54 protein-coding genes (1 of these 54 cut by a window edge) are annotated in these 54,931 nt (G+C 69.3%); 22 read left to right on the top strand and 32 right to left on the bottom strand.

From position 1 onward, the window contains the following. Positions 1-48 carry the 5' portion of a HalOD1 output domain-containing protein gene (locus tag ACQUQ0_RS03110; RefSeq protein ID WP_435183114.1) on the bottom strand. The gene continues 255 nt to the left of window position 1, outside the view, so the window shows 48 of its 303 coding nt (coding positions 1-48); the start codon lies at positions 46-48; its stop codon lies off the left edge, out of view. A gap of 110 nt (positions 49-158) precedes the next feature. Next, positions 159-1,541 carry a serine--tRNA ligase gene (gene serS / locus ACQUQ0_RS03105; protein WP_435183113.1) on the bottom strand — a complete coding sequence of 461 codons (1,383 nt, stop codon included), beginning with the start codon at positions 1,539-1,541 and terminating at the stop codon, positions 159-161. Between the two features lie 128 nt (positions 1,542-1,669). On the opposite strand from serS, the gene uppS reads away from it, so the two are divergent. Beyond that, a complete protein-coding gene (uppS, locus tag ACQUQ0_RS03100) occupies positions 1,670-2,617 on the top strand; it encodes a polyprenyl diphosphate synthase (protein WP_435183111.1) in 948 nt (315 codons plus the stop codon). A 63-nt stretch (positions 2,618-2,680) separates the two neighbouring features. Here uppS and ACQUQ0_RS03095 read toward each other — a convergent pair whose 3' ends face one another. Next, positions 2,681-3,289, bottom strand: coding sequence for an undecaprenyl diphosphate synthase family protein (locus tag ACQUQ0_RS03095; RefSeq protein WP_435183109.1), 609 nt, complete (start codon positions 3,287-3,289; stop codon positions 2,681-2,683). A gap of 128 nt (positions 3,290-3,417) precedes the next feature. On the opposite strand from ACQUQ0_RS03095, the gene ACQUQ0_RS03090 reads away from it, so the two are divergent. After that, the gene (locus ACQUQ0_RS03090; RefSeq protein WP_435183107.1) at positions 3,418-4,722 is read left to right on the top strand and encodes a DUF92 domain-containing protein; all 1,305 of its coding nucleotides are present in this window, start codon (positions 3,418-3,420) and stop codon (positions 4,720-4,722) included. Between the two features lie 2 nt (positions 4,723-4,724). Then, positions 4,725-5,219 (top strand): GNAT family N-acetyltransferase, encoded by a 495-nt coding sequence (locus ACQUQ0_RS03085; protein ID WP_435183106.1) that lies wholly within the window; start codon positions 4,725-4,727, stop codon positions 5,217-5,219. 19 nt (positions 5,220-5,238) lie between these two features. Here ACQUQ0_RS03085 and dnaG read toward each other — a convergent pair whose 3' ends face one another. Beyond that, on the bottom strand, positions 5,239-6,888 hold the full coding sequence (gene dnaG, locus ACQUQ0_RS03080; protein ID WP_435183105.1) for a DNA primase DnaG: 1,650 nt from the start codon (positions 6,886-6,888) through the stop codon (positions 5,239-5,241). A 466-nt stretch (positions 6,889-7,354) separates the two neighbouring features. On the opposite strand from dnaG, the gene ACQUQ0_RS03075 reads away from it, so the two are divergent. Then, entirely contained in the window at positions 7,355-7,588 is a 234-nt protein-coding gene (locus ACQUQ0_RS03075) for a DUF3311 domain-containing protein (RefSeq protein ID WP_435183104.1), read from the top strand. After that, positions 7,581-9,074, top strand: a complete 1,494-nt coding sequence (locus ACQUQ0_RS03070) for a sodium:solute symporter family protein (RefSeq protein WP_435183103.1) — start codon at positions 7,581-7,583, stop codon at positions 9,072-9,074. The genes ACQUQ0_RS03075 and ACQUQ0_RS03070 overlap by 8 nt, the downstream gene beginning before the upstream one ends. 188 nt (positions 9,075-9,262) lie before the next feature. Here the strand turns inward: ACQUQ0_RS03070 and ACQUQ0_RS03065 are convergent, their stop codons facing one another. From ACQUQ0_RS03065 to ACQUQ0_RS03025, 9 genes are all read right to left on the bottom strand, one after another. Next, on the bottom strand, positions 9,263-9,742 hold the full coding sequence (locus tag ACQUQ0_RS03065; RefSeq protein WP_435183102.1) for a universal stress protein: 480 nt from the start codon (positions 9,740-9,742) through the stop codon (positions 9,263-9,265). A gap of 363 nt (positions 9,743-10,105) precedes the next feature. Next, on the bottom strand, positions 10,106-11,041 hold the full coding sequence (locus ACQUQ0_RS03060) for a PfkB family carbohydrate kinase (protein WP_435183101.1): 936 nt from the start codon (positions 11,039-11,041) through the stop codon (positions 10,106-10,108). Next, positions 11,041-11,244, bottom strand: coding sequence for a hypothetical protein (locus tag ACQUQ0_RS03055; protein ID WP_435183099.1), 204 nt, complete (start codon positions 11,242-11,244; stop codon positions 11,041-11,043). Before ACQUQ0_RS03055 ends, ACQUQ0_RS03060 begins: the two co-directional genes overlap by 1 nt. Continuing rightward, positions 11,244-12,434, bottom strand: coding sequence for an ABC transporter ATP-binding protein (locus tag ACQUQ0_RS03050; RefSeq protein WP_435183098.1), 1,191 nt, complete (start codon positions 12,432-12,434; stop codon positions 11,244-11,246). The genes ACQUQ0_RS03055 and ACQUQ0_RS03050 overlap by 1 nt, the downstream gene beginning before the upstream one ends. A gap of 4 nt (positions 12,435-12,438) precedes the next feature. Next, on the bottom strand, positions 12,439-13,404 hold the full coding sequence (locus ACQUQ0_RS03045) for a carbohydrate ABC transporter permease (protein ID WP_435183097.1): 966 nt from the start codon (positions 13,402-13,404) through the stop codon (positions 12,439-12,441). After that, positions 13,401-14,333, bottom strand: a complete 933-nt coding sequence (locus tag ACQUQ0_RS03040; RefSeq protein ID WP_435183477.1) for a carbohydrate ABC transporter permease — start codon at positions 14,331-14,333, stop codon at positions 13,401-13,403. The genes ACQUQ0_RS03045 and ACQUQ0_RS03040 overlap by 4 nt, the downstream gene beginning before the upstream one ends. A 126-nt stretch (positions 14,334-14,459) precedes the next feature. Next, positions 14,460-15,911 (bottom strand): extracellular solute-binding protein, encoded by a 1,452-nt coding sequence (locus ACQUQ0_RS03035; RefSeq protein ID WP_435183475.1) that lies wholly within the window; start codon positions 15,909-15,911, stop codon positions 14,460-14,462. Positions 15,912-16,190: 279 nt separating this feature from the next. After that, positions 16,191-17,240: a TrmB family transcriptional regulator gene (locus ACQUQ0_RS03030; protein WP_435183095.1), complete on the bottom strand. Its 1,050-nt coding sequence runs from the start codon at positions 17,238-17,240 to the stop codon at positions 16,191-16,193. 271 nt (positions 17,241-17,511) lie between these two features. Further along, entirely contained in the window at positions 17,512-18,486 is a 975-nt protein-coding gene (locus tag ACQUQ0_RS03025; protein ID WP_435183473.1) for an aldo/keto reductase, read from the bottom strand. 148 nt (positions 18,487-18,634) lie between these two features. On the opposite strand from ACQUQ0_RS03025, the gene ACQUQ0_RS03020 reads away from it, so the two are divergent. Continuing rightward, a complete protein-coding gene (locus tag ACQUQ0_RS03020) occupies positions 18,635-19,585 on the top strand; it encodes a hypothetical protein (RefSeq protein ID WP_435183093.1) in 951 nt (316 codons plus the stop codon). A gap of 19 nt (positions 19,586-19,604) precedes the next feature. Here ACQUQ0_RS03020 and ACQUQ0_RS03015 read toward each other — a convergent pair whose 3' ends face one another. Then, positions 19,605-21,275, bottom strand: coding sequence for an alpha-glucosidase (locus tag ACQUQ0_RS03015; protein ID WP_435183091.1), 1,671 nt, complete (start codon positions 21,273-21,275; stop codon positions 19,605-19,607). Between the two features lie 202 nt (positions 21,276-21,477). Here ACQUQ0_RS03015 and ACQUQ0_RS03010 point away from each other — a divergent pair, with 202 nt between their 5' ends. Continuing rightward, entirely contained in the window at positions 21,478-22,848 is a 1,371-nt protein-coding gene (locus tag ACQUQ0_RS03010) for a glycoside hydrolase family 68 protein (RefSeq protein WP_435183089.1), read from the top strand. Positions 22,849-22,952: 104 nt separating this feature from the next. Here the strand turns inward: ACQUQ0_RS03010 and ACQUQ0_RS03005 are convergent, their stop codons facing one another. After that, positions 22,953-25,103 carry a glycoside hydrolase family 32 protein gene (locus tag ACQUQ0_RS03005; RefSeq protein ID WP_435183088.1) on the bottom strand — a complete coding sequence of 717 codons (2,151 nt, stop codon included), beginning with the start codon at positions 25,101-25,103 and terminating at the stop codon, positions 22,953-22,955. Positions 25,104-25,253: 150 nt separating this feature from the next. On the opposite strand from ACQUQ0_RS03005, the gene ACQUQ0_RS03000 reads away from it, so the two are divergent. Next, on the top strand, positions 25,254-26,168 hold the full coding sequence (locus tag ACQUQ0_RS03000) for an HFX_2341 family transcriptional regulator (protein WP_435183086.1): 915 nt from the start codon (positions 25,254-25,256) through the stop codon (positions 26,166-26,168). Between the two features lie 27 nt (positions 26,169-26,195). Here ACQUQ0_RS03000 and lrp read toward each other — a convergent pair whose 3' ends face one another. Further along, positions 26,196-26,657: an HTH-type transcriptional regulator Lrp gene (gene lrp, locus ACQUQ0_RS02995; protein WP_435183083.1), complete on the bottom strand. Its 462-nt coding sequence runs from the start codon at positions 26,655-26,657 to the stop codon at positions 26,196-26,198. 126 nt (positions 26,658-26,783) lie between these two features. On the opposite strand from lrp, the gene glnA reads away from it, so the two are divergent. Then, positions 26,784-28,157 carry a type I glutamate--ammonia ligase gene (gene glnA / locus ACQUQ0_RS02990; protein WP_435183081.1) on the top strand — a complete coding sequence of 458 codons (1,374 nt, stop codon included), beginning with the start codon at positions 26,784-26,786 and terminating at the stop codon, positions 28,155-28,157. Positions 28,158-28,264: 107 nt separating this feature from the next. Here glnA and ACQUQ0_RS02985 read toward each other — a convergent pair whose 3' ends face one another. The 3 genes from ACQUQ0_RS02985 to ACQUQ0_RS02975 all read right to left on the bottom strand — a co-directional run bounded on the left by ACQUQ0_RS02985 (position 28,265) and on the right by ACQUQ0_RS02975 (position 31,814). Continuing rightward, positions 28,265-29,167, bottom strand: a complete 903-nt coding sequence (locus ACQUQ0_RS02985) for a phosphatase PAP2 family protein (protein WP_435183080.1) — start codon at positions 29,165-29,167, stop codon at positions 28,265-28,267. A 75-nt stretch (positions 29,168-29,242) separates the two neighbouring features. Further along, positions 29,243-30,595: a YhjD/YihY/BrkB family envelope integrity protein gene (locus tag ACQUQ0_RS02980; RefSeq protein ID WP_435183079.1), complete on the bottom strand. Its 1,353-nt coding sequence runs from the start codon at positions 30,593-30,595 to the stop codon at positions 29,243-29,245. Between the two features lie 85 nt (positions 30,596-30,680). Beyond that, a complete protein-coding gene (locus tag ACQUQ0_RS02975) occupies positions 30,681-31,814 on the bottom strand; it encodes a tRNA (guanine(26)-N(2))-dimethyltransferase (RefSeq protein ID WP_435183078.1) in 1,134 nt (377 codons plus the stop codon). A gap of 289 nt (positions 31,815-32,103) precedes the next feature. On the opposite strand from ACQUQ0_RS02975, the gene ACQUQ0_RS02970 reads away from it, so the two are divergent. The 3 genes from ACQUQ0_RS02970 to ACQUQ0_RS02960 all read left to right on the top strand — a co-directional run bounded on the left by ACQUQ0_RS02970 (position 32,104) and on the right by ACQUQ0_RS02960 (position 34,439). Then, complete coding sequence (locus ACQUQ0_RS02970) at positions 32,104-32,421, top strand: hypothetical protein (RefSeq protein ID WP_372391492.1); 318 nt, start codon at positions 32,104-32,106, stop codon at positions 32,419-32,421. A gap of 41 nt (positions 32,422-32,462) precedes the next feature. Next, on the top strand, positions 32,463-33,503 hold the full coding sequence (locus ACQUQ0_RS02965) for an NAD(P)-dependent alcohol dehydrogenase (protein ID WP_435183076.1): 1,041 nt from the start codon (positions 32,463-32,465) through the stop codon (positions 33,501-33,503). A gap of 69 nt (positions 33,504-33,572) precedes the next feature. Next, a complete protein-coding gene (locus ACQUQ0_RS02960; RefSeq protein ID WP_435183074.1) occupies positions 33,573-34,439 on the top strand; it encodes an HVO_0234 family beta-propeller protein in 867 nt (288 codons plus the stop codon). A gap of 85 nt (positions 34,440-34,524) precedes the next feature. On the opposite strand, the gene ACQUQ0_RS02955 is transcribed toward ACQUQ0_RS02960, so the two are convergent. After that, positions 34,525-35,712, bottom strand: a complete 1,188-nt coding sequence (locus ACQUQ0_RS02955) for a S1C family serine protease (RefSeq protein WP_435183072.1) — start codon at positions 35,710-35,712, stop codon at positions 34,525-34,527. Positions 35,713-35,815: 103 nt separating this feature from the next. Here ACQUQ0_RS02955 and ACQUQ0_RS02950 point away from each other — a divergent pair, with 103 nt between their 5' ends. The 4 genes from ACQUQ0_RS02950 (at position 35,816) to ACQUQ0_RS02935 (ending at position 38,747) form a co-directional block, all read left to right on the top strand. Beyond that, positions 35,816-36,682, top strand: coding sequence for a ribose-phosphate diphosphokinase (locus ACQUQ0_RS02950; protein ID WP_435183071.1), 867 nt, complete (start codon positions 35,816-35,818; stop codon positions 36,680-36,682). A 6-nt stretch (positions 36,683-36,688) separates the two neighbouring features. Then, on the top strand, positions 36,689-37,357 hold the full coding sequence (locus ACQUQ0_RS02945) for a uracil-DNA glycosylase (protein ID WP_435183070.1): 669 nt from the start codon (positions 36,689-36,691) through the stop codon (positions 37,355-37,357). A 127-nt stretch (positions 37,358-37,484) separates the two neighbouring features. After that, positions 37,485-37,913 (top strand): HIT family protein, encoded by a 429-nt coding sequence (locus ACQUQ0_RS02940; RefSeq protein ID WP_435183069.1) that lies wholly within the window; start codon positions 37,485-37,487, stop codon positions 37,911-37,913. A 75-nt stretch (positions 37,914-37,988) separates the two neighbouring features. Further along, positions 37,989-38,747 (top strand): AAA family ATPase, encoded by a 759-nt coding sequence (locus ACQUQ0_RS02935; protein ID WP_435183068.1) that lies wholly within the window; start codon positions 37,989-37,991, stop codon positions 38,745-38,747. 30 nt (positions 38,748-38,777) lie between these two features. Here the strand turns inward: ACQUQ0_RS02935 and ACQUQ0_RS02930 are convergent, their stop codons facing one another. Beyond that, positions 38,778-39,299, bottom strand: coding sequence for a hypothetical protein (locus ACQUQ0_RS02930; RefSeq protein WP_435183066.1), 522 nt, complete (start codon positions 39,297-39,299; stop codon positions 38,778-38,780). Between the two features lie 163 nt (positions 39,300-39,462). Here ACQUQ0_RS02930 and ACQUQ0_RS02925 point away from each other — a divergent pair, with 163 nt between their 5' ends. Continuing rightward, positions 39,463-40,350, top strand: a complete 888-nt coding sequence (locus ACQUQ0_RS02925) for a transcription initiation factor IIB (RefSeq protein ID WP_435183065.1) — start codon at positions 39,463-39,465, stop codon at positions 40,348-40,350. 37 nt (positions 40,351-40,387) lie between these two features. On the opposite strand, the gene ACQUQ0_RS02920 is transcribed toward ACQUQ0_RS02925, so the two are convergent. The 7 genes from ACQUQ0_RS02920 to ACQUQ0_RS02890 all read right to left on the bottom strand — a co-directional run bounded on the left by ACQUQ0_RS02920 (position 40,388) and on the right by ACQUQ0_RS02890 (position 49,531). Further along, positions 40,388-41,053 carry a MinD/ParA family ATP-binding protein gene (locus ACQUQ0_RS02920; protein WP_435183064.1) on the bottom strand — a complete coding sequence of 222 codons (666 nt, stop codon included), beginning with the start codon at positions 41,051-41,053 and terminating at the stop codon, positions 40,388-40,390. Beyond that, a complete protein-coding gene (locus ACQUQ0_RS02915) occupies positions 41,050-41,856 on the bottom strand; it encodes a hypothetical protein (protein WP_435183063.1) in 807 nt (268 codons plus the stop codon). Before ACQUQ0_RS02915 ends, ACQUQ0_RS02920 begins: the two co-directional genes overlap by 4 nt. A gap of 43 nt (positions 41,857-41,899) precedes the next feature. Next, positions 41,900-42,832: a hypothetical protein gene (locus tag ACQUQ0_RS02910; protein WP_435183062.1), complete on the bottom strand. Its 933-nt coding sequence runs from the start codon at positions 42,830-42,832 to the stop codon at positions 41,900-41,902. Continuing rightward, positions 42,829-43,167 (bottom strand): hypothetical protein, encoded by a 339-nt coding sequence (locus tag ACQUQ0_RS02905; RefSeq protein ID WP_372391494.1) that lies wholly within the window; start codon positions 43,165-43,167, stop codon positions 42,829-42,831. The genes ACQUQ0_RS02910 and ACQUQ0_RS02905 overlap by 4 nt, the downstream gene beginning before the upstream one ends. 38 nt (positions 43,168-43,205) lie before the next feature. Next, positions 43,206-43,490: a hypothetical protein gene (locus ACQUQ0_RS02900; protein ID WP_435183061.1), complete on the bottom strand. Its 285-nt coding sequence runs from the start codon at positions 43,488-43,490 to the stop codon at positions 43,206-43,208. Next, positions 43,491-48,761, bottom strand: coding sequence for an LAGLIDADG family homing endonuclease (locus tag ACQUQ0_RS02895; protein WP_435183060.1), 5,271 nt, complete (start codon positions 48,759-48,761; stop codon positions 43,491-43,493). 68 nt (positions 48,762-48,829) lie between these two features. After that, positions 48,830-49,531: a conditioned medium-induced protein 4 gene (locus tag ACQUQ0_RS02890; RefSeq protein ID WP_435183059.1), complete on the bottom strand. Its 702-nt coding sequence runs from the start codon at positions 49,529-49,531 to the stop codon at positions 48,830-48,832. A gap of 127 nt (positions 49,532-49,658) precedes the next feature. Between ACQUQ0_RS02890 and ACQUQ0_RS02885 the strand changes: the two genes are divergently transcribed. The 3 genes from ACQUQ0_RS02885 to ACQUQ0_RS02875 are packed head-to-tail and all read left to right on the top strand — an operon-like array spanning position 49,659 to position 51,721. After that, positions 49,659-50,240, top strand: a complete 582-nt coding sequence (locus tag ACQUQ0_RS02885) for a biotin transporter BioY (RefSeq protein WP_435183057.1) — start codon at positions 49,659-49,661, stop codon at positions 50,238-50,240. 30 nt (positions 50,241-50,270) lie between these two features. Next, the gene (locus tag ACQUQ0_RS02880) at positions 50,271-51,011 is read left to right on the top strand and encodes an energy-coupling factor ABC transporter ATP-binding protein (protein ID WP_435183055.1); all 741 of its coding nucleotides are present in this window, start codon (positions 50,271-50,273) and stop codon (positions 51,009-51,011) included. After that, positions 51,005-51,721 (top strand): energy-coupling factor transporter transmembrane component T family protein, encoded by a 717-nt coding sequence (locus ACQUQ0_RS02875; RefSeq protein WP_435183054.1) that lies wholly within the window; start codon positions 51,005-51,007, stop codon positions 51,719-51,721. Before ACQUQ0_RS02880 ends, ACQUQ0_RS02875 begins: the two co-directional genes overlap by 7 nt. A gap of 41 nt (positions 51,722-51,762) precedes the next feature. Here ACQUQ0_RS02875 and ACQUQ0_RS02870 read toward each other — a convergent pair whose 3' ends face one another. Both ACQUQ0_RS02870 and ACQUQ0_RS02865 read right to left on the bottom strand, forming a co-directional pair. After that, complete coding sequence (locus ACQUQ0_RS02870) at positions 51,763-52,215, bottom strand: ferritin-like domain-containing protein (protein ID WP_435183053.1); 453 nt, start codon at positions 52,213-52,215, stop codon at positions 51,763-51,765. Positions 52,216-52,306: 91 nt separating this feature from the next. Beyond that, on the bottom strand, positions 52,307-52,627 hold the full coding sequence (locus ACQUQ0_RS02865) for a 4Fe-4S dicluster domain-containing protein (protein ID WP_435183052.1): 321 nt from the start codon (positions 52,625-52,627) through the stop codon (positions 52,307-52,309). A gap of 129 nt (positions 52,628-52,756) precedes the next feature. Between ACQUQ0_RS02865 and ACQUQ0_RS02860 the strand changes: the two genes are divergently transcribed. Beyond that, positions 52,757-53,242, top strand: a complete 486-nt coding sequence (locus tag ACQUQ0_RS02860; RefSeq protein ID WP_435183051.1) for a cupin domain-containing protein — start codon at positions 52,757-52,759, stop codon at positions 53,240-53,242. Between the two features lie 22 nt (positions 53,243-53,264). Here ACQUQ0_RS02860 and ACQUQ0_RS02855 read toward each other — a convergent pair whose 3' ends face one another. Beyond that, a complete protein-coding gene (locus tag ACQUQ0_RS02855; protein ID WP_435183050.1) occupies positions 53,265-53,966 on the bottom strand; it encodes a type 1 glutamine amidotransferase in 702 nt (233 codons plus the stop codon). 129 nt (positions 53,967-54,095) lie between these two features. On the opposite strand from ACQUQ0_RS02855, the gene ACQUQ0_RS02850 reads away from it, so the two are divergent. After that, positions 54,096-54,389, top strand: coding sequence for a double zinc ribbon domain-containing protein (locus ACQUQ0_RS02850; RefSeq protein WP_435183049.1), 294 nt, complete (start codon positions 54,096-54,098; stop codon positions 54,387-54,389). Positions 54,390-54,512: 123 nt separating this feature from the next. Here ACQUQ0_RS02850 and ACQUQ0_RS02845 read toward each other — a convergent pair. Further along, on the bottom strand, positions 54,513-54,931 hold a 419-nt coding region (locus ACQUQ0_RS02845), incomplete at its 5' end, for a hypothetical protein (RefSeq protein WP_435183047.1).

Raw genomic sequence — 54,931 nt, 5'->3', positions numbered from 1 at the left:
CCAGTGCCAGGAGCCGCCGCCCGCGAGGTGGTCCGTCCGTTCTGTCATACGTCAGTGGACTGACCGTACCGATAAGAAGGGGGATGACCGTCGCTCCGGTTTTCGCCGAATTAGCCCGATTATCGCGTTTAATCGGTCGTTACAGGGACTCAGCCCCGTCAGTCCCGGTCGCCGGCGCCGACCGCGGCCTCGCCGACCGGCTCGTGGCCCTCGATGACCTCGGTGCCGCCCATATACGGCCGGAGCGCCTCGGGCACGGTCACGGTTCCGTCGTCGTTCTGATAGTACTCCAGGATCGCGACCATCACCCGCGGGATGGCGAGGCCCGAGCCGTTCAGGGTGTGGAGGTACTCGGCGGACTCGTGCCGCTCGGGGCGGTACCGCAGGCCCGCGCGCCGCGCCTGGAACGCGCCGAAGTTCGAGACCGACGAGACTTCGAGCCAGCGGCCGCCCTCCTCGGGGCCGCCCTCCATATCGTCGGCCGGCGCCCACACCTCGATGTCGTACTTCTTGCGCTGGGTGAAGCCGAGGTCGCCCGTACACATCTCGAGGATCCGGTACGGGAGGTCGAGCCGCCGGAGCACCTCCTCGGCCTCGTCGACGAGGCCCTCGAAGCGGTCTTCGCTCTCGTCCGGCCGGACGAAGTTCACCATCTCGACCTTGTTGAACTGGTGGACGCGGACGATCCCGCGGGTCTCGGTGCCGTGTTCGCCCGCCTCGCGCCGGAAGTTCGGCGTGTACGCCTGAAGCTTGAGCGGGAGGTCGTCGTCCAGCAGGATCTCGTCGCGGTACATGTTCGTCACCGGGACCTCCGCGGTCGGGCAGAGCCACAGGTCGTCGTCGTCCCAGGGCTCGTCGTTGGCGCCGCCGAGGCGGTAGGCGTCCTCGGTGAACTTCGGGAACTGCCCGGTGCCGACCATCGATCGGGAGTTCACCGGGATCGGCGGGAAGACGTCGACGTAGCCCTGCTCGCGGTGGAGGTCCAGCATAAACTGGACTAGGGCGTGTTCGAGGCGCGCGCCGTCGCCCTTCGTGAAGTAGAAGCCGCCGCCAGTCACCTTCGCGCCGCGCCGGAAGTCCAGGATGTCGAGCTCCTCGCCGAGGTCGTAGTGGGGAACGACCTCGCTCGGGAGGTCGCGGAGGTCGCCGAACCCCTCCCGGCGGCGCTCGACGTTCTCCGACTCGTCCTCGCCGATCGGGACCTCGTCGGCGGGGATCTGGGGGATCTCCAGGAGCGCGGCCTCCAGTTCGGCCTCCAGTTCCTCGGCGCGGGACTCGACGTCTTCGAGCTCCGCTTTGAGCTCCTGGGACCGCTCGATGGCTTCCTGGGCCTCCTCGTCTTTGCCCTCGGCCTTCAGGTCGCCGATCTTCGAGGAGATCTCGTTGCGCTCGTGGCGGAGGTCGTCGCCGCGCTGTTTGAGCTCCCGCCACTCCTCGTCGACGGCGAGCACGCGGTCGAGATCGACGTCCTCGACGCCCTTGTGCTCTAAGGCCGCGCGAACCGCTTCGGGGTTCTCGCGGAGGAACTGTCTCCCGATCATACCCGCGCTTCTTCGGGATGCGGCAAAACCGTGTCGCATCCGCGAGCCGACACCGCGGGGTTCGACACGAGCCAACGAAAAGACACATACGCGATGGCGGACTGGGTGTCAGTAGCGTGAACTCGCGTATGGCGAATCGGATTCGGCGGCGGTTCGGGGACGCCTACGAGCGGATGCTCCGGCGGCAGCTCGATGCGGCCCCGACCCACGTCGCGATCATCCAGGACGGGAACCGACGCTACGCCCGCGAGCAGGGCGACGACGCGCCCGAGGGCCACCGCGAGGGCGCACAGACGACAGAGCAGGTGCTGGAGTGGTGCGACGAACTGGGGATCGAAGAGCTGACGCTGTATGCCTTCTCGACGGAGAACTTCAACCGCCCCGAGGAGGAGCTCGAACCGCTCTTCGACCTCCTCGAATCGAAGCTCTACGAGTTCGCCGACGCCGACCGCGTCCACGAGAACGGCGTCCGGATCGGCGCGATCGGCGACGTCGAGCGGCTCCCCGACCGCGTCCGGGAGGCCGTCGAGTACGCCGAGTCCCGGACCGCCGAGTACGACGCGCTCCGGCTCAACATCGCCCTCGCGTACGGCGGTCGCTCCGAGCTCCTGGGCGCCGCACGGGAGATCGCACGGGAGGTGGACGCGGGCGAGCTCGATCCCGAAGACGTCGACACCGACGCCGTCGAGGACCGGCTGGCGCGCCACACCACCCGCGCCGTGGACCTGATCGTCCGGACCGGCGGCGACGAGCGGACCTCGAACTTCCTGCCGTGGCACGCCAACGGCAACGAGGCCGCCGTCTACTTCTGTGCGCCCTACTGGCCGGAGTTCTCGAAGATCGACTTCCTGCGCGGGCTCCGGACCTACGAGTCCCGCGCCGAGTCCTGGCGCCAGTCCCGGACCGAGCGGGCCGTCGCGCTTTTGCGCGCGGTCGCGGAGACCGAACTCGCCGACGCGAAAGCCGTCGCCGGACGGCTCCGCGCGCAACTGCCGTCCGCGGGGGCCCGGGAAGTCTCGGCCGAACTGGAGCGCCAGCACGGCACCGACGCGCCGTCCGTCGAGCGGGCCGACTGATTTCGGACCGTCCGGCGGTCTTCGGGAGGCCGACGACCGCACGGTCGCCTCGATCGAACGGTGTCAGCGGCCGAACCGCCGCTGTCGGTCCTGGTAGTCAAGCAGCGCCCGGAGGTAGTCACGGCGGCGGAAGTCCCGCCAGTTGACGTCCGTGAAGTACAGCTCCGAGTAGACCGACTGCCAGATCAGGAAGTCCGAGAGCCGCTCGGCGCCGGTCTTGATCAGCAGATCGGGCTCGTCGTCGAAGACGAGCCGCTCTTCGATGCGGTCGGCGTCGACGTCGTCGGGGGCCAGGTCGCCGGCTTCGACCGCCTCGGCGATCTGCCTGACGGCCGCGGCGAACTCCCGCTTGCCGCCGAGGCCGATGCTGATCCGGATCGGGGCGTCGGCGCGCTCGGTGTCGCCGGGGGCGCGGACGTCGACCGGCCGCGGCGCTTCCACGCTCCGGAGTTCGCGTTCGAGCGTCGGCACGACGGCCTCGTCGAGGACGCTGACAGAGACCGTCACGCGCCGGGCGCCGTACTCGAAGGCCCACTCGAAGAAGTCCGCGAGCGTGTCGTAGGCGCCCTGCTCCAGGAGGTCGCGCTCGGTGATCACGACCGCGACGTGCGCCGGCGGATCGGCGTCGTGGAGCCGGTAGCGGAGGGCGAGGTACCGATCGTACAGTCCCACGCCAGAGCGTGCGCCGCCGAGGGGTAAATGCTCCCGGGTTCGGCGAGCGCGCGCCCGAGACCTCCCGTGCCGAAACCGCGACACGCGATGTCGGGACCGTTAAGTGCGCGTCGGCGGAATCCCGGAGCGTGCAACCGACGCTTCGGCGAGCGGGCGGGTTCGCCCTCGTTGGGACGCTCGCGGTCGCCGCCCCGGTGCTCGGCCGGGCGGCGTTCGTCCCGTTCGCCGCCGTCGCCGTCCTCGCGGCGTTCGTGATCACGGACGGGCCGCTGTTCGACCTCTTCGCCCGGCCCGCGGACCGCCGCGAGGGTCGGCTGAACGGCCTCGCCGGCTTCTCGCTCGCGGCGGCCGGCCTCGCGATCCTCGCCACCGAACTGGGCCTGCCGACGGACCTGTACGTCGCGGCGGTGTTCGTCCTCGCGTACGGGAACCTCGGCAAGCGGCTGGTGGCCGAGACCTCCGACGAGCCGTTCCTGGGCGCCGCGGGGTTCGGCGTCGGCGGCGCCGTCGCGGGGTTCGCCGGCCAGGCGGCCGTCTCCTCGCTGACGTCGACGTCGATCGCCGTCCCCCGGTTCGCCTTCCTCGCGGTCGCGGGCGCGCTCGTCGCCGCGCTCTTCCGGGAGATGCTCTTCGAGCGCGACGACCCGCTCGTGATGCTCTCGACGGGGCTGTTGCTGTGGCTGTTCGACGCGCTCGCCGTCTCTGTCGGCGTCGTCTCCGTCGGCGCCGCGCTCGCGGTCACCGTCGCGCTCGGCTACGCCTCCTACGCGCTCGGGGCGGCCTCCGTCGCCGGGATGCTCTCGGGCGTACTCCTGGGTCTCCTGGTGATCGTCTTCGGCGGCTTCGGGTGGTTCGCCGTCCTCATCACGTTCTTCGGCGTCGGGTCGCTGTCGACGAAATACCGGTACGAGGAGAAGAAGCGACGCGGCATCGCCGAGGAGAACGAGGGCGCGCGCGGCACCGGCAACGTCCTCGGCAACGCCGCCGTCGCGCTCCTGTGTGTGATCCTGTTCGCCGGCAGCCAGTCGCTTTCCGTCGAGGGCGCGGTCTTCCAGTTCGCCTTCGCGGGGTCGATGGCGGCCGCCCTCAGCGACACGCTCTCCTCGGAGATCGGCGGCCTCTACGACAGCCCGCGGCTCATCACGACCTTCGAGCCCGTCCCGCCGGGGACCGACGGCGGCGTGACCTGGCAGGGCGAGGTGTTCGGGCTCCTCGGCGCGCTCGTCGTGGGCGCCGTCGCGCTCGCGCTCCTGCCGGGCGTCTCGCCGACCGGCGCGGGCGTCGTCGTCCTCGGCGGCGTCGTCGGGATGACGGCCGACAGCGTCCTCGGCGCGACCGTCGAGGGGCCGCGGTTCGGCAACGAGGCGGTGAACTTCGCCGCGACGTTCGTCGGCGCGGTCGTGAGCGGCCTCGTCGCCCTGGCGCTGTTGTAGCGATGCCGACGATCCGCCGCGCCCGGCCCGCGGACCTCCCGACGCTCGCGGCGCTCCAGTCCGAACTCGACGCGCCGTCGCCGGACCTCCTCGCGTCGTTCGCCGCCGTCGGCGCCTGCCTCGTCGCGATCCCCGACGGTGAGCGGGTCGGCGTCGACCGAAATGGGGACGCGACCGACGACGGGCGGCGGCCCGTCGGCTACGTCCTCGTGGTCGGCCGCGGCGACGCGGACGGCGACGGCGGCGACGACGCCCACCTCGCGGAGCTGGTCGTCCACCCCGATCACCGCCGAGAGGGCTACGGCCGCGCACTCGTCGAGGCGGCGGTCGACCGGCAGGCGCCGGGGACGCGCTTGACGCTGCTCGTCGCGATCGACAACGACCCGGCGCGATCGCTCTACGAGTCGGCCGGCTTCCGGCCGATCGCGTACCAGCCGCGGTTCTACGAGGGCGGCGACGGACGGGCCGACGCGGTCGTCTACGCCTACGACGCCTGATGCGGTTACTCAGTGCGAGTCAGTTCGCGACGGACCGGGCCAGCTGGTCCGCCGTCAGCAGCCGGACGCCGACGGGCTTTTTCACGAACTCGCCGGTCGAGTCGGCGACCGCGTGGTCGACGCCGCGCTGGGCCGCGACGTCGAGGAGGCGCTGGGTGAACTCGCCGTCGACGACGGCGGCGTAGGGCGCCGGCTCGGCCTCCGAGAGCGCGTCGAAGGCCTCCTCGACGGGGTACTCGCCGGTCGCGACGAGGTCGTCGTCGAGGAGCCGGATCCGGCCGGTGTCGCCGTCGATGACCTCGCGGACGTGGTCGCCGAGCGACTGCGGGCGGGGCGTCTCGTCCCCGGTCCCGTCCGTCTCCTGCTCGGCTCCTTCCGAGTCTGCCGCGTCCCCGTCAGCGTCGACCGACGAGTCGCTCTCGGAGCCTTCGGTGCGTTCGTCGGCGTCGTCGCTCGCGGTCGCGTCGGCGGGGTCGGTGTCGGCCGCGGTTTCCGCTCCGGATCCCGATTCGGCCTCCGGCTCGGAGTCCGATTCCGGCGCCGATTTCGACGCCGACTCGGCCGCCGGTTCGGCCGCGGAGTCGGCTTCGGCACCGTCCGGTCCGCCCGTCGCCGACGCCCCGTTCAGGTCCGACGCCTCGGGATCGGAGTCGGCGTCGAACACGAGATCCGCGGGGTCGGCCTCCGGCGGCGGCGGCGCGGGCGTGTGCTCGGCGTCCGGGGCCGCCGACGCCGACTCAGTCGTCGGCGGCCCCCTGGGAGGGTCCGCGGAGGCGTCCTCCGCGGTCGCCTCCGCGTCCCCGTTCTCGTCCCCGTCCGTGCCCGTGTCCGCGTCCGCATCGAGGTCCTCCTCGGCCGCGGCCTCGAACTCGAAGGAGTCCATCGGGACCTTGTCGCGGAGCGCCGCGAACACCTCGTGGCGCTTGAGGTCCTCGACCGAGCGGCCCGCGGGCGCGAACGCCACGTAGTCGACGTCGCCCACCTGCGAGAGCTCCCGCAGGATGAGTTCGCCGCCGCGGTCGCCGTCGAAGAAGGCCGTCGTCGTGCGCTCTTGGGTCAGCTCCGCGACCGCCTCGGGGACGTTCGTCCCCTCGACGGCGACGGCGTTCTTGATGCCGTAGCCCAGGAGCGTCAGGACGTCCGCGCGCCCCTCGACGACGACGACGGCGTCGGAGTCGGCGACGTTCGGGCCGGCGGGCAGGCCCTCGTACTCGCCGATGTCCTCGATTCGGACGCTCTCTTTGACCTCTTCGAGGATCTCGTTCGAGGACATCACGCTCTCGTCGAACGACTCCGAGAGGAGTTCCTTCGCGCGCTCGACGACCTCGCGGCGCTTGGCCTCGCGGACGTCCTCGATCTCGGTTACCTCGACGGTGGCCCGGCAGGGCCCGACGCGGGTAATCGTCTCCAAGGAGGCCGCGAGAATCGCGGTCTTGACCCGGTCGAGGCTGCTGGCGATGGTGATCGTCCCGAACGACTGGCCGTTCTGGGAGTCGATCTCGACGTCGATGCGTCCGACCTTCGAGGACTGCTGGAGGTCCCGGAGGTCCAGGTCGTCGCCGAGGAGCCCCTCGGTCTGGCCGAAGATGGCCCCGACGACATCGGAGCGCTCGACGACCCCGTTCGCGGTGATCGCTGCGTGAATGAGATATTTTTCGGTGTCTTCCATTGGTGAGTCCCCCCGTGAGGGCGGCGTGATGGTGATGTGCGCGTCATGGGAAGCCCGATGACGTCGTTATATATGGGACGCTCGCGGCAAATAACTATCGTGTCGGAGACAGAATATGATAATCGCGCGGTCGTCGCCGACGCGGGCCGCACGGCGCCGGAAGGCGGCGGCGAGTGCAGAACGACGTCAGGCCGGCGAAGACGGGCATGAAATTCCGGTCCGGGATGGCGGGTGTGGCCTCAGGCCGCCGCCCGGACCGCACGACGACGACCACTCGAATAAGTAACAGTTTTTCGTCCGGATCGTCGCCGCGGGCGCATCAGAACGGTGAGACGACAGTCCATCGATCGCGATCTGTATCATCGATCACTACCGCTCGCCCTTATCGAAGAAAAATTCTCTTCGGTAGTTGTCTTCGAACTTCGAAAGACAATTTTTACGTGTACCGAGCGATGAGAGAGATTCGATGACGCGAAAGAAGACCGATTATCTTTGGATCGGGGTCTTCGCTGTACTCGTGACGTTCGCGATTCCGTGGTTCCTCTGGCGGGACGCGGCGACCTGGCAGGGGCTGCCCGCGTGGCTGTGGTGGCACGTCGGGTGGATGGCGCTCGCGTCGGTCGCGTTCTGGCTCTTCACGCGCGGCGCGTGGGACCGCGGGATGGACGTCGACCCCGAGGAGGTGGGCTTCGATGGCTGAGTCGCTCGCCGTCCAGTTGGGCGTCGTCGGCGCGTACCTCCTCGTGGCGCTCGCGGTCGGGCTGGTCGCCTACCGGCTCACCGGCCGCGACGCGGAGGACTACTACCTGGCGAGTCGGTCGATCGGAACCCTGGTGCTGCTCTTTACGACGTTCGCGACGCTGCTGTCGGCGTTCACCTTCTTCGGCGGCCCCACCCTCGCCTACCGGGCCGGGCCGGAGTGGATCCTCGTGATGGGGCTGATGGACGGGATCATCTTCGCGATCCTCTGGTACCTGATCGGCTACCGCCAGTGGCTGATCGGGAAGGTCCGCGGCTACGTCACGCTGGGCGAGATGCTCGGCGACCGCTTCGGCTCCCGGCGCCTCCGGGCGCTCGTGGCGGGCGTCTCGCTGTTCTGGCTGTTCCCGTACGTGATGCTCCAGCAGATGGGCGCGGGCGAGGCCATCGTCGGCCTCACGAACGGCGCGGTCCCCTACTGGGTCGGCGCCGCGGCCATCACGCTGTTCATGATCGTCTACGTCGTCGCCGCGGGCCTCCGCGGCGTCGCCTGGACCGACACGATCCAGGGGCTCTTCATGCTCGGGATCGTCTGGCTCGCCGTCGTCTGGGTGCTCTCCAGCGCCGGCGGGCTCGAATCGGTCTCGGCGTCGATGGCCGAGTCGAAGCCCGAGTTCCTAGCGCTCGGCGGCGGCCTCTACTCGCCGCAGTGGATGATCTCGACGGCGGTGACGATCGCGTTCGGGGTCACGATGTTCCCGCAGATCAATCAGCGATTCTTCGTCGCGAAGGACGTCGGCGTCCTGAAGCGGTCGTTCGCGCTGTGGCCCGTGCTCGTCGTCCTGCTCTTCGTCCCCGCCTTCCTGCTCGGGTCGTGGGCCGCGGGGCTAGGCGTCGCGGTGCCGGAGGGCGCGAACGTGATCCCGCTCCTCCTGAACGAGTACACCCCCGCGTGGTTCGCGGCGCTCGTGATCGCGGGCGCGATGGCGGCGATGATGTCCTCGTCGGACTCGATGCTGCTGTCGGGGTCGTCGTACCTGACGCGGGACCTCTATCGGCCCTTCGTGAATCCCGAGGCCACCGACGAGCGCGAGGCGTGGATCGCCCGGGTCGGCGTCGTCGCCTTCGCGGTCGGGACATTCGCGGTCAGCCTGTTCCGCCCCGGCACGCTGATCACCGTCGGCGACACCGCCTTCGGCGGCTACGCCCAGCTGGCGCTCCCGGTGCTGGTCGCGCTCTACTGGCCGAAGACGACCCGGCAGGGGATGTTCGCGGGGATCGTCGGCTCGCAGATCTTCTACCTCCTGCACGTGTTCCTGCCCGCCGTCACCGTCGGCGGCGTGACGGTCTTCGGCACGACGTACTTCACCTGGGACTTCGCGCTCTACGGGATGGCGCTGTCGCTCGTGCTCACCGTCGGCGGGTCGCTGCTCACGACCGCCGACGCCGACGAGCGGGCGGAGACGTTCGCCGTCGGGGCTGACTGAAGCCGGTACGGTCGTCGCTCCCCGGCGGTCACCGCAAACGTGGGACGGTGATCGACGGGACAGCAGACGAGCAGTCGGTACGAGCGGGTCTCACCCGTCGGCGGTCGAGCGGCGACCGAGCGCCCCCGAAACCGAACTCGGGGAACACCGCGAGAAGAGAGCCGAAAACCGGAGATCGAGAGATGGAATTACGCGGGAACGGCCGCCGTCTGCTGTTTCGCTGACCGCTCTTTCACGAACGTCACCGGAACCGCCGATTCGAGCAGCACTTTCTGCGCGGTCGAACCGAACAGCGCCTTCCCCGTGGCCGAGCGGCTGCGGCCGCCCACGACGACGAGGTCGGCGTCCTCGGAGTCCGAGCGCCGGAGGATGGCGTCGGCCACGTCGCCGAGCGCGCCGCGGACGGTGTACTCGACGCCGGCCGCCTCGAGGCGGCTCGCGGCCTCGCTGACGATCAGCGACCGCTCTGAGATGTCGTCGGGGGAGATCTCCGCGTTCTCGTCGATCTGCAAATGGGCCTCGATCGTGTCGTACTGGTCCCGGTCGAAGACGTGAAGCAGTACGACGTTCCCGTCGGGGCCGACGATCGACGCCGCTGTGTCGACGAGTTCTTCGATTCGCTCTTCGTCTCGCGATCCGATTGCTAGAAGGACGGTGTTCATACTCATTGCATTCAGTGAAACGCGCCCCGAGTACTTGAGTCTTTCGAGAAATTTACTTAGATTCGAGTGAATATTTAGTACATTCGGCGGCGGAGGAGAAACCGCCGACGGGATGGTGATCGGCGGATCGAGCCCCCCGGGCGACGTCGGTTCGTCGCGGCATGCACACTATTTCGACCGCGAGAGGTGTCAGAAACGGACCGGGCGGCTCTCATACTGCTACTCTCACTATGCACCGCCGAGTGCCACCCCCGTTGACGGCGCCCGGCGGTACGAGACGAGAGTAATCAGTATCAGCGGTGTCGCGGGCGGCCCCGTCGGTGGGGAGCCGCATCCGCGGAAGGAGGGCGGCGGCGAGTGGCTCCGGACCTACCGCTCGCGGATCCGGGCCACGGCGTCCCGGTCCGGGAGCGCCGTCACCGCCCCCCGGCTGGTCGTCGAGGCCGCGGCGACGGCGTTCGCGAACGCAAGCAGATCCTCCGGGGCGTCGCCGTCGACGAGTCCGGCGATGATCCCCGCGGTGAACGCGTCACCCGCGCCCGTCGTGTCGACGACGTCGTCGACGCGGAACCCCCCGTGGCGCCACTCGCCGGCCCCCCACGGCGACCCGTCGTCGGCGAGGAGGCGCGCCCCGGCACCCCCCTCGGTCAGGAACACGGCGTCGTCGACGGCGTCGAGCAGCCCCGACGGGTCGGAGGGGAGTCCCGGCCCACTGAGATCCTCGTCGCTGACCTTCAGCACGTCCGTCCGGGCGAGCATCCGGCGGATGACCGGACCGGGATCGTCGTGCCACAGCTCGGGACGGTAGTTCGGATCGAAGAGGACGAGACAACCGCGGGCGCGGGCGCGCTCGACGAGGTCGAAGGTGGCCGAGCGGGCGGGTTCGACCGAGAGCGACACGCCGCCGACGGCGACGACCTCGACCGACTCGAGGGTCGCGTCGTCGACGACGCTCGTGTCCAGGTGGACGTCCGCCGTGTCGGATCGGTAGAACGTGAACTCGCGGTCCGCGTCCGTGCCGTGGGACACGAACGCGAGCGCTGTCTGTCGGTCGGGGTCGCGGACGACGAACCGGTCGGGGATCCCCTCCTCGTCCAGCGTCGACGCGAGGAACTCGCCGAACGGGTCTGTCGCGACCGCGCTGCAGAACCACGGCGTCCGATCGAGGCGGGCTAGCCCGACCGCGACGTTCGCCGGCGCGCCGCCCGGCCGCCGCGAGAACGACTCGACGCCCGCGAGCGGCCCGGGGGCGTCGGGGATGAAGTCGACGAGCGTCTCGCCGGCGACGAGGACCTCCGAGTCCATCAGTACAGTTGCTCTTCGCGCTCCTCTCGCTCGCGGCGCTCGCGCTCGTCTTCCCTCTGTTTGCGCCGCCCGCGGAGGTACTGTCGCACGCCGGGGACGATCTTGTTCTTCAGGTCCAGGGCGAAGGAGACGAAGCCGTACGCCCAGAAGAAGAACAGGAACGTCACCGCGCCGACGTACGCGAGGACGGCTGTCTCGACCATCAGTCGTCCCCTTCGACCTCCTCGGTTCCGCCGGCGGCCCCGGCGCTCGGCGTCTGGACGAGTCCGTGCGTGATTGCGTCGCCGTCCTCGTCGAAGAGGTGGAGCTTCGAGCGGTCGAGGACCACATCGAGGTCCTGGCCCTCCTGGATGTCGCTGTCGGGATCGACGCTCATCAGGATCTCGCCGGGGTCCGAGCCCTCCTCCATACTGCCGGTCTCTTCGATGTCTTCGGTCACCAGGTAGACGAAGATCTCGTCGCCCATCGGTTCGAGGACGTCCGATCGAGTCGCGATCGGTTTCGTCGGATGGGCGATCTCGTCGACGAGGTCCGTCACGTAGACGTCCTCCGGTCTGACGCCCAGCGTGACGGACTGCCCGGGATTCAGCCCGAACGCCGCCGGATCGAAGTCGGCGGTGACGTTCCCGTAGTTCGAGGTGAACCCGTCGCTCGTGACCTCGCCTTCGATCGTGTTCATCGACGGTGAGCCGATGAACGTCGCCACGAAGAGGTTCGCCGGCTCGTTGTAGCACTCCAGCGGGGGCGCGATTTGCTGGAGCTGACCGGCGTTCAGCACCGCGATCCGATCGGACATCGTCATCGCCTCCGCCTGATTGTGCGTGACGTAGATGATCGTCGTGTCGAGTTCGCGGTGGAGCCGCTGGAGTTGCGTCCGCATGTGGACGCGGAGCTTCGCGTCCAGGTTCGCCAGGGGTTCGTCCATCAGGAAGACGTCCGGGTCGCGGACGATCGCCCGCGCGATTGCGACGCGCTGGCGCTGGCCGCCGGACATCTCGTCGGGCATCCGATCGAGCATCCCCTCGAGCTCGACGACCTCGGCCGCCTCCTCGACGCGCTCGTCGATCTCGTCCTTCTCGTAGTTGCGGAGACGGAGGCCGAAGGAGATGTTCTCGTAGACGTCCATGTGCGGGAACAGCGCGATGTTCTGGAAGACCATCGAGATCCCGCGGTCCTTCGGCGGCAGGTTCGTCACGTCTCGGTCGCCGATGCGGACGGTCCCCTCCGTGGGCATCGTCAGCCCCGAGATGGTCTCCATCGTCGTCGACTTGCCGCACCCCGACGGGCCGACGAGCGTGACGAACTCGCCGTGGTTGATGTCGAGGTTCATGTCGTCGACCGCCGTTACGTCTTCGTAGCGCTTGGTGACGCCTTCGAGTTGTACTCGTGCCATAGTGTTACTCCTTGAGTGCTCCGGAGGTGAGTCCGCTGACGATCTTCTCCTGTGCGACCACGACGAGGATGGCGACGGGGATCACCGCGATGATGCTGCCGGCAGCCATGATCCCGTAGGTGACCTCGAACTGTCCCGCGCGCTGGAGGCTGAGAAGGCCGCCGACGATCGGTGCCCAGTTCTCCGGCTGGCCGTTGTTCATCAGTTGGCTGAAGAAGAACTCGTTGTAGACCGCGATGAACGTGAGCACGCCCGCGGTCGCGACGCCCGGTGCCGAGAGCGGAACGATCACGCGGAACAGCGCCCCGAGACGCGTCGTCCCCTCGACTCGGGCGGCGTCCTCCAGCCCGTCGGGGATCTGCCCGTAGAACGTCGTGAGGATGAATATCGACAGCGGCATAAACAGCGCGCTGAACGGGAGGATCATCGCTCCCGGCGTGTTGTAGAGATACAGCCCGGAGACGACGTTCCCGGTGAAGAGACGGTAGAGCGGGACGAAGAACGCCGCAGGCGGGAAGTAGCTGATCGCCAGGACGAGAAGCATCAGCGGCTGGCGGCCGGGGAACTCCAGGCGGCCGAAGACGTACCCGGCGAGACTGGCGAGCAGGAGCACCAGGGCGGTGGTCGTCAGCGCCAGCACGAGGCTGTTGAACATATATCGGAGGAAGTTGATCTTCTCGAACACCTCGAGGAACACGCCGAACTCGAGTATCCCCAGTTGCGGGAGCAGCGAGAGCGCGGCCGAATCCGGGGTGACAGCCAGCACCAGGAGGAAGTAGAACGGAAAGAGCGTCGTTATCAGGAAGAAGATCGTCGCGACGTAGAACATCGCGCGGTACGCCCGCCGCGGGTCCTTGATCGCCTTGTCGACCCACCGCTGGATCGGGCTGCGTTTGAGCTCGCGTTCGGCCCCGGTCCGACCGGTGGTGACCCCGCCGTCCGAGCGGGGATCGTCGTCGCTCCCCCTCATTGGCCACCACGGGCGTAGCCCACGATGTACACCGAGACCGCGACGGCGATGATCGCCGCGGTGATGAACGCGACCGTCGCCGAGGAACCGAGCATCCGGTTGTTGAACGTCGTCACGACCAGACACGACAGCGACGGGACGGTCGTACACCCGGCGACGGTCTCGATGAGCCCGTACACCCGCATCGCCTGGATCGTGCGGAACAGCATCGCCACCATCACCGTCGGGAGGATGATGGGCAGCGTGATGTACTTGAACCGCTGCCACGGCGACGCGCCGGCGACCTTCGCGACGTCGTAGAGCCCGCGGTCGATCGACTGCATCCCCGCGAGGATCAGGAGCGCCATAAACGCCGTCGTCTTCCAGATGTCGCCGACGATGACGACCATCGTCGCGTCCTGGGCGTTCGCCAGTGGCGTCGTCGACAGCAGCCCGAGCTGGTTCAGGATCGCGGGGTTTTCGGAGGTGCCGACGAGGAACCCGACGTTCGGCTGGAACATCAGGAAGAAGATCATCCCCTGGACGACGATCGGGATCGCCCACGGGAGGATGATCGCCACGCGGACCCACCGCCGGCCCCGGAAGTCCTGATCGAGAACGAGCGCCTGGACGAACCCGATGAGCGTCTCGAAGAACACGCTGATGACCGTGAACAGGATCGTCACGGTGAGCGCGCTGTTGAAGAACGCCGTCACTGTCATCGCCTGCGGCAGGAACGGCGCGGGCAACAGCGCGGTGCGCTCGCCGGTGAGGATCGCGACGTAGTTCCCGATGCCGATGAACTCCCCGACGCTGGCCTGCCCGAGGCTGTCTGCGAACAGCGACAGCCGGAACGTCGAGAGCAGCGGCCAGAACGCGATGATCCCCAACAACAGGAACGCGGGGGTCAAGAGCAGGTACGCGTACTGGGCCTCCGAGAGGTTCTCCATCCACCTCACGACGGACGCGTACACCCCGGACTGGTCCCGGCGGGCGGATCCGCCCCGTTGTTGTTCGGTACTCATAGTTCAGTGTGCATATTCATAACAATTAAATATATAGGGTGGACCGCCGGATCAGGCCTGGCTCTCGATCGACTCGAGCGAGGCCTTCAGGTCGGTCATCGCCTTCTTCGGCGTCTTCTCCTGCCGGATCGCGGCGTTGACCTCCGTGGCGATCTGCGTCGACTCCTGCGGCCAGACGACGGTGACCGGCCGGGGCAGCGCGTTCTCGCCGGCCACTTTCAGACTGTCGACGTAGCGGCCGATGGGTTCGAGCTGCCGCGTCCGCTCGGTGGCGATGAGGTTCGGGATCGGGGGGATCCACCCACCGATCTCGAACATCCGGAGGCGGACCTCGTCGTTCTGAAGCGCCTTGAACAGCTGGACGGCGGCCTGCTTTCGCGCGTCGCTGGCGTTCGGGTTGAGCGTGAGGTGCCAGCCGCCGAGCGCGGAGGTGCTCCCGCCGATCGTGTCGTATTGGGACTCGCTCTGCGGGACCGCGTACGGGATCGGCATCACGCCGAGGTCCGTGCCGAAGACGTCCTCGGCGGCGTTGATGTTGATCGAGTACGGCCAGTTCCGGTGGGCCACCACGTTGCCGTTGGTAAACGGCTTCCGGGAGGACTCCTCCTTGTACTGGACGACGGCGTCCGGCGAGATGTCCTTGATTCCGTCCAGTGCCTCGGGGTCGCTGCTCGGCCCGTAAATGAACGAACGCATCATGCGCACCGCGTTGATGACGTTCTCGCTGTCGACGGTGATCGGGCGGTCGCCGATCGGGCCGAAGTAGTTGTCGAACGCGCCGAAGTACGACCCGGCGTGGGAGCCCATAAACTCGATGAAGTCACAGCAAGACAGCCCCTCGTAGGCCGCGCCCTGCCAGTTGAACCCCGTCTTGCCGGTCGCGTCCATCGCCTGCTTGACGACGTCCGAGAAGCGCGACCACGTCATCGGCTCTGTCGCCCACTTGTTGAACTCGGAGTCGCTGAACCCGGCCTCTCGCATCAGGTCCTTCCGGTACTGGATGGTCGGGAAGTCCGCGAACAGCGGGATCCCGTACAGGTCGCCGTTCTGTCCCTGGGCCGTGGCGACCATGTTGTTCAGGTAGTCGTTTTTGACGGTTTCCGTGATGGAGCTCGGCAGCACCTGACTGAGGTTCGCGATCTGGCCCCGGGCGATGAACGGGATCGTCCACCCGTTGTCCATCATCATCACGGTCGGGCGCGACTGCCCCGCCGAGAGGATCTGCTGGTACTGTGCCCGTCGATCGCCGGTCGTGAACGACCCGGCCAGGAACTCGATGTTGATGTTGTCCGGGAGTCCGCCCTTCTCCCGGAGCACCTTGATGATCGCGTCCGACGAACTCTTGAAGTTCGAGTCCGCCGCGATCTGGATGGTGACCTCCTCGGTGGGTGCGCCGGTGTCGATCGGGGTACTCTCGGTGGTATCGCTGCCACCGCCACCGTTGCCGCCGCCCCCGGAACAGCCCGCGAGCCCGGCGGCGCCGATCGCCCCCGTGGCTGCGATGTACTGTCGTCGCGAGACGGTGTTCGATTGGTTGTCTTCGGGCATCGTCTGTAGACGTAAGTAACAATAATTAATATAAGTATGGGTTTTTACAACCCCTGTTGTTAATAGATCTCCATAGGACTTCCTGACTGACGTCGGCGTTCGCGGCGAGAGCGGGGCGGGTCGCGGCCTCGAACGCCACGGACGTGCCGAAGGGACTCCCGCGGGACCACACCGATCGCCGCCCGAACCGCCGTCTCGCCACCGAGTCGGGGTGCGAAACGGGTCCGGCGGCCGTCAGCCGACGACGGTGAGCCTGGTCCCTTCGACGTCCTCGATGATCGCCCCCCATCCGCCCACGCTCACGTGTTCGCCGTCGACGTCGAGGTCGACGGTGACCTGCCCGGCGAGCTCGAACCCGCTCGCGGCCTCGGCCTCGAACGGGATGCGGATGTTGGTGACGGTCCCCTCGATCCGACACGCTTCGCCGGTGTCGGTGTCGTATCCCTCCACGCGGAGCCGAACGGGATCGTCCCGCCAGTCGGTTTCCCGGAGGTCACGGACCAGGTGTCGCACGTCGAAGTACTCGGTCGGGTAGCCGTCGTCGGCCTGGTGAATCCGTTCCCACGGCTCCCACAGACAGGTGAGGAAGTACCAGTAGAACACGTACGTGTGAGTCCGGTCGTTCACGAGGACGCCGTAGCGGTCGTAGGATTCGGGGGGGTGGGCAAAGCAGGCGCGCCGGCGGTCCGCGAGTGCGACGAACGGGGCGGGGAGGGGGCGGTGGCGGATCTCGGTACAGTGCGCGGCGAATCGGTCGGTGTCGAGCGCGGTCCGATCGTCGTCGGTGTGGACGGACACGCGGACGGAGACGCCGTTGCCGGCCGCCTCCTCGATCGAGGGCCGGAGCTGTTCCAGGTTCTCCACCGTCGTCGAGAGCAGAACCTGGTGGTCGGCCTCCGCGATGAACGACTTCGCGCGGGCGAGCACGGTCCGAAACCGCGTCACGATGCTGGCGTCTCCCGCCTCCAACTCCGGCTGCTCCCACCGGTCTGCGACCTCCTCGGCTGCGCGCTCCAGCCTGTCGGCCCGCTCTCTGAGGTCGTCGAGCACGTTCGAGGGGTTGTGAGCGCGCACGCGAAGCGACGCCTCCTCGAACGTCTCGACGTACCCGCGATCCTCCAGCGACCGCAGGACGTCGTAGATTCGCGGGGCGGGGACGTCGCTGGCGTCGGCGACGTCAGTCGCCGAAGCGGTTCCGAGATCCAGGAGCGTGACGTACGCATCCGCCTGGTACGGCGACAGCCCGGCCGCCTCCAGGGTTTCGACGAGGGGTTCGGTTTCCATACCGGGTGCGAGTGCGGCGGCGACTAAACGGTGTCGCGTCCGGCGGTGACGCCGGCCCCGCAGTGGGCGACCGTCCGCGCCCGCCGCCGTCGAGGCCGCGTCAAATGGCTATCCGTCATACCGTCTATTGTCACTGGTTCGCCGCCCCGTCCCGGCGAACCAGCGGCAATGACTGACAAGAGACAGTATCATAGTGATTACTCTCGTCTTTTCCCGCCGAACGCCACCCCCGGTGACGGCGTTCGGCGGTAAACAGTGAGAGTAATCACTATCAGTCCTTCCCAGGCGCGGGCCACCTGGGCGTCTTCGGCGCCTCGATACGGGCCATCTCCTCGTCCGTCAGGTCGACCCCGAGCGCGCCGACGTTCTCTTCGAGGTGGTCGATCCGTCGCGGGCCCAGGATCGGCGCGTCGACGACGTCCTTGTGGAGGAGCCACGCGAGGCTGACCTGCGCGGGCGTCGCGCCCTTCGCCTCGGCGATGTCGCGGATCTCGTCCAGGACGGCCCAGTTCGCCTCGGTGAACCGCCGGGCGGTGTACTCGTCGCTCGCCGCGCGTCCCGACTCCGGCTCCCCGCCCCGCTCGTACTTCCCCGTCAGGAAACCGCCGGCGAGCGGGGACCACGGGAGGACGCCGACCCCCTCGGCCTCGCAGACCGGGAGCACGTTCGCCTCCTCGTGGCGGTCGACCGCGTTGTACTCCGGCTGCATCGAGACGAACCGCTCGCGGTTCTCGACGTCGGCGGCGTACAGCGCGCGGGTGAACTTCCAGGCGGGCATCGTGCTCGCGCCGACGTACCGCACGAGCCCCTCGTCGACGAGGTGGTCCAGCGCAGAGAGCGTCTCCTCGACCGGCGTATCGTCGTCCCAGCGGTGGATCTGATAGAGGTCGATGTACTCCGTCCCGAGGCGGTCGAGCGAGGCCCGCGCCTGATCGAGCACGTGCTTCCGCGAGAGCCCCCGCCCGTTCGGTCCCTCGTGCATCCGGTGGTACACCTTCGTGGCGACGACCAGTTCCGAGCGGTCGTAGTCCTCGATCGCCCGGCCGACGATCTCCTCGCTCTCGCCGCGCGAGTAGACGTTCGCCGTGTCGAGAACGTTGATCCCCAACTCAAGCGCGCGGTCGATGACCTCGCGGGACTGCTCCTCGTCGCCGATCATCCACGGTTCCCCGGAGCCGAAGTTCATGCAGCCCAGGGCGAAGCGGGAGATCTCGAGGCCCGTCTCGCCGAGGGTCGTGTACTCCATCTCTGTCATCGGTCCGACTACGGCGCCGACGGGGAAAAAGCGCGCCGGTGGTCGCTCGCCCGGCTCTGCGACCCGGCCGCGCCGGGACGGCAGTCCGAGCGGCCACGCGGCGGAACGTTGATTTCGCGGTGGCGGTAAGGGGAACGGTATGTACCCGTCGTTCGTCGACCGCCTCCGCAGACCCGAGCACACGGGCGACAACCGCTGTTGGCCGTGTACCGCGGTCAACCTCGCGATCCTCGGCGTCGTCGCCGCGGCGCTCGCGCTCGCGTCGTCGGTGCTGGCCGCGGTCGCCGCCGCCGTGGGACTGTTCGTCATCCTCGTTCGCGGCTACCTCGTTCCGGGTACGCCCCGGTTCGCGCCGGGGCTCGTCGCGCGGCTCCCCGGCGGCGAGGCGCTGTTCCACGGCGTCGACGATCCCTCGAACCGACAGTCCGGGTCGCTGCGCGGCGACGACGGGGGCGCCGAGACCGGCGGGACGAGCGGGGACAGCAGGGGGACGCCGTCGACGTCGGCGGGCGCCGGGAGCGGTCCTGGGGCCGGCGTCGACCCCGGTTCCGACGCTGACGCGTCTAGGACGGACGACGGCCCGCTCGAGGGCGACGCGCTCGTCCGGCGCCTCGTCGACGCCGGTGTCCTCGACGCCGACGGGGAGACGGTCGCGCCGACCGACGCGTTCGAGGCGCGGTGGCACGCGGAGATGGCCGAGCTCAGCGGGGCGGACACGGAGGCGCTCGCCGAGGCGGCGCTCGAATTCTCGCCCGCGACGGAGTCACACGCGGTCCGGCAGGACGGCGGCGAGTGGGTCGCGCTCTCGTCGGGGGCCGAGCACGCGTTCGAGGAGACCTGGCTCAACCGGCCGGTCGCCATCGCCGAGGTCGGCGGGGCGCGGGCGGCCGCAGAGTTCGTCGACGACGAGACGGCACTCGCGGCGGCACAGACGTGTCGGATGTTTTTGAACGCCTGTCCGGACTGCCGGACGGAACTCGAACGAGGGACGGAAGTCGACTGCTGTGGCGGCTACAACGGTCCCAACGAGGAACCCGCGGAGACCCTCGTCTGCCCGTCGTGCGAGGTGCGCCTGTTCACCTTCGAATAGCAGGGCGAAATTGCGGGGGTTACTGCGACTGCTCGTACACCCTGGCTTCGTACGGCCGGAACTCGACGGGCTGTCCCGGCGCGTCGGGGGCGTCTTCGTAGTTGCTCGCGAGGAGCGAGGCGCCCGCGTGCAGCGGTTCGATCGCGGCCCGCCGATCCAGGTCGGAGAAGTTGATCGCGACGACCACCTGCTGGCCCTCCAGCGTCCGCGTGTAGACGTACAGCTGTTCGTCGTCGGGGAGGTGCAGGTCGTAGGAACCGCGGACGAGCGCCGGCGTCTCCTCGCGGAGCGCGATCAGGTTCCGGTAGTACGAGAGCACCGACGGAGATCGGGCCTCCTCGCTGGCGACGTTGATCTCGTCGTAGTCGTCGTTGACGGCGATCCAGGGCTCGCCGTCGGTGAAGCCCGCGTGCTCCGCGTCGGACCACTGCATCGGGGTCCGGGAGTTGTCGCGCGAGCGGTACTCGACGACCGGCCGGATCTCCTCGTAGTCCTCGATCACGCCGTCGTCGATCAGTTCCTCGACGTTCCGGACGGTGTCAACGTCGCGGACCGACTCCAGGCTCTCGAAGGTGCTGTTCGTCATCCCGATCTCCTCGCCCTGATAGATGAACGGCGTCCCCCGCAGGGTGAGCAGGATCGTCGCGAGCGCGGTCGCGGACTCGTAGTGGTACTCCTCGTCGTCGCCGAACCGGGAGACGCTCCGCGGCTGGTCGTGGTTCTCGAAGAAGATCGTGTTCCAGCCGTGGCCCTCCAGGCCGCGCTGCCACTCGTCGAGGACGGATTTGAGCCCTGTGAGGTCCCACTCGCCGATGTCCCAGCGGCCGTTCTCGCCGAAGTCGATGTCCACGTGCTCGAAGGGGAACACGAGGTCGAGCGGGCCGTCCCCGACGTACTCCCGCGCGGTCTCGATGTCCAGCTGCGGCATCTCGCCGACGGTGACGATGTCCCGGCCGGCGAAGACCTCGTCGTGCATCTCGCCGAGGTACTCGTGGATCCGCGGCCCGTCGACGAAGTGCTCCTCGCCGACCCACTCGCCGTCGGGGTCGCCGTCGGGGAGCCCTTCGGCCTTCGAGAGGAGATTGAGGACGTCGAGTCGGAAGCCGTCGACGCCCTTGTCGAGCCACCAGTTCATCGTGTCGAACATCGCCTCGCGGACCGCGGGGTTCCGCCAGTTGAGATCGGGCTGATGCACGTCGAACAGGTGGAGGTACCACGCCTCCCGCTCCTCGTCGTACGTCCAGGCCGACCCGCCGAAGGCGGACTCCCAGTTGTTCGGCGGCTCGTCGGGGTCGCCCTCGCGCCACACGTAGTAGTCGCCGTACTCCCCGTCGGGGTTCGAGCGCGACCGCTGGAACCACTCGTGTTCGGAGGAGGTGTGGTTCGAGACCATGTCCATCACCAGCCGGATGTCGTGGTCGTGGAGCCGTTCGAGCATCCGGTCGAAGTCGTCCATCGTCCCGAACTCGGAGTGGATCGACCGGTAGTCGGCGACGTCGTACCCGTTGTCGTACTGGGGCGACTCGTACACGGGGCTGAGCCAGACGGCGTCGATCCCCAACTCGTCGAGGTACTCGACCCTCTCTGTGATTCCAGGGATGTCTCCGAGCCCGTCGCCGTCGGTGTCGTTGAAGCTCCGCGGATAGATCTGATATACGACCGCCTCCTTCCACCAGGTGTGTTCGCTCATAGTTGGAATGCTTAGATCGAGGTGTGCGTTCGGCGCCGATTCGTCGCCCGAACTTTCTCTCCGCTCGTCTTAATTGTTGTGAGAAGTACTCGGAGCCGTGTTAATTCGTCCACGGGCGGGACCAGGCCCGCGCGCGGGCATCGCGGCGGCGGGGAAAGTCGGGACCCATAAGTGACGGTGTCGACAATCGGAGCCAACCCGCATGACCGACGACCGACCCGACGACCGGCGCCGACCGAGAGACCGGCGGCCGACGCGGTGGACGCGGACACAGGCCGCGCGGATCGAACGCACCGCCGACAACGTCGCGCCGGTCATCGACCCCCCCGCCGAGGACCCCGCCGCCGACCTCCACATCTGGGACACCTGGCTTCTCCGGGACCGACACGGCGAGATCGCCGAGATCGACGGCTGGCGCGTGCTGTTCTCGCTGACCGCCGCCGAGGAACTGCTCCCCGGCAAGCGCCACGACGTCGCCGAGATCCGCTTCTTCTACTCCCGAGACGGCACCGACTGGCGCGGCGGCGATCGCGTCTTCGAGGCCGACGCCCTCGGCCAGCGCCAGTGGGCCGGCTCCGCGCTCTACGACGACGGCGACCTCTACCTCTACTACACGGCCGCCGGCGACGAGTCGGCCGACGAACTGAACTACACCCAGCGCATCGCCGTCGGTCACGGCGGACGGTTCGAGGCCGACGACGACGGCGTGCGAAGCGAGGGCCCCTGGACGCACGAGGTCCTCCTCGACCCCGACGGCCGGTGGTACGAGACCGAAGCGCAGTCGCGCGGGATGATCTACACGTTCCGCGACCCCTGGTTCTTCGAGGACCCCGACACCGGCGAAACGCGCCTCCTCTTCGAGGCGAACACCCCGGTCCTGCCGGACAGTGACCGATGCGACGGCGACGAGACACAGCAGGAATTCAACGGGTGCGTCGGCGTCGCCAGTTCGCCCACCGGCGACCCCCTCCGGTGGGAACTCGAGCCGCCGCTCCTGGAGGCCGTCTGCGTCAATCAGGAGCTCGAACGCCCCCACGTCGTGGTCCGCGACGGCCGGTACTACCTGTTCGTCTCCAGCCATATGCACACGTTCGCGCCGGGCCTCCGCGGCTACGACGGCCTCTACGGGTTCGTCGCCGACTCGCTCCGCGGCGAGTACGAACCCCTGAACGACTCCGGGCTGGTCGTGACCAACCCCGCGAGCGTCCCCTTCCAGGCGTACTCCTGGATGGCGTTTCCCCACCGCGAGGAGATCCTCGTCCAGAGCTTCTACAACTACCGGGAGTACGCGGGCGAATCGCTCGACGGCATCGCCGACCTCTCGGAGGACGAACAGCGACGCCGGTTCGGCGGAACACTGAGCCCGACCATCAGGCTCCGCGTCGACGGCGACCGGACGCGCATCCGCGGCACGCTCGCGCACTGGCACGTCCCGACCGGGAGCGAGGCCCTCCCGGACGCCGACGAGTACCGGCCCCCCGACGGGGTCGACGTCGACAGCGACCGCCCTGGGCGATTCGAGGACCGGACGGACCGGCACAGGACCGGCGGCTACTCGCGCGGCAACTACTGATACTGATCGGTGTAGTCGCCTCCCGGCGCTCGTCGGCACCGGGGGAGGTGACTACCGGGAGACAGCAATCGGTATGCGGCTTCGCACCTACGGCGGAGTCGCACCTACTGCGGTTCCGCACCGGCCTCGGGCGACGGCGACTCCGACGCGGACGTGACCGCGGATTCGAGCTCCCAGACGGCGACGGAACCGAGCGACGCGCGGCCGCCCTCGGCCGCCACTGACAGCCCCGTGCTGTCGGCGGCGGGATACACCCGGCTCGTCAGGCAGTGCCGGTCGTTGGCGTACAGTTCGATCACCGACCCGTCCAGGAACGCGCGGAGCGACAGCGGCTCGTCGTAGGGGGTCACCGTCAGCCGCTGGACGTCGGCCGCGCCGACGCCGTCCCGGCTCGACGCCGAGCGATCGACGAGCAGGTCGCTCTCGCGCGTGTAGCGGATCGCGGTCCGCTCGTCGCGGTCGGGCGACTCGAACACCGAGAGCTCGAAGGCCGCGGCGTCCGCCAGCGACACCTCCAGCGACACCTCCAGCGTCCGGCCGCTTACCCCGAGCGAACGGCGGTCGTCGTCGAGCACCGCCGGAACCGCCGTCGACAGCCGCCGCCGTCGGAGCCGGTCCACCTCCGCGGCGGGTCGCTGCCGGAGCCGCCCGTCGTCGCCGAGCGCGAGGACGCGGGGGAGCGAAAGCGCCCCGGACCAGCCGGCGCCCCACTGCGCGCGCTCGTCGCGGGCCTCCGGGAGCCACCCCCAGGTCAGGGAGCGGTCGCCGTCCCGGAGCGACTGCGGGGCGTAGAAGTCGCCGTGGTCGAGGAGCCCGCGCGTCGCGACCTCGAACCCGCCGTCGCGGACCTCGCCGAGGAAGTACACCACGTCCTCGTAGTTGGACACGTGCAGGAGCGAGCGCTCGCCGAGGTCGAGCAGTTCGGGACACTCCCAGACGGTCCCGTGGCCGTCGCTCCCGACGAGCAGCGGGCCCTCGTACTCCCACTCGCGGAGGTCCGGCGAGGAGTACAGGAGCGCCACGCCGCCCTCGTCGACCACGCCGCTGCCGATGAGCTGGTACCACGTGTCGCCGTCGCGCCAGACCGCGTGGTCGCGGAACTCGACCTCCCAGTGCTCCGTCGAGAGCAGGTCGAGGTCCGACGGCGGCTCCTCGATCACGGGGTTGTCGGGGTCTTTCCCCCACGTGCGGAGGTCCGGGTCAGCGCTCGTCGCGAGACACGGGAGCTGCCACCGGCCGTCGCCGCCGGTGTAGAGGACCGTCGGCGTGCCGTCGTCGTCGACCGCACAGCCCGACCAGCAGCCGTCGCGGTCGGGGCCGTCCGGCGAGGGCGCGAGCGCGACCGGCTCGTCCCGCCAGTGGAGGAGGTCCTCGCTGCTGGCGTGCCCCCAGTGGATCGCGTTGTGGAACGGCCCGGCCGGGTTGTACTGGTAGAAGACGTGGTACCGGCCGTTCCACCGGATCAGTCCGTTCGGATCGTTCAGCCAGTTCGCCGGCGGAGTGAAGTGGTACCGGGGGCGGTGGTGGTCCCCGGCGAACCGCGTCCGGAGGTCGCCCAGTTCCGCGGCCGTCTTCGGCCGCGCCGGCCGCTCGGCGTCGCCGGCGAGCGCGGACAGGCACCCCGCGGCGAACGTCGATCGGGCGTCGGCGACGGCGGGGTCGGCCGGCTCGTCGAACGTGAGCGGCGCGCCGACGCCGATGACGCCGCCTCCGCGGTCCCACGAGACCACGCGCATCTCGCGGGGGGCGTCGTCGCCGCCGCGGACCGTCGAGGCGAGCACCTCGCCGCGCGACGGGACCACGCGCTCGTAGTGCGCGGTCGGGACGGCGCCGCGGTCACAGAGCGGGATCCGGGCGGAGTCGAACGCCGACACGGCCGGGTGGTCGCCGTAGAGCGGCCGCCAGAGGACGCCGACCGGTTCGGTGACGCTCTCGACGCCGACCGCGTCCGGCGGGACCGGATCGACGCCGAGCGCCTCGACGGCCGCCATCGCGCGGAGGCCGAGGAGGAGCCCCCCGCCGTCGGCGAGGAACTCGGCGAGCGGGCCGGAGACGGCAGCCGCGACCGCGTCGTCGACGGGTGCTTCGCGGTGCCACCACGCCACGTCGAACGAGCCGGCGTTCCCGCCGAACTCGGCGAGCGAGACGACCTCCGCGTCGGCCGCCCGGTCCAGGAGCCACGCCGCGGCCGCTCGCTGCTCGTCGGACAGTTTCTCCCGGTAGACGAATGCGATCCCGGTCCCGTCGCCGATCATACTACGGTTGATTCGCCCACGAGTAAAAGTCGTCCCATCTTTCGCTCCCGGTGGCCGGGGGGACCGTCGAGCCCACTCCGGGCGGTCGCCAGCGAAGCCGACGCGGCTCGTGACGGGCGGTTTAACACGCGGTCGGTCGTACGCAGAGATATGCAGACGCACATCGTGCCGGTCGGGTTCGACTACGACCGGCTCATCGCGCCCCTCATCCGGGACCAGCAGGACGTCGACCGGGTGATCCTCCTGGAGGGCGCGGTCGGCAGCGAGTCGAACGTCGAGTACTCGCGGAACCTCTCGGGCAAACTGGAGAAGGACTTCCAGAATCTGCTGGGCGCCGACACCGAGCGGGTCGTCGTCGACGACGTCTACGACTACGACGCCGCGTTCGAGCAGGCCTACGACCTCATCAACGAGGAGCTGGACGCGGCCGCCGAGTCGGAGGTCTGGGTGAACGTCTCGGCGATGCCGCGGCCGGTCTCGTTCGCCTTCGCGACGGCCGCACACTCGATCATGGTCGAGCGCCAGGAGGACCGCGAGCGCATCCACACCTACTACACCGCGCCGGAGAAGTACCTCGAAACCGAGCTCGCAGAGGAGGTCAGGGCCACGAAGGAACTGCTCGGCGAGCTTCGCTCGGGCGCCGACGTCGACGACGAGCGGATCCGCGAGCGCCACGAGTCGGCCGCGGACATCGTAGAGGAGTTCGACGAGCGCGGGACCACCATCGGCGCCAAGCGGATCGGCGACAGCCACATCGTCGAACTCCCGGTGGCGTCCTTCCGGAACGTCAAGCCGTTCGAGGAGGTCATCCTCTTCGAGCTCGGCGAGTACGGGGAGTTCGACTCGGTCTCGGAGCTCGCCGAGACGCTCGCGCGCGACATGAACGAGGAGTACACCGACTCCTTCAGGTCGAAGGTGATCTACAACGTCGACCGGCTCGGCCCCGGCGGGAAGGGCTACATCGAACAGGAGGAACACGGCAAGTCCTACCGGACGCGGCTCTCCCGGATCGGCCAGCTCTGGGTCCGCGCGCACGCCGAAGACGACGTCCTCGGCGACGAGTAGGGGCTGGAGTCGAGGCCCCGGTTTCGATCACTCCTCGTCGACGTCGAGGTGGAACTGCTCGTTTTCGACGACCGCGTTGAGGACGACGCTGGTGTTGGACTCCCGGATGTCGGCGTCGGTCAGGAGCTCCTTGATCTGGGCGTTCATCCCGTCTGTGTCCTCGAACTTCCCGACGGCGATGACGTCGTAGTCGCCCGTGACCTCGTAGACGGTGGTCATCTGCTTGTGGCCCTTCAGGTTGTCCGTGATCTCGGGGAGCGCGCTCCCTTCGACCTTCAGCTGGATGATCGCGGTGACGTCGTAGCCGAGCGCGTCGTAGTTGACCCGGGGCGTATAGCCCTCGATGACGCCTTCGTCTTCGAGATCCCGGAGGTGGTTCGAGACCGTCGTCACCGATACGTCGAGTTCTTCCGCGAGGCTGCGGAGGCTCGCGCGACCGTCGCCGAGCAGTGCGTTGATGAGTTTCGCATCGAGGTTTTCGTACGTCATTACACCCAAGATACCTCTGGGGGCATTAGAATTTTACGAATATCCAATTAGGAGAGAGACGAGAGGCATTTGCACTAAGCGATAAGGTCTTTATACTGGGAGTGTTCGGAATCGAGTGTCCAGGATATGACGGACGAAAACGCACCCACTCCCGCCGCTGACGGGGGACTCTCGGCAGAAGCACAGCGCGTCATCGACGAGATCGAAGAGAAGGACGTCGACTTCCTCCGCCTCCAGTTCACCGACATTCTGGGGACTGTAAAGAACGTCGCCGTCCCGGCCACGCAGGCCGAGAAGGCCTTCACCGAGGGCATCTACTTCGACGGGTCGAGCATCGAGGGATTCGTCCGCATCCAGGAGTCCGACATGCGGCTCAAGCCCGACCCCGAGACGTTCGCGGTCCTGCCGTGGCGCGACGGCCGCTCGGCGCGGCTCATCTGTGACGTCATCAACACCTCGACCGGCGAGCCCTTCGAGGGCGACCCGCGCCGCGTCCTGAAGAACGCCCTCGACCGCGCCGACGAGATGGGCTACGAGGTCAACGTCGCGCCCGAGCCGGAGTTCTTCCTCTTCGAGGAGGACGAGGAGGGCCGCGCGACGACGAAGACGAACGACGCCGGCGGCTACTTCGACCTCGCGCCGAAGGACCTCGCCAGCGACGTCCGCCGCGACATCATCTACGGCCTCGAACAGATGGGCTTCGAGATCGAGGCCAGCCACCACGAGGTCGCCGAGGGGCAACACGAGATCAACTTCGAGTACGACGACGCGCTGTCGACGGCCGACAACGTCGGGACGTTCCGGACGGTCGTCCGCGCCATCGCGGCCCAGCACGACTACCACGCGACGTTCATGCCCAAGCCGATCCCGAAAGTGAACGGCTCGGGGATGCACACCCACGTCTCGCTGTTCGACGAGGACGGCAACAACGCCTTCCACGACGAGGACGACGAGTTCAACCTCTCGGAGACCGCCCACTCGTTCCTCGCCGGCGTCCTCGAACACGCGCCGGCCATCACGGCCGTCGCCGACCCGACGGTGAACTCCTACAAGCGCCTCGTCCCCGGCTACGAGGCGCCGGTCTACGTCGCGTGGTCCGACCGCAACCGCTCGGCGCTCATCCGGAAGCCGGCCGCGCGCGTCCCCGCGGCCTCGCGCATCGAGCTCCGCTCGCCCGACCCGTCCTGTAACCCCTACCTCGCCTTCGCGGCGATCATCCACGCCGGTCTCGACGGCGTCGAACAGGGCCTCGAGGCGCCCGATCCGGTCCGGGAGAACATCTACGACTTCGACGAGCAGAAACGCGAGGAGTACGGCATCGACACGCTCCCCGCCAACCTCGGCGAGGCAGTCGCCGCGCTCGAGGAGGACGAGGTCATCGCGGATGCGCTCGGCGAGCACGTCTTCGAGAAGTTCGTCGAAGCCAAGAGCCAGGAGTACGACGAGTTCCGCGTCGACGTCTCCCAGTGGGAACTCGACCGCTACCTCGAGACCTACTGAGCGGCGTCAGTCCGCCCCGATTTCTTTTTTGCGCGCTGCGCACTGCCACGCGGTCGTGAGCGGCGGCTGCGGCTGTCGCGGACGATGTTACGCGTCGGCGCCGCCGCTCACGCGTCGTCGCCGGCGGCGTCGCCGACGAGAAGCGGCAGCGACAGGAGTACGACCGCGCCGACGGCGCCCGCGGCGACGACGACCCGCGCGTTCTCCGAGAGCTCGGCCGCGCCGCTCATCGCCGCGAGCGCGACGGCGAGGCCGCCGACCCCCACGGCGAGCGAGCGCGGCGAGGGATCGATCGCGGCCGCGGCCGCCTGCGGCCCGAAGCGGTACCACGAGAGCGTCCCGCCCAGGGCCGTGCCGACGCCCAAGAGGAGTTCGCTCTCGCCGGGCGCGACGGCGAGGCCGGCCAGTCCGAGGAGGAAGGCGAGGCCGAACAGCGCGGTGACGTGGCGGTGCTCGGGCGTCGCGAGCGCGCCCGTCGGATCCGACGACGAGAATCCGGGGCCGAGCGCGACGGCCGCGAGGAGGAACGCGATACCGATCCCGACGCCGGCGACGACGTCCGCGAGGTAGTGGACGCCGATCAGCACCCGCGAGAGCGCGACGACGGCGACGACGGCGCTCGCGACCCCGAGTCGGCGTCGCCAGCGTCCCCGGGTCGCCAGCACCGCGACGCCGCCCCAGAACATCGTCGAGCCGAGGGCGTGGCCGCTGGGGAAGCCGTACCCGCCGCGGTAGGAGGTCGGCGGGCGCGGGAGCGCGAAGAGGTGCTTGAGTCCGATCGTGAGCCCGATCGCACAGAGCCCGAGTCCGAGCGCGAACGCCGCAGAGCGCCGCGGGATCCCCGCCCGCTCGCCGAGCAGGTACGCCACCGCGACGAGCGAGAGGAGCAGATAGGGGTTGCCGAGGTGGGTGAGCCACCAGAACGCGGCGGCGACGGCCTCGGGCAGCGATTCGGCGAACGCCACCTCGCCGACGCCGCGGGTCGCGAGCGGCAGCGCGGTCGGGTGCATCGGTACGCCTCTCGCCGGGCGAGCGACAAATACCTGCGGGAAGCGGGACGGGCGAACCGCGCGGCGGCCGGGCCGTCAGGAGCGCCGGTCGCGGACCCAGTCGACCAGCCGGCCGGGCACGCCGAGGGCGTTGAGGCCGACGCCGAAGATCACAAAGAGGAGGTAGAGGCCGAGCGTCGAGAGGTAGATGACGAGCATCGCGACGACCGCGAGCAGGTCCGAGAGGAAGTAGAACGCAGCGATCGTGGCCGCGGTGCCGTAGAGCAGGACCAGGTACGGACCCCAGCCGCGGGCCTTCCCCCGCCGGAGGCGGCCGCGGACGTACCGGCGCATCTCGGATTTGATCTCGGGGCGGTCGACCGTCCGCGAGTCGACCTCCTCCTCGAAGGCGTCGAGGTCGGCGCGGAGTTCCTCGATCTCCCGTTCGAGTTCCTCGATGTCGGGCGCCCCGCGGGGTTCGACCTCGGTCCCGTCGTCGTCGGCCTCCTCGCTTGGCGTCGTCGCGTCGCCTTCGCTCATCGTCCGGTCGTCACGTCGGTCCCGCGGGTGTTGTAGCTGCCGGTCTCGGTCCCGAGCGGACGTGAGCGCGGCCTCGGCCGCGGGCCCGCCCGTCGAAGTCGCGGTCGCCGCCGACGAGCCCGCGGCGACGCCCGGGAGTCCGGTCCGGCCCGACAGGACCGCGTTCACGGCCGCGCCGGTGAGGACGAGCAGCCCGGAGAGGTAGAACCACGTCACGAGGAGCAGGAGGCCGCCGAGCGCGCCCGCGACGCCGCTCGTCGCCTGGGCGTAGAGCCCGAAGGCCGCGCTCAGGACCGCCCAGCCGACCGCCGCGACCAGCGCGCCCGGGAACGCCTGGCGGACGGGGACCCGGACGTCCGGGATCACGGCGTAGAGCGGCACGAACGCCGCCGCGAGGAACCCCAGGAGCACGAGCGGCCCCAGGACGTCCACGAGCGGGAGGTCGGCGACGGCGACGAGCGCGGCGACGAGCGCGACGCCGACGGTCGCGACGCCGAGCGTGACGAGCGTCACGAGCCCGTCGGAGAGCTGTCGCAGGAGCGGGCTCGTCGGGTAGCCGTAGATCCGGGCGAAGGCGACGTCGACGCCGCGGAACAGCTTCAGCGCGCCCCAGACCGTCACGGCCAAGCTCAGCGCGGAGACGGTCCCGCGGCCGGTCCCGTCCGCGAGCGCGTCGGTCACGAGCTCGGAGCCGGTCGGCAGCAGATAGCGCTGGGCGATCGACTGGACCTGGGCGGCGAGGTCCGCCCCGCCGAGGACCGTCGCGGCCACGACGGCCAGGGTCAGGATCGGCACGAGCGAGACGAGGACGTAGTAGGAGATCCCCGCCGCGAGGAACGTGACCTCGCGCTCGCGGACGGTCGCGACGACAGAGCGGGAGACGGCCGGGAGAGAGGTGCGGGCGCTCACGGCGGAGGGTTCGGCCGATCGGACAAAGAGTGTACGGGAATAGGGGGCGGGGAAATGACGAGCGGTGGCGCGGGCGGGAGACGGCTCAGTCGGCGTCCGCGTCGGCGGTCGCCTCGCGGATCTCGGGGACGGTCGCGTCGGTCTTGAACGCGGTGCCCGAGTAGTGCGCGCGGGTCGCCGCGAAGCCGGCGTCGCGGAGGTCCGCGAGGAAGTCGTCCATCGCGGGCGCCGAGCGGCTCCACTGCTTGCAGAGGCGGTGCTGGTCGTAGTGGGTCGGCGTGTCGAGTTCGGCTTCGAGCGCGTCCAACAGGCGCTCGGCGCGGGCGGCCTCGCCCATCTCCTCGCCGAGCGCGTCGGCGACGCCCCGGACGAACTCCCGATCCCGGACCGATCCGAGGTAGATCGGCCCGGCGGTGAGCAGGCGGTCGCCGCCGCAGGCGTCGCACGTCTCGGGCGGGTGGGCGACGAGGCCGTACTCGTGGGTCCGGCGGAGGCAGTCCTCGCAGTGGTGGACGTACCCCAGATCGTCGATCAGGCCGTCCGCGCGGGTCGCGCGGGCGTCGAGTTCGAGGTAGACTCGGGCGTAGTGGCGCGTGGCGTGCGAGAGGATCGGCACTGCGGCCTTGTCGTAGCGGGCGGCGGTGCGGATCAGCGCCGAGAGCAGCACTCGAAGCCCCATCTCGGGGTGGTAGTCGGTGTTCTGCGGGAGCGTCGCGTACTTGCGGATCCCCGAGCGCTGGTGGGCGCCGCAGAGCGGCGCGGTGTCGGTCGCGGTGACGCAGACCAGATTGCGGGCGTTGGCGAACGCCGCGTCCGCGAAGGGGATCGGCGTGCCGAAGGGGTCGAGATCGACGACGTCGAACACCCGCTCGCGGTCGTAGAGGAGGGCGTTGACGTCGCGCTCGACCGCCTCGCCGTCGAGGTCGTTGCGCGCGAGGTTCTCGCGGGCGAGCGCGACGGCGTCGGCGTCGACGTCGGCGCAGGTGACGTCGTAGCCCTCGGCGGCGGCGCGGACCCCGCGGATCCCGCTGGCGGCCATCGCGTCGAGGTAGGAGTCAACGCGGGGCTCGCGCTCGCGGTAGGCGCGGAGCACCGCCACTGTGACGTCGCGGTTGAGTTCCTGGGTCGGGTTGTAGAACACGTCGTCGCCGGCGCCCTCGGAGGCGCCGTCGCGGGCGTCGGGGACCGCGACCTCGACGCCGCCCTCACGAACGTCCATAGCGGGGGAGGACGCTCCGCGGCGAAAAGCGATGCGATGCGAACTGACGGGCACCGGTGGGATTTTGTCCGGGCCCTGGCAACCCACGGGCGTGAGCGACGGCGGCGACTCCGAGAGCGGTCGCGATCCGACCGAGGAGCGCCGGGACTCCGCCGACAGCGACGTCCAGGGCTCCGACGGGGAGTCCGAAGCCGGTCCCGACGTCGGACCCGAATCCGGGACCGCACCCGAACCGTACGTCGTCCCGACCGACGCGGGCGACGAGCGCGAGACCGCCTGGCGCCGGGAGCTGGAGCGCGAGGGCGAACTGACGCCGGGCGCGGTCGAGACCATCGTCGACCTCCACGACGGCCGCGGCGCCCGGGCGGTCGAGGCCGTCTCGGAGGGGCGGATCAAGCGCTACCGGGACTTCACGGTCGTCGTCGGCCACGAGGACGAGTACGTCGTCGAGGACGGCGGCTGCACCTGCAAGGACAGCGAGTACAACCTCGATCCCGAGGAGCCGCTGGAGCGGTGCTGGCACGTCCTCGCGGTGGCGATCGCCGAGCGCATCGGCGAGGTCGACCGCCACGAGATGTGGTACTCCGAGGTGCGGGACTTCCTGTAGCGCCACGCACACTTATTCCGACTCGGCCACAGCGTGGACGTATGCGGGCCGCGAGACTCCACGAGTACACCGACGAGATGAGCGAGGCGCTCTCAATCGACGAGGTGGACCGACCCGAGACGTCCCGGTCGGACGGCGTCGTCGTCCGGGTCGAGGGCGCGGGCTGGTGCCAGACGGACAACCACATCATCGAGGGGATGTGGACCGACTACGTCGACCAGGACCTCCCGATGACCCTCGGCCACGAGAACGCCGGCGAGGTCGTCGAGGTCGGCGGCGAGGTCACGACCGTCGACGTGGGGGACAAAGTGATCTGCCACCCGGTGATGACCTGCGGGACCTGTCGCCAGTGTCGCCTCGGTGAGGATATGTACTGCGAGAACCTCTCGTTTCCGGGGCTGACGACCGACGGCGGCTTCGCCGAGTACCTCCTGACGAGCGAGCGCGCGACGATCCCCCTCCCGGACGGCGTCGACCCGGCCGAGATCGCGCCGCACGCCGACGCCGGGATCACGGCCTACCACGCGGTGAAGAAGGCCGTCGACGAGCTGAACCCCGGCGACCCGGCGGTGGTGATCGGCGTCGGCGGCCCCGGCCATATCGGCCTCCAGTGCCTCGACGCGATGAGCGCCGCGAACGTCGTCGCGCTCGACGTGAAGGAGGCGGCCAGGGACCTCGCGTCCGACCTCGGCGCGCGGCACACGATCGACCCCAGTTCCGAGGACGTCGCCGCCGCGATCGACGACCTCACCGACGGCCACGGCGCCGAGCAGGTCGTCGACTTCGTCGGCGCCGACGAGACGACGGGCTACGCGCCCGACATCGTCGCGCCCGGCGGCGACCACCACGTCGTCGGCTACGGCGGCCACGTCCACGAGCCCGCCCAGGCGCTCGTCGACGGGGAGTTCTCCTACCGGGGGACGCTCGTCGGCCGCTACACCGAACTGCAGGAGCTCGTCCGCCTCGTGGAGCGCGGCGACGTCGAGCTCCGAACGTCCAGATACGACCTCTCGGCGATCAACGCCGTCGCCGAGAAGCTCGAACACGGCGAGATCGAGGGGCGCGCCGTCATCACGCCCTGATGGGGAGGATCCGGGCCGCGCGGCCGGCTCTCCGCACCGTTTTTACCCCGCCTCGGCGAACGGCCGACAATGCCCACGATCGACGAGAAGCGCGTGTACACGGACAACGCGGGGACCGAGACCGTCTACCTCGCGACGGGCCTGGGCGTCGTCGCCGTCGCCGTCTCCGACGACCTGATCGGGGAGTTCGGGATCGCCCACCGGTGTGCGGCGCGCGACGTCGCGACCGCGGGCTCGCTCGTCGCGGTCGCGACAGACGAGACCGTCCTCCTCGCCGACCGGAGCGAGAGCGACGCCGGGGACGCCGAGGGCGGCTCCACCGTCGTCGCCGCCGAGGGGCTCTCCTTCGCCGAGACAGGCTTCGGCCCGGCGACGGCGGTCGGCTTCGACGACGGCGCGCTCGTCGCGGGCGACGGGGACGGACGGGTCGCGCGGCTGACGGACCCGGCTCCCGACACCGCGGCCGAGGACGGGTGGACCGACCTCGGGACGGCGGGCTCGGTGCGCGCCGTCGACGGTGGCCTCGTCGCCGCCGCCGACGGCGTCTACCGGATCGGGTCGTCGCTCACTCACGCCGGCCTCGACGACGCGCGCGACGTCGACGCCGAGCCGCTCGCCGCGACGGGAGCGGGGCTCTACAAGCTCGGCAACGGCTGGATGGACGTCCTCGACGGGGCGGTCGACGCCGTCGACGCGGCGGGCGAGCGCGCGCAGGCCGTCCGCGATGGCGAACTCTACGTCCGGACCGCCGCGGGCGCGACCCAGGAGTGGCGCGCCGAGGAACTTCCGGTCGACGAGCCGGTCGCGGCCGTGGCCCACGGCATCGAGGCCTCCTACGCCGTCACGGAAGACGGGACGTTCGCCGTGCGGCTGCCGGACGGCGAGTGGCGCTACCGAGGCGTCGGCGTCCGCGACGTCGTGGCCGCCGCGGTGTAGGCGGCCCTCTCATACTGATAGTGAATATCGGCGAACGTCGCCACCGTTCGCGGCCGTCTCCGGTCCGAGACGACACCAATCGGAATCATCCGTCCGAGTACTCGGGCCGTCGCGCCAACTGGACTGTGAGCTTGTGACGACGGCCGTTCCGGAGGACCGTGAGGGAGACCGACTCGCCGGGACGAGTGTGCAACAGGAGGTAGCGAGCCAGCTCCTGTCTGGTCTGGATGGTCCGCCCGTCGATCCGAACGACGATGTCGCCGCCGACGGGGATCGCGCGTCCGGCGTCGGTATACTCCGTCGCCGCCGGACGGACGATCCCGCTGGCCGGGCTGTTCGGGAGGAGTTCCGTCACGATGGCGCCGCGCGTCTCCGAGAGCCCGTTCGCGGCGGCGATGATCGGCGTCACTGTTTCGGTCCGGACGCCCAGATAGGGGTGGTGGAACGACCCCCTCTCGACCAGCGCCGGGACGACGCGCCGGAGGACGTCGGCGGAGATGGCGAACCCGACGTTGTCGCCGCGGGTAGCGCGGTTGACCCCGACCACGGTGCCGTTCAGCGAGAGCAGGGGTCCGCCGCTGTTCCCAGGGTTGATCGGGGCGTCGGTCTGGATCGTGTCCGGGATCGTGAACCCCAGGTTCGTCGGCATCGATCGGTTGACCCCACTGACGATTCCGTGGGTGATCGTGCCTTCCAGCCCGAACGGGCTCCCGAGCGCCACAACTGGTTCGCCGGGCCTGACCGACCCGTTCGTGATCGGCAGCGGGGTCGCGAACGAGGGACGTCCGTCGACGTCGATCACGGCGAGGTCGGTGTAGACGTCCGTCCCGATCACCTCGCCGATCGCCCACTCCCCGTTTCTGAACCGGACCATCACCGTCTCGGCACGCCTGACGACGTGGCGGTTGGTGACGATCCGCCCTTGCGCGTCGTACACGAAGCCGGACCCGGTCGCGATTCCGCCGGTCGTGCGAACGACCTTGATCTTGACGACCGAGTCGATCGTGTGCCGGTAGAGTCGACGGTACGAGTCGGGCGCCGCCGGACCGACGGTGTGGGCGGCGCGTACGTTCCGCGTGGTCGTCAGCGGCGCGTGTGGAGTCGTCGACTCGGCGGGCGTGGCGGGCGACGCGGCCGGGGCGGGTGTGGAGGGCGATATCCCCCCGCCCGACCCCGTCGACGACCGGGAGTCGGCGGTGCCACCGACGAACCCCTGACAGCCCGCTGTGAGCATCAGTACCGCAACGGCGACGGCGAGAACCGTTCGACCCATCGGATCGGGATCCGGAGCGGAGCGTATTAACCGTGGCTCTCGCCGCCGAACGGAATCGACTCGGACGGAAAGGGGTTTTACCGCGCGTCGTGAGACATCGGATATGATCGTACCCGGCGGATCCTCGCAGGCCCTCGCGGCGGCGCTCTCGGCGGAGCTGGGCGAGCCGCTCGCGGCCGTGACCTACGACCGCTTCCCCGACGGCGAGACGTACGCCGCCGTCCCCGAGTTCGACGCCGAGCGCGCGGTGGTGGTCGCGACGACCGACTCGAACGACGCGTGGGTCGAACTGCTCCAGCTCCAGGACGCCGTCCGCGAGGGCGGCGCGAGAGAGGTCGTGACCGTCCTCCCGTATATGGGCTACGCGCGCCAGGACCGCGCTTTCGAGGACGGCGGTCCCGTCTCGGCGCGGGCGATGGCGCGGGCGGTCTCGACGGGCACCGACCGCGTCGTGCTCGTGAATCCGCACGAGACCTCGATTTCGGACTTCTTCGACGTCCACGTCACCGTCTGCGACGCCGCCGGGCGCCTGGCCGAACCCCTCCCCGGGGATCTGACCGACCCGCTCTTTCTCGCGCCCGATGCCGGCGCGGTCGAGCTCGCGGAGTCGGCGTGTGCGGCCTACGGGCGCGGCGAGACCGACTACTTCGAGAAGACGCGCCACTCCGGGACCGACGTCGAGGTCACTCCGAGCGACGCCGACGGCCGAGGGCGGGACGTCGTGATCGTCGACGACATCGTCGCGACCGGGTCGACGATGAGCGAGGCCATCGCGCACCTGAACGACGGCGGAGCCGAGCGGGTCTTCGCGACCTGCGTCCACCCGCTCTTGGCCCGGAGCGCCCGCACGAAACTGGAACGCGCCGGCGTCGAGCGGATCGTCGGCACCGACACGATCGAGCGGGACGTCAGCGCCGTCTCGGTCGCGCCGGTCGTCGCCAGCGCGGTCGACGCCGTCGAAGTCGCCTAAGGATCGATGACCGACGACGGGAACGGGACCGAAAGCGGCGATCCGGACCCGCTGTTTCCCGAGGACCGACACGTCCTCGAAGCCGACTGCGCGCGCTGTCCCGACCTGGTGGCGTGTCGCGAGCGCATCTCGTGTGGCACCGGCGACCGCGACGCCGCGGTGCTGGCGATCGGCGAGGCGCCGGGCGCGGGCGCTCCCGACGCCGAGACCTGGCGCGGCGGCAACTGGACCGGCCGGGTGTACACGACTCGCCACTCGGGGCGCCGAATTCGGAAACTGCTCGCGGACGCCGGCCACCCCGACGCGTACGTCACGAACGCCGTCAAATGCTTCCCGTGCGACGGCGCGGGGTCGAACCGCGAGCCCACCGCCGACGAGCGGGCGAACTGCCGGGCCCACCTCGAACGCGAACTCGACGCCGTCGACCCGGCTGTCGTCGTCGCGACCGGAAAGCACGCGACGACGAGCGTGCTGGCGCTCGACGATAGGGAATTAGATGGGTTTGTCGACTCGATCCTGGAGCCGATCGACCTCGAATCGGCGGACGCAACGCTGCTGCCGATCCTACATCCCTCGTATCAGGACGTCTGGCGCGCCCGACTCGGCTACGACGACGGCGAGTATCGGGACGCGGTCTGCGAGGCGATCCGGGACGCGGTCGGCGAACGGGCGTGAGTCGCGGCGACGAGGGATCCGAGGGCATTCCTCCGAGGCGGTCACGGTCCCGGAGCCCGAACCGGACGCGGACCCGCGCCCGAACACAGACCGAACTTACTTCGGCGATCCGTACGACCGAACGCGTATGAGCGACGATCCGACCATCTTCGAGCAGATCATCGACGGCGACATCCCCGGGCGCATCGTCTACGAGACCGAGACGGTCGCGGCCTTCCTCGACGCCAATCCCCTCGCGCCGGGCCACACCCTCGTCGTCCCGAAGGAGCCCTACGAGCGCCTCGACGAGCTGCCCGACGACGTCGCCGCGGACGTCTGGGCCGCCGTCCAGGAGCTGACGCCGCGGATCGAAGGCGCCGTCGACGCCGACGCGACGACCGTCGGGGTCAACAACGGCCCGGCGGCGGGCCAGGAGGTCCCCCACGTCCACGTCCACGTCGTGCCGCGGTTCGAGGGCGACGGCGGCGGGCCGATCCACGCCGTCGCCGGGTCGCGGCCGAACCTCTCCGACGCGGAGATGGACGAGATCGCGGCGGACATCGAAGCGAGCGACTGAGCGGCCGACGCCGACCCCTTCTCGCATCCGCGGCCGACCGGATCACTTAAATCCGAGTGCGCGGCCAGGTGCGGTATGTCAGACACAGACCGCGGGACGGCGTCAGTCGTCGCGTTCGCGGGTGCGACGGGCGGCGCGGGCACGACGCGGACGGTTGTCGAAGTCGCCGCCGCGCTCGCGGCCGACGGGCGCGAGGTGTGCGTCGTCGACGCCGCGTACGCGACCCAGGGCCTCGGCGAGTACCTCGACGGACGGCTCGCGCCCGACGTGACCGCGCTCGTGACCGACGAGCGCGACGCCGACCTCGGCGCCGGACTGGTCGGGATGGATCTCGGCGTCTCGGGGCGGGTGGCGGTCGCGCCGGCGAACGCGCCCTTCGAGCGGTTCGCGCGGGCGAAGACGGTCGAGGCCGCCGAAGCCCTCGAAGCGCGGATCGAGACGGCGGCCGCGCGGTTCGATCACGTCCTCCTCGACGTCCCGCCGATCGCGGCGAACCAGGCCGTCGCCGCGGTGAACGCCGCGGACCGGATTGCCGTCGTCGCACCGGGGTCCGACAGAGGGACGGAAGCCGTCCAGCGGACGCACGAGCGCCTCGCCGACGTCGGGGCCGAGGCGTCCCTCGTGGTCGCGGTCCGCGGCGACGGGGTCGGTGATCTGTCGATCCCGGCGACGAAAGCGACCGAGGCCGCGGCTGCCCCCGCGTGTCTCGGCGCGACCGGCGCGTTCGCTGCCGCGATCGAGCGGGTCGCCGCCGCGGCGGTCGGCGAGGAGATCGTCGTGCCCGAAGCGGACAGCGGCTTCCTGGGAACGGTCGGGGAGTACGTGGGCCGATAGGAGAGCAGTCGCAGAACCGAATCCGGGCGGCTACCGGAGGTCGCCGCCGGCGCTCATCGTCTCCGCCAGGGCGTCGCGCTTCGAGACGAGGGCGTCGCCGGCGATCGGCGCCGACGCGTCCCGGCGGACCGCCTCGGCGAGTTCGGGGATCGGTTCGTGGGTCTCGACGTACGCCGCGAGCGCGAACTCCGCCTCGTTGGCGCCGGTGAGTTCCAGCGCCTCCGCCCGCGCGATGTGGCCGTCGAGCCAGTCGCGGAGCACGCGGCGGGCCGTCGGGGCGAGCGGCGTCACGCCCTCGAAGCCGCAGCGGTGGAGGAATTTCGCGGCCGTGACCTCCGCGACCGCGGCCGCCCCGGCCGCGTCGCCGACGCTGCCGCCCGACTCGTAGCCGTCGAGAACCTCGCCCGCGGCGACGGCCGAGCACGGCAGCTCGTCCTCGTACGCGCGGAGGCGGGCGTCGCGGTCGACGCCCGTGTCGTCGACGGTCGCCACGCCGCGGTCGACCTGCGCCGTCGTCAGTTCCAGTCCCGCCGCGATGTCCGACAGACTCATCGCTCGACTCTCCCGCGCGATCGCATAAGGTGTTTCGTTTTCGGTATCTAATTCGATAATTGTAACCGACCGGTGACCGGTAGGTAAAACCTCGTTTTTCCGGGTCGAAATGGGCGTTTCCTCCTTCATTTAAATACGTCTTCGAGTCCAATTTTCAGATGTGATGAGTGAAGCACCCGCCGCCGACGCCGCCGCGTCCACGAACGCCTGCCCCGAATGCGGGGGTCACCCCGAGACGGCCCGCGGAGAGACCCTCTGTGGTGACTGCGGGCTCGTGCTCTCGGAGTACCGGATCGACCACGGCCCGGACTGGCGCTCGTTCGACGACAGCGACACCGACCCGAAGCGGACGGGCGCGCCGCTGACGCGCTCGCGCCACGACCGCGGGCTGTCGACCGAGATCGGCCGCTCGACGCGCGTGAAAGGTCGGAAGCGGCGCCGACTCGCTCGGATGCGCCGCCAGCACAACCGCGCGCGCATCGCCTCGAAGCGGGAGCGCAATCAGGTGTACGCGTTCACCGAGATCCGGCGGCTCACGGGCGCCCTGTCGCTTCCCGAGCGCATCCGCGACCACGCCTGCTCGCTGTTCCGCTCCGCGCAGTCCGAGGATCTCCTCCGCGGCCGCTCGCTCGAGGGGTTCGCCGCGGCCGCCGTCTACGCCGCCTGCCGGATCGCGCGCGTCTCGCGGACGGTCGACGAGGTCGCCGACGCCGCGAAGGCGACGAAGGCCGAACAGACGACCGCCTACGACGCGATCAACCGCGAACTCGGCCTCCCCGTCGGCCCGATCGACCCAGCGCAGTACCTGCCCCGGTTCGCCTCGGAGCTGGACCTCGTCGGCGAGGTCGAACGGCGCGCCCGGGAGTACGTCGACGAGGCCGCAGAGCGGGGCCTCTCTGTCGGTCGGAACCCCAGCGGCGTCGCCGCGGCCTGCCTCTACACCGCCGGTCGCGATCTCGGCGTCGGACTGACGCAGCGCGACGCCGCCGACGTGGCGGGCGTGACCCCGGTGACGCTCCGCTCGACGTACCAACAGCTCCGCGAGGAGTGAGCGGCAGCGAGTCGAAAGCGACGTCGAAAACGAGTTCTCAGACGCGTTTCGTCCGCCGAACAGCGTCGGCGACGGTCGTGACCGCGCGGGCGGCCCGCGTCGACGGTGCTGACCGGACCACCGGCCCGAACGACTCGACGGTCTGCCCCACGCGCGGATCGGCGGGGACCGTCACGGCCGGCGCGCCGAGGACGTCCCTGAAGGCCGCCTCGGGCGGGTCGTCGACGGCGCGGTTGATCACGACCGCGACGAGTCCGGCGCCGAGTTCGCGGGCGAGTTCGCGGGAGCGCACGGCGTCGGCGAGCGCGTAGGCGTCGGGTGAGGCGACGACGACGCAGGCGTCCGCGACCGCGAGCGGCACTCCGGCGTCGGCTTTCATCCCCGCGGGACAGTCGACGACGACGTCGCCGTAGGCGGCCTCGACCGCCCGGAGCGCGCTCTCTAATTCGGTCACGTCGGCTGCGCGGGCGCCCGCGAGCGAGCGGCCGCAGGGGAGGAGCCGCACGGGGCCCGTCTCGCGGACCGCCTCGATCGGATCCGCGCGCCCGGCGAGCACGTCGTGGAGGTCGGGACCCGGTCCGGTCGGGAGGTCCGCCATCCCGAGGTCGGCGTCGACGACCGTGGCGTCGAGGGCGGCCCCGAGTTCGATCGCGAGCGTAGACTTGCCGACGCCGCCCTTTCCGCCCGTGACGGCGAGGATCACCGGCCCGCCTCCGTCGCCAACTGAGGCTCGGACGGCCCCGCCGCGCCCTCGGTCAGCGCCGTCGCGACCGGCTCGGGATCCGCGGCCGCCGCCCGCGACAGCAGGCGCTCGACGCGTTCCAGCGCCCCGCCGAGCGCCGTCGTGTCCGCTCCGAGCCTGTCGGGGAGCGCCGCGACGGCGTCGGGATCGCCGCAGTCTTCGAGAACCGACGCCGCTTCCGCCGCCGACGCGTCGGTCAGCCGCTCCGCGCGCTCGACGCGCGCCTCGACGGCATCGAGCCACGCGGCGACCGAATCGGGGAGGGTCGGATCTGCGTCGTCACGCGGACCGTCGTCCGGGACCTCTGTGAAATCGACAGACTCCACGGAGCCTGTGGGCACCGCGTCGGCGGGCGGAACCGCCCGCCCGAGATCGCGGACGGCGGCAGCGACGTGGCCCGTGTCTTCTTCGTTTCCGCCGTGCGACGGGCCGAGAAGCTCGACCGCGACGGGCGCTTCGGATTCCTCGACGACGCGCGGACAGGCGTAGCCGACGCCGAGAGAGCCGTTCGCCGGGAGCGTGCCCGTGAATCCCCCGTCGTCCCACCCATCAGCGGGGACGCCCTCGGTCCGCGGCGGCAGAACGGGTCCGTCGAGTCGGTTCCGGAGACGGACGCGAAGCGGCGCATCGACGTCGCTGTGGAGTTCCACGCGGACGAGCGTCACCGCCCGGACGACGTCGGACGCGGCGGTGACGTCGACCGGCGGGCGCTCCGAGACGGCCGATTCGGAATCGAGCGATTCCGGCGGCGGATGGATCTGCATACGGCGCCTGGCCGCGGGTTCGGATATAAACTCCCGGTCGGATTCAGCAGATCACGAGCGGCGCGGCGAGGAGCGCCGCCGTCGCCTCCGCGCCCCCGAGCCGCGCGACGACGTCGGGCGCGACGATCACCGGGGCCCGGACGGGTGCGAGACGGGCCGCGGCGAGCGCGTCCGCGAGCGCCTCCGGCTCGTCGGTCGGGGTCCGGTCCTCGCCGGGACCGGCGTCCATCCCTGCGATCACCCGCCGACGGGCGGTCGCGAAGTCGTCTTCGACCGCGGCGACGCGAGCCGCTCTGACCGCGCGTTCCTCGTTTCCGACCCGGTCTTGGAGTCGGAGCCGCGCCGCGCGCCGATCCCGGACGGACCGGGCACGGGCAGTCAAAAGCGACAGGCGTTCCTCGGCGGCGATCCGCTCGGTCGCGACCTCCGAGAGCCGGCGCATCGTCTCCGACAGCGACGCCTCGGCGGCGGCGAGCGCCTCCGCGGTCGCGTCGGTCGCCTCGGCGTCGCGGAGTGCGGTGACCCGCCCGCGGATCGTCGCGACGCGCTCCCGCAGTCGCTCGGTCTCGGTGCCGACCTCGGCGGCGCGACGGCGTGCCTCCCGGAGTTCGGCGGCCTCGACGGGCGCGGACGGCGCGTCGCGGAGGGCCCGACGAGCCGCGGTGAGAGACCCGTCGTGACCGGTTTCGACGCCGCGGGCGGCCGCGACGGCCGCCAACGCGGAGCGACGATCGATCCCGGCTTCGGCCGTCAGAAGTGCGACGTGGGCGTGCGCGGGACCCGGCGCGGGCGCGTGGATCGCCGGAGAGTCGGTCGGCACCGGACCGCCGGCCCGGACGGCGTCGACGAGGGCGCGACGCGGCGGCCTCTCCGGCCGATCGCGGAGGTCGACGACCGGCCCAGAAAAGCGGGACCCGTCCGCGAGGAGTACCTGGAACGTCTCGTCGGCGTCGCGCGGATCGCCGTCACCGCTCACAGCTCCCGCTCGCGCATCGCGTCCGACGGCGGGTGGTCGGTCCCGGCCGCGAAGCGGTCGTACGGCGTGCTCGGCGATTCCCGCCGCGCGTAGGCGACGGCGGCCTCCCGAACGCCTTCGGGTGCGTCGGCGAACTCGTTGAACGGCTCGGTCCGCTCGACCTGCACGTCGCCGGCGTGCCGCTCCCGGAGCCGACAGGCCAGGAACGCGCCGTACTCCGTCTCGCGCAGCAGCGCGGCGCGGCCGAACCGACGGACGACGGTCTCCTCGTGGGCTCGACACGCGTTCCGCAGCGCCTCGCGCGCACGGCGCGAGTAGGTCACCACCAGCAACACGACTACCTCGCGGTCCACGCCGGGTGATAAAAGTCTACTCACACCGGCGAGACGTCGACGTCGAGCGATTCCGGCTCGGCGTCGAGCAACTCGGCGATCCGCTCGCGCGCGGCGGTCTCGCTCTCGGCGACGACGACGAGCCCGTGCGCGCGGCCCTCCCCCGTCGCCTGATAGGCCCGTACGTCCGCTTCCGTCTCGAAGTCGGTCGCGTACGTCCGGAGGATCGTCACGACGCGCTGTTCGGTCGCCGCGAGGTCGGCCTCGCCGGACTCGAAGTCGCCGAGCGCCTCTTCGATGTTCCGGAGCGCGGAGATGCGGTCCATCTACGTCGTCCGGAGGTAGTCCTGCCGAGGCTCGTAGAGCTCGCCCTTGCGCTTTAGGTTCTCGATCTCACCTTCGGCCTTCGACTCGTCGAGTCCCAGGTCGGCGGTCGCGCGCTCGATCACCTCCTCGACGGGCGCGCCCTCCTCGTACTCGTCTTCCAGTTCCTCGATCAGGTGCTTGATGTTCTTGATCCGGTCCCGCTGGTTCTTCGAGGTGCCGGTCTCGACGATGTCGGCGTCGAACTCGCCCGTCTCGGGGTCCATCCCGATGTCGCGGAGACACGACTCGACGATCTCGGTCACGCGGACGGCGTCCTCGCGCTCGACCGTATCGGAGAGGCGGAGCCGCGCCGACGCCTCGGAGAGCCGGACGAGCGCTTCGAGCTTCCGCGCGGTCACCGGCACGGGGGCGTCGTCGTCGGCGCCCTTCGCCCGGAAGTCGACGTAGAAGTCGCGGATGACCTCCTTCGCCTCCTCGGTCATCGTCGGGTAGCAGTTGCGCTTGGCGTAAGCGATGTACTTCCGGAGGAGCTCGGCGTCGATCTCGGGGGTGACCTCCTGGGTGGCGCTGTCGACCTCGTCGTCTGTGAACTCCGAGCTCGGGACCTTCGACTTCTGGGTGTGGAGCTCGCCCGCGTAGTTGGTGTTGATGATGTGCTCTGCGAGCTCGGCGTCGGACTCGGGATCGGGGTCGTCGGTGACGGTGAAGATCAGGTCGAACCGCGAGATGAGCGCCGGTTCGAGGTCGATCTGCTCGCCGATCGGCTCGTACTGATCGAAGCGGCCGTACTTGGGGTTCGCCGCCCCGAGCAGCGAACACCGGGATTTGAGGGTGGCGTTGATTCCGGCCTTCGAGACGGAGATGGAATTGTGGAGGACGACGCCGCCGCTGACGAACGTGTTCGTCGGCTCGACGGTCACGTCGTAGACCCACTCGCAGCCGTGCTCTCCCTCGTTCGGCACCGTCTCGACGTCCCGTACGCGGTAGTAGCGGAGGTCGCACTGAGATTCCAGTGCGTCGATGCGTCTCTCCGCTTCCGTAAGTGCGTCTTCGATCGCGCCGACAGCGTTCTTTCGCATCTCTGCTCGTCGTGCGGCGGTGTAGCCGCCGTCTTCGGCGTAGTGGACGGCGCTCGTCGTCGCCGCCGGGAGCCGCTCGGCGAGCTGTCTCCCCGACCAGCCGACGAGTTCGCGAGCTTCGGCGAGCGTCGAGACGTCGTCGAGTCCAGCTCGGATCGTCTCGGTCCGCTCGCGAAGCGTCTCTAGCTCCGTTTCGACAGTGCTGATCTGGACGCCGTATTCCTCATCGAGAGCCGCTCTGAAACGACCGTCGAGCGGGATCCCGAGGAGGCGTTTGAGCGAGCGGAGTTCCCTCGCGGCGCTCGTCGGGAGGACGTCGTGATGGCGTTCCGTCTCGTTGCTCCGTTCGACGAACTGCCGGGCTTTCTCGTAGCGATCGTCGGCCGGTTCCACGACCGCTTCGACGAAGCGCTCCGTGGAATCGCCCATCACGTACGTCTTCCAGGAATCCTCGGCCTCGTCGTGGTGGATCCGGGACGCCACGCCGATCTTCAGAAGCGCGTCGGCGTAGTCTTCGGCGAGGCCCGGAGAGGCGGTCGAGAAGGACATCGCCTCGCTTTCGACGCCGCCGTCGCCGGCGAACGCGCCGACGAGGAAGCGCCGGATCTCCTCTTCGGAGGCACCGAGGACGGCCGCCGGCATCCGCTTCTGCCGCGAGTTCTCCGTCACTTCCGGGAAATTCGACTCGAACCACCGGTAGAGCTTCGTCGACACCCACCGCTTCGTGGTCGTCCCGGCGCCGTTGACCGCGTCCGTACCTTCCAGACCGAAGAGGTCGCCCATCAGCTGATCCATCCGGTCGAGGAGCCGTTCGTCCTGGTTCGAGAACCCGATCTCGTGGGTCCGGCCGCCGGAGTAGGAGTGTGCCTCCGCGGTCAGAAATCCGAGCACCTCCGCGAGATCGGGCGACATCTCGTTCGGGAGATCGACGTCGCGCTCCTTGCCTCGGTGCTCTTCGTCGGCAAGCGGCATCGGTGCCGCCGAATTCGGGAGTTTCCGTGGTGCGGGGACGAAATCTCCCTCGGAGATGTCGGCGGCGTCGACCGTTCCGACCGCGCCCCCGTCGTCGACGAACATCGGGTGTTCCGGTGTGACCGTCACAGAGCGTCCGTTCGAGAACGTGACGCGGACGAACTCCTCGGGCGCCTCGTGTCGGCTCACGCGGTCGACTCCGACTTTTTCGACGTCGTTCGCGTCGAGATCGACCGTGTGGACGCCGACGTCGTCGACGGGGAGGATCTCGCAGTCGACGCCGTCGACGACGTCGTCGGCGCGCTCGTCCATCAGGGAATCCACGAACGGGCCGATCTCGACCCGGCGGCCATCCGATAGGAGAATCTCGGAGTCCGGGTGGTAGGACTGCTGTTCGAGCGCTTCGTGCATCGCGCTTCGATCCTCCGATCGCATCTTATCGAGCTCGTCGACGGCCGCGATCCCCTTGTCAGCGAGGACGAGCGCGCCGGCTTCGAGCGTCCACTGCTGTCCGTCGCCGAAGTCGTCGCGGACGGCCGCGGCGGTGAGCCCCGCCGAGGAACTCCCTTTCCCCGACGTGTAGACGGATCGTGGAGCAATATTGCGAATGTACTGGAGCATCGCGGAGTTATGAGAGACGATGTTGTTGGAGAGGTACGAGTGCGTTCCCGCTACTTCGAGGTCGTAGACCCAGTCATCTTCGGGGGGCTGACTCTCGATCGATTCGATCCGATCCCAGCGGATGTCGTTCTCCACCAACGTCCGGAGATGCTGAACATCAGGCGAGACTGAAAGGGCCTCGTCAAGCCGGTCCAAGAGGACGTCAGTGCCGAGAGCGACCCGCCCACCGTCGGGGACGGCGCCAGTCCGTTCGTAGTAGCTTACGGTGGTCTGTTCGACGCCCATCCCGGTCGCGAGTTCCTTTTGGGACACGTTCAGCGAGCGTCGGACGGATTCGATCTGTTCCCACGAGTGCGTCTCGAAGTCTTGTTTGATCTCTTCGAGTTGCTCGATGCGCCGGTCGAAGGCGTCGAGGACAGATCTGAGTGAGTCGCGGCTGGGATTTCGATCGCCCCGTTCGTAGTGCTGATATGTTGTCCGGGGAACCCCGCAGTCCGATTGCGACAGGGCGAGTGACTCCCGTATGTCTCGGAGTGTGTCCCCGATTCCGGGCACGATATCGACATTCGTGTTTCGATGCTGACTAGAATGTGTCCGTGCGGCATCCAGTTTGCGTTCGGTGACGAATCCGACGGCGTCGACGTACCGCTGGAATGCGTCGCCGCTCAGCCGGAGTCGATAGCTACCGTTTCGACGGGGCTGGATCGAGGGAGCGATGTCCAACGACAAGAGGAGCGATCGGACGTCCTCCAGCAGGTCACGACTCATCGAGGCGACGGTCAGTTCCCGTTGTGTCTCCGAGACGTGCCCCTCCGCATCGACGTAGGCGCGGACGAATTCCCGCTTGGTTTCGGCGGTCGCACTCTTGATGGGATCCGGAACGCGCTGCCCTGCGGACCGGTCCAGAATCGCGGGTTCGAGCCGTTCGAGGAAGCTAACGAACTCCCCAGAATTGCACCGAACGACCCGTGCCTGTTTGTTCTTGCGGGAATCCGAGACCGAGTAATTCACTCCGAGCGACTCGAATCCGGACGCGGCGTCGGACAGGATCTCGTCGTCGTTGTTAGTGATTCGGACGCTACCCGTATGGTCGTCGCGCGACTCAACGTAGCCCTCGGCGACGATGTAGCCGATGAGTCGAGCAAGCGAACGCGTCCACGAGTCGGGTAAATCGAGCGAAACCGCGTTCGGCGATTTCGAGCGTCGGTACGTGACGTCGAGTACGTCGTCGCCGTCGGTCGGGACTGTTCGCGGCGTCGCGATAAACTGGTCTTCAGCTAGCTCCTCAGCTTTTATCGCGTCGAGGTTCCCGTTAGACTGAACGAACAGCGGATGCGACGGGGTTGCGGTCAACTCTTTTCCGCTCGCGGTCCGGATTCGATACATCTTCTCGGGCGCTTCCCGCTTCCAGACCTTCGTCGCCCGCCGCGTCGTGAGAGAGCCGTCCGCAGCCATCGATGGAACGTCGATATCGACGGTGTCCCACACGCCGTCATCGACGGGCTTCGGATCGTCGAGGTTGTCTTCGACCAACTCTCGAATCGGTATTTCGGATCCGTCAGCGAGCGTGACGAGCGTATCGCCGTCGACGCACTTCCCGGTCCCGGGGTCCCCGATGAGAAGCATATGCAGGTCCCCGCGGATGCGCGACCCGTCCGGGAGGTGTTTGGTCACACCCGAGAAGAGCTGCAGGATCATCGCGAGCTTCTCCTGCTCGTAGCCGTAGATCGAGGGCGCGACCGAGGCGACCATCTTCTCGTAGATGTCGGGCTCGTTCGAGAGGTCGACGATCTCGGCGACGTCCTCGTCTGTGATATCCATATCCTCGAACTCCTCGTCTTCGATCTCCACCGAGACGCCGTCCATGTAGAGGTCGAAGATGGGCGTCTTCTCGTTGCCGGAGGTCTGCTGTTCGATGTGGAGGACGCCCGTGACGGTGACGTGGTCGCCCGCGGTCACCTTCCCGGTGACGTCGTCTTCGAGGTCGATGTCGATGCTCTGTGGCGTCTCGCCGCCCCGCAGGCCCTCGGGGCTCTCCTGGACGCGCACCTTCTGGGCGTCGACGAACTCCGACTGGTCGAAGTCGACGTGGAACGGCCCCTGGCGCTCGCAGCCCTGGCACTCGTGGGGGTCCTGGAAGCCGCTGTCCGATTGCGGAATGTAGGTCATCGTCCCGCAGCGCTGGCACTCGAAGGCGGCCTCGGTGATCTTCGGCCGGACGTCGGTGGCCTTGCGGACGATCCCCTGGACGGCGATCAGGCGCCCGATGTGGTCGTCGTGGACCCGGATGTCACGGATGTCGACCGTCTCGGGGAGCCCGCGGAGGCGGACGTGCGCGCGGCCCAGTTTGACGTCGGCGGGGAGGTCGTAGAGGCGCAGGGCCTCTTCTGCGTACTCGCGGATCTGGTCGGGCTGCTTGCGGTAGTCCTCGGCGAGCTCGGTGTCGAACTTGTAGAGGTCCTCGTAGTCGACGTAGAGCGAACGCTGCTCGTTCGGGTACTTCTGCGCGAGCGTGCCGATCTCGTCGCGGTAGTACTTCCGGTAGAACTGGATGAACCGGTCGGTGAGGTCGCGCGAGTCTTGGGGGGCCTGGGCCATCGCACCGGAGTAGGGACCTCACCGGGTAAGAGTCTTCGCCACCCGCGGCGGAAGTGATCGGTCGGGACTCACAGCGACACGTCGGTCTCGATGTCCTCTGTGGCCTCGCGCAGGCCGTCCTCGCGGGCGTCCGCCGCGAGCCGCGTCGAGAGGTCCGCGTCGGTGAGCAGTTCCACGAAGGCGTCGCGGAAGCGGTGGCTCGCGCGCCGGGAGGCGAGGTCGGCCGCCGCGACGCGGCGATAGCGGCGGACCGTCTCGGCGTCGGGCGCGGAGTCGACGCCCTCCGACGCCGCGAGCGATTCGGCCAAGTCCGCGTCGTCGACGTCCGCGCCGGTCCCGACGCCGCCCTCGTCGCTCGCCCGCGACACGAGCGCGCGGAGCCGCTCGTAGGGGAACGAGGCGTCGCGGTCGGCCGCCGCGACGAGGTGGAGGTCCATCCGCGCGCGGAAGACGTCGTCCGCGTCTGCGTCGGCGTCGAGCGACGCCGCGAGCGCGGCGTCGGCGTCCCGTGACCACGACTCCGGTCCGGCGCCGGTCGCCTCGGGATCGAAGAAGCCGCGGACGACCTCCCGGAGGTCGGCCGTCGACAGCGACGACGCGAAGTCGTAGCGCTCGCGCATCTCCTCGACGAGTTCGGTCAGGCGCTCGTCGACGGTCGCGTCGTCGGCGCTCGACAGCGACCCGCGCGGGTCGGACTGGGACTCCGTCACGGTCTCCTCGCCCGTGGTCGACACGAACAGGTCGCGGAGTTCGGCCGTCTTGTCGTCCATCGGGCGGCGATACGCCCCGCGGACGTACAAAGATTGTCGTCGGAGGCGCGGCCCGATGGGGCCCCTGACCATCGTCGCCCGTTCGTAAACCGAACGATTCATACGAGTTTACGAGACACGGAAGAGTATGTCGATAGAGACGGAGTCGGTCGAACTCGTCGGCGACGATGTCGTCGGCAACGTCGCGCGGGCGGCGTTGTTCGCGGCGCTCACCGGCGCGTTCGCGTACGTGTCGTTTCCAAATCCCATCTCGCCCGTCCCGGTGAGCCTCCAGGTGCTCGGGGTCTTCCTCGCGGGGATCTTCCTCGGGCCGGTCTGGGGCGGCGTCTCGCTCGCGTTCTACCTCGCCGCGGGGGCCGCCGGCGCGCCGATCTTCGCGGGCGGCTCCGCCGGCATCGCCCCGCTCTTGGGCTACACCGCGGGCTACCTCTGGTCGTACCCGATCGCCGCCGCGCTGATCGGCGCCGTCGTCCACGGCACCGACGACCTCGCGGACCCGAAGAACGTCGGGACGGCCCGGCTCGTCGCCGGGATGGTCGCCGGCACCGTCGTGATCTACGCGCTCGGCACGGTCGGCTTCTCGGTCGTCCAGAACGTCGGGCTCGTGGAGGCGTTCCTCGTGAGCGCCGTGGCGTTCGTGCCGTTCGAGGCCGTGAAGATCGCCGCCGCCGTCGGCGTCGTCCGGAGCGACGCGGCCGCCGCGGCGTGAGACCGGCCGTCGACGTGCGGGGGTGACGCCGTGATCCGCACCGAGGACCTGGTCCACCGCTACGGCGGCGTCGTCGCGGTCGACGGCGTCTCGATCGAGATCGGGGACGGCGAGTGCGTGGTGCTGGCGGGCGCGAACGGCTCGGGCAAGACCACCCTCGTCAGGCACTTCAACGGCCTCCTCGAACCGGATTCGGGAACCGTCGAAGTGAACGGCCGCGCGGTCGGCGAGGACCTCGTGGCCGCCCGGACCGCCGTGGGGATGGTGTTCCAGGACCCCCGGGACCAGTTCGTCGCGGCCACGGTCGGCGCCGACGTCGCCTTCGGCCCCGAGAACCTCGGCCTCGACCGGGAGGAGATCGACCGGCGCGTCGGCGACGCCCTGACGGCGGTGAACCTCGCCGGCCGCGAAGACGACCGCGTGACCGACCTCTCGGGCGGGGAGCGCGAGCGCGTCGCGATCGCGGGCGCGCTCGCGATGGAGCCCGACCACCTCGTCCTCGACGAGCCGTTCACCGGCCTCGACGCGCCCGCCCGCCAGTCGGTCCTCGATCGGCTCCGCGCGCTCTCCGATACGGGCACGAGCGTCGTGATCGTGACCCACGACCTGCGCGACGTCCTCGACCTCGCCGATCGGGTGGTCGCGATGTCGGCGGGGCGCGTCGTCGTCGACGACGACCCCGACGCCGCGCGAGCGGCCCTTCCCGACTACGACGTGCGGGTGCCCGAAGCAGAGCGCGGAGGCACTGACGCGCGGAGCGACGGATGCTGAGCTACCGCCCCGGCGACTCCCTCGCTCACCGGCTGGACCCGCGGACCAAGCTCTGCTGCCAGGCGGCGTTCGCGGTCGCGGCGTTCGCCCACACGACGCCCCCCGGGCTCGCCGCGCTGACAGGCGTCGCCGCCTTTTTCCTCGTCAGCGGCCGCGTCTCGCCGATCCGCGCGGTCCGCGGCTACCTGCCCGCGCTTCCCTTCCTGGTCGCCGGGCCGCTCGTGGCGACCGTCGGCGTCGACCTCCGCGGGTGGACGGTCGGCCTCGATCCCGGCGCGGCCGCCGGCCCGCTGCTCGCGAGCTATCGCGTCCTCCTGCTCCTCCTCGTGTCGGCGGCGTACCTGGAGACGACGCCTGTCCGCGACTCGCGGGCGGCGATCCAGCGGCTTCTCCCCGGCCGGATCGGACGCCTGCTCGGCGTCGGCGTCGCGCTCGTGTTCCGGTTCGTGCCGCTCCTCCGGGCGGATCTGAGTCGTATCCGGGAGGCCTCGCGGGCGCGGCTGGGCGACGAGCGCCGACTGCGAGAGCGGATGCGGGTCGTCGCCGCCGCGGGGATCCGGCGCGCGTTCGGGCGCGCGGACCGCCTCGCGCTCGCGCTCCGCGCGCGGTGTTTCGCGTGGAACCCGACGCTCCCGGCGCTCCGGTTCGAGCGCCGCGACGTTCTCGGGCTGGGCGTGGCGGGCGCGCTGGCGGCGTCGGCGCTGCTCTGACGCGGATCGCGGCCATTGCAGTCACCGGCGAACGAGGCCGCCTATGACTGCTCGTACTCCTTCTCGAAGCCGCGGAACTCCGTGCGGTGGGCCTCCTCGTCGGCGAGAACCGTCACCGCGAGGTCCTCCGTGACGGGATCGTCAGCGTCCTCGGCGGCGGTGATGAGATCCCGGTAGGTCGCGATCGCGTCCTCCTCGGCGTCGAGGACCCCCCGGATGACCGAGAGGACGTCCGTGGTGTCCTCGGGCGGCTGGAGGCTCGCCTGAGTCGCCTCGAACGCGGCCGAGCCGGGCGGGTGCTCGTCGAGCTGTTTGAGCCGATTGCCGAGCTGCTCGGCGTGGGTGAGCTCCTCCTGGATGTCCTGCTGGAGGGACTCTTTGATCTCCTCGGCGCGGACGCCGTCGAGGACGATCGAGTTCGAGAGGTAGTTCATCACGGTCTCGATCTCGTCCTGATACGCCTTCTGCAGCAGCCGGACGACTTCGTCGGACATAGCGTCCGTAGTTCGGCGGGCGGCGGCAAGATACTATCGACGATCGGAGAAGTTCGGGGTGCCGGATCCGCGGACGGGGATCGTCAGGTGGTCAGGAGCGCGAGGCGTCGACGTCGATGGCGTCGACCGGGCAGATGTCGACACACAGCATGCAGTCGATGCACTGGTCCTCGTAGGTCGGATCGACCTTCCGCTCCGATTCGGGGTGGTCGGGCGTGTCGACCCAGGTGAACACGTCGACCGGGCAGTTCTCCAAGCACGCGCCGTCGGCGATGCAGATGTCGTAGTCGACCGCGACGTGGGTGCCGTGGATGCCCAGTTTCTCCGGCGGGTCGACGGGGCCCCAGACGTCGACCCCGTTCTCGGTGTCGACCTGCTCGCGGTTGCTGTCGAAGTTCGGATCGATTCCCATTTGCCGCCCTTTCTCCCGACGGGAGGAAAACGGCGTCGGTGTCGCGGACGGCCGATCGAAGCGGGTCGAGGCCGTCGGTCTGGACCTCTCGCCCCCGACGATTAACACCCGGCCGGCCGACGCGGACGTATGGGACGGGTCAACGAAGCCGACCTCGACTGGAGCGAGACCGAACGCGAGACGACGCACTTCCGGCGCAAGGAACTGGGCGCCGGGACCGACGTCTCCGACCTTGGCGCGAGCCTCTATGAGCTCCCGCCGGGCGGGTCGTCGTGGCCGTACCACTTCCACACCGGAAATGCGGAGGCGATCTACGTGCTCTCGGGCCGCGGGACGCTCCGGACGCCCGACGGCGAGGAGCCCATCGCGGCGGGCGACTACTGCGACTTCCCCGCCAGCGAGGACGGCGCCCACCGGCTCCGCAACGACGGCGACGAGCCGCTGCGCTTCCTCGCGGTGTCGACGATGCGGGACCCAGACGTGACGGTCTACCCCGACTCGGGGAAGATCGGCGTCTACGCGGGCTCGCCGCCCGGCGGCGATAAGAACGAGCGCGTCGTCGCGGGCTACTACCGCGAGGACAACGACGTGGACTACTGGGAGGACGAATCTTAGCCGCGACAGAGCGGGCCCGGCGCTACTGCGCGGGCGCCTCTCGCACGCGACGGACGTGCGAGGTGAAGTTCTCGAAGAGCCGCTTCGTCCGGCAGGCGGCCTCGTAGTTGTCCCGGTCGATGCCCTCCAGCACGGATTGGATCCGCTCGTCGGGCAGGTCCTTGCCCTTCGTCACCGTCGCGGCGGTGTCGCGGTCGTACTCGGGGTGGAACTGGACGCCCCAGGCGTCGCCGCACCGGAAGGCGTGGACTCCGTAGTCGTTCTCGGCGAGCAGTTCGGCGTCGGGCGGGAGTTCGGTGACGACGTCCGAGTGGGTCGTGAAGGCCGTGAACGACTCGGGGATGCCCTCGAAGAGGTCGTCGTCTTCGAGTTTGCGGATCTCCCGGTAGCCGATCTCGTACTCGCCCATGTCCTCGACGCGGCCGCCGAGCGCCGACGCGAGGACCTGGTGGCCGTAACAGACGCCCAGAATCGGGAGGCCGCGCTCGTGGGCCGCGGCGACGTAGTCGACGAGCGGCCGGATCCAGTCGCGGTCCCAGTAGACGGAGGTCCGCGAGCCCGTGATCACGACGCCGTCGAAGTCGAAGCCCGCCGGGCGGTCGTTGTCCGTGACGTCGAACTCGACGAGGTCCGCGTCGAGTTCGCGCCGGAAGTTCCGCCGGGTGTGATCGCTCTTCGAGGCGTCGAGGAGGGCGAGGCGTGGTCGGTCGCGTGCCGCAGTCATCGTCTGGTCGAGGCGACGCGGAGGGAAGTGGCTTGCGCCGATAGCGCCGAACGGATCGTGTCTTCGAGAGTATACGATATATGTTCTTTCACTAGGAAAAGAAGTCGACCACAAACTCAAGCTACTGCGATGAGTAGGGTGCTAAATCTATCTAATCTAACATATAAAACTGACAGAAAAAGTGATTTATGTCATACAGTTATCTCCAGAAATATGGGTGAAAAATGTCTTCACTGCGGTCAGCGCTTCTCGAGAGACATCTGGTCGTGTACGAAGTGTGGATGGCCGCGAGAAGTCTGTCCGGAGTGCGGTTCCGACGTGGGACGGGAAGACAAGGTGTGCGCGGAATGCGGCGCCGTCCGGCAGCGTGCCTGCGAGGAGTGTGAGAGCCTGATCGACGCGACGAAGAGCCAGTGTCGGTAGTTCCCATTGAGTCAGCTGATAGTCACGACTGACGAGGTTACGTTCGCAGAAAGCGTCTGGATGGATGTTGTGAACTTCCTATACCATCCAGACACTGTTCTTACGGCCTCTGACCTTGAAACCTTAGCGCTTGATCTGCTCGCAGAGATTCCGATCCCCGGAGTCGAAGGCTGCGGCTTCGACTCCGGGATCATCCGTCAAACGATTCTGCAAGCCGCTGTCGATCAGAAGTCCATCAAAGCCGTCACCGACACCACTCGTGGAACCTACTCCGACGATTACACTCTCAAACAACTGCACACCGTTCCAGCGGATGATCTCGAAGCCGCCGTCAACGCCATCTTCGCTCAACAGGCGGCGATGATCCTCGGCCCCGGCCCGAGGATCATCTGCCTCGACTTCGTCGATGTCCACTACCACGGCTGTCCGCACGCTGATGCCGGGGAACTCTGCCACACCAAACCACGCGATGGCACCAGCAAGTGCCATCGCTACCTCGCTGGATTCGTCCTCTGTCGAGCTAAACCACTTGTCGTCGCAGT

Origin of the sequence: Halobellus sp. EA9 (assembly GCF_051195055.1) — an archaeon.
Taxonomy (GTDB): domain Archaea; phylum Halobacteriota; class Halobacteria; order Halobacteriales; family Haloferacaceae; genus Haloquadratum; species Haloquadratum rubicundus.
The sequence above is the reverse complement of the archived record's forward strand: the minus strand, read 5'-3'. Positions and strand labels throughout refer to the sequence as shown.

What these genes read in the sequence shown, in the direction of transcription:
- ACQUQ0_RS03040 (WP_435183477.1), bottom strand. Translation starts at nt 14,333, where the DNA reads ATGGAGAACCTCTCGGAGGCCCAGTACGCGTACCTGCTCTTGACCCCC.
- ACQUQ0_RS02895 (WP_435183060.1), bottom strand. Translation starts at nt 48,761, where the DNA reads ATGGCCCAGGCCCCCCAAGACTCGCGCGACCTCACCGACCGGTTCATC.
- ACQUQ0_RS02900 (WP_435183061.1), bottom strand. Translation starts at nt 43,490, where the DNA reads ATGGACCGCATCTCCGCGCTCCGGAACATCGAAGAGGCGCTCGGCGAC.
- ACQUQ0_RS03045 (WP_435183097.1), bottom strand. Translation starts at nt 13,404, where the DNA reads ATGAGGGGGAGCGACGACGATCCCCGCTCGGACGGCGGGGTCACCACC.
- ACQUQ0_RS03060 (WP_435183101.1), bottom strand. Translation starts at nt 11,041, where the DNA reads ATGGACTCGGAGGTCCTCGTCGCCGGCGAGACGCTCGTCGACTTCATC.
- ACQUQ0_RS03055 (WP_435183099.1), bottom strand. Translation starts at nt 11,244, where the DNA reads ATGGTCGAGACAGCCGTCCTCGCGTACGTCGGCGCGGTGACGTTCCTG.
- ACQUQ0_RS02955 (WP_435183072.1), bottom strand. Translation starts at nt 35,712, where the DNA reads ATGGGTCGAACGGTTCTCGCCGTCGCCGTTGCGGTACTGATGCTCACA.
- ACQUQ0_RS03030 (WP_435183095.1), bottom strand. Translation starts at nt 17,240, where the DNA reads ATGGAAACCGAACCCCTCGTCGAAACCCTGGAGGCGGCCGGGCTGTCG.
- ACQUQ0_RS02915 (WP_435183063.1), bottom strand. Translation starts at nt 41,856, where the DNA reads ATGCAGATCCATCCGCCGCCGGAATCGCTCGATTCCGAATCGGCCGTC.
- ACQUQ0_RS03010 (WP_435183089.1), top strand. Translation starts at nt 21,478, where the DNA reads ATGACCGACGACCGACCCGACGACCGGCGCCGACCGAGAGACCGGCGG.
- ACQUQ0_RS02855 (WP_435183050.1), bottom strand. Translation starts at nt 53,966, where the DNA reads ATGACTGCGGCACGCGACCGACCACGCCTCGCCCTCCTCGACGCCTCG.
- ACQUQ0_RS02975 (WP_435183078.1), bottom strand. Translation starts at nt 31,814, where the DNA reads ATGGACGTTCGTGAGGGCGGCGTCGAGGTCGCGGTCCCCGACGCCCGC.
- ACQUQ0_RS02945 (WP_435183070.1), top strand. Translation starts at nt 36,689, where the DNA reads ATGACCGACGACGGGAACGGGACCGAAAGCGGCGATCCGGACCCGCTG.
- ACQUQ0_RS02885 (WP_435183057.1), top strand. Translation starts at nt 49,659, where the DNA reads ATGTCGATAGAGACGGAGTCGGTCGAACTCGTCGGCGACGATGTCGTC.
- ACQUQ0_RS02860 (WP_435183051.1), top strand. Translation starts at nt 52,757, where the DNA reads ATGGGACGGGTCAACGAAGCCGACCTCGACTGGAGCGAGACCGAACGC.
- ACQUQ0_RS03050 (WP_435183098.1), bottom strand. Translation starts at nt 12,434, where the DNA reads ATGGCACGAGTACAACTCGAAGGCGTCACCAAGCGCTACGAAGACGTA.
- ACQUQ0_RS03025 (WP_435183473.1), bottom strand. Translation starts at nt 18,486, where the DNA reads ATGGAGTACACGACCCTCGGCGAGACGGGCCTCGAGATCTCCCGCTTC.
- ACQUQ0_RS02890 (WP_435183059.1), bottom strand. Translation starts at nt 49,531, where the DNA reads ATGGACGACAAGACGGCCGAACTCCGCGACCTGTTCGTGTCGACCACG.
- ACQUQ0_RS03075 (WP_435183104.1), top strand. Translation starts at nt 7,355, where the DNA reads ATGACGCGAAAGAAGACCGATTATCTTTGGATCGGGGTCTTCGCTGTA.
- lrp (WP_435183083.1), bottom strand. Translation starts at nt 26,657, where the DNA reads ATGACGTACGAAAACCTCGATGCGAAACTCATCAACGCACTGCTCGGC.
- glnA (WP_435183081.1), top strand. Translation starts at nt 26,784, where the DNA reads ATGACGGACGAAAACGCACCCACTCCCGCCGCTGACGGGGGACTCTCG.
- ACQUQ0_RS02850 (WP_435183049.1), top strand. Translation starts at nt 54,096, where the DNA reads ATGAGTAGGGTGCTAAATCTATCTAATCTAACATATAAAACTGACAGA.
- ACQUQ0_RS02925 (WP_435183065.1), top strand. Translation starts at nt 39,463, where the DNA reads ATGAGTGAAGCACCCGCCGCCGACGCCGCCGCGTCCACGAACGCCTGC.
- ACQUQ0_RS02935 (WP_435183068.1), top strand. Translation starts at nt 37,989, where the DNA reads ATGTCAGACACAGACCGCGGGACGGCGTCAGTCGTCGCGTTCGCGGGT.
- dnaG (WP_435183105.1), bottom strand. Translation starts at nt 6,888, where the DNA reads ATGGAAGACACCGAAAAATATCTCATTCACGCAGCGATCACCGCGAAC.
- ACQUQ0_RS03000 (WP_435183086.1), top strand. Translation starts at nt 25,254, where the DNA reads ATGCAGACGCACATCGTGCCGGTCGGGTTCGACTACGACCGGCTCATC.
- ACQUQ0_RS02940 (WP_435183069.1), top strand. Translation starts at nt 37,485, where the DNA reads ATGAGCGACGATCCGACCATCTTCGAGCAGATCATCGACGGCGACATC.
- ACQUQ0_RS02985 (WP_435183080.1), bottom strand. Translation starts at nt 29,167, where the DNA reads ATGCACCCGACCGCGCTGCCGCTCGCGACCCGCGGCGTCGGCGAGGTG.
- ACQUQ0_RS02865 (WP_435183052.1), bottom strand. Translation starts at nt 52,627, where the DNA reads ATGGGAATCGATCCGAACTTCGACAGCAACCGCGAGCAGGTCGACACC.
- ACQUQ0_RS02870 (WP_435183053.1), bottom strand. Translation starts at nt 52,215, where the DNA reads ATGTCCGACGAAGTCGTCCGGCTGCTGCAGAAGGCGTATCAGGACGAG.
- ACQUQ0_RS02930 (WP_435183066.1), bottom strand. Translation starts at nt 39,299, where the DNA reads ATGAGTCTGTCGGACATCGCGGCGGGACTGGAACTGACGACGGCGCAG.
- ACQUQ0_RS03070 (WP_435183103.1), top strand. Translation starts at nt 7,581, where the DNA reads ATGGCTGAGTCGCTCGCCGTCCAGTTGGGCGTCGTCGGCGCGTACCTC.
- ACQUQ0_RS02875 (WP_435183054.1), top strand. Translation starts at nt 51,005, where the DNA reads ATGCTGAGCTACCGCCCCGGCGACTCCCTCGCTCACCGGCTGGACCCG.
- ACQUQ0_RS03085 (WP_435183106.1), top strand. Translation starts at nt 4,725, where the DNA reads ATGCCGACGATCCGCCGCGCCCGGCCCGCGGACCTCCCGACGCTCGCG.
- ACQUQ0_RS02960 (WP_435183074.1), top strand. Translation starts at nt 33,573, where the DNA reads ATGCCCACGATCGACGAGAAGCGCGTGTACACGGACAACGCGGGGACC.
- ACQUQ0_RS03020 (WP_435183093.1), top strand. Translation starts at nt 18,635, where the DNA reads ATGTACCCGTCGTTCGTCGACCGCCTCCGCAGACCCGAGCACACGGGC.
- ACQUQ0_RS02950 (WP_435183071.1), top strand. Translation starts at nt 35,816, where the DNA reads ATGATCGTACCCGGCGGATCCTCGCAGGCCCTCGCGGCGGCGCTCTCG.
- ACQUQ0_RS03065 (WP_435183102.1), bottom strand. Translation starts at nt 9,742, where the DNA reads ATGAGTATGAACACCGTCCTTCTAGCAATCGGATCGCGAGACGAAGAG.
- ACQUQ0_RS02965 (WP_435183076.1), top strand. Translation starts at nt 32,463, where the DNA reads ATGCGGGCCGCGAGACTCCACGAGTACACCGACGAGATGAGCGAGGCG.
- serS (WP_435183113.1), bottom strand. Translation starts at nt 1,541, where the DNA reads ATGATCGGGAGACAGTTCCTCCGCGAGAACCCCGAAGCGGTTCGCGCG.
- uppS (WP_435183111.1), top strand. Translation starts at nt 1,670, where the DNA reads ATGGCGAATCGGATTCGGCGGCGGTTCGGGGACGCCTACGAGCGGATG.
- ACQUQ0_RS03015 (WP_435183091.1), bottom strand. Translation starts at nt 21,275, where the DNA reads ATGAGCGAACACACCTGGTGGAAGGAGGCGGTCGTATATCAGATCTAT.
- ACQUQ0_RS03005 (WP_435183088.1), bottom strand. Translation starts at nt 25,103, where the DNA reads ATGATCGGCGACGGGACCGGGATCGCATTCGTCTACCGGGAGAAACTG.